Origin of the sequence: Pseudomonas citronellolis (assembly GCF_001586155.1) — a bacterium.
GTDB lineage: Bacteria > Pseudomonadota > Gammaproteobacteria > Pseudomonadales > Pseudomonadaceae > Pseudomonas > Pseudomonas citronellolis.
The window spans coordinates 4395070-4452320 of record NZ_CP014158.1; the positions used below are offsets into that span (position 1 = coordinate 4395070).

At 68.0% G+C, this 57251-nt stretch carries 48 protein-coding genes (2 of these 48 only partly in view); 24 read left to right on the forward strand and 24 right to left on the reverse strand.

Going from position 1 to position 57251, the window contains the following annotated elements:
• The 12 genes from PcP3B5_RS19040 to cobA all read left to right on the forward strand — a co-directional run.
• Nucleotides 1-186: the 3' end of a DUF2157 domain-containing protein gene (locus PcP3B5_RS19040; protein ID WP_061562136.1), read on the forward strand. Its footprint begins 888 nt before the window's first position; 186 of the gene's 1074 nt are visible here — the last part of the coding sequence; the start codon falls outside the window, past its left edge; the stop codon is at nt 184-186.
• Nucleotides 186-1010, forward strand: a complete 825-nt coding sequence (locus PcP3B5_RS19045) for a DUF4824 family protein (protein ID WP_061562137.1) — start codon at nt 186-188, stop codon at nt 1008-1010. Before PcP3B5_RS19040 ends, PcP3B5_RS19045 begins: the two co-directional genes overlap by 1 nt.
• A 365-nt stretch (nt 1011-1375) precedes the next feature.
• Nucleotides 1376-2572 carry a CmpA/NrtA family ABC transporter substrate-binding protein gene (locus PcP3B5_RS19050; RefSeq protein WP_082816358.1) on the forward strand — a complete coding sequence of 399 codons (1197 nt, stop codon included), beginning with the start codon at nt 1376-1378 and terminating at the stop codon, nt 2570-2572.
• A gap of 13 nt (nt 2573-2585) precedes the next feature.
• The gene (locus tag PcP3B5_RS19055; protein ID WP_009618744.1) at nt 2586-3164 is read left to right on the forward strand and encodes an ANTAR domain-containing response regulator; all 579 of its coding nucleotides are present in this window, start codon (nt 2586-2588) and stop codon (nt 3162-3164) included.
• A gap of 221 nt (nt 3165-3385) precedes the next feature.
• The gene (locus PcP3B5_RS19060) at nt 3386-4078 is read left to right on the forward strand and encodes a polysaccharide lyase family 7 protein (RefSeq protein ID WP_009618743.1); all 693 of its coding nucleotides are present in this window, start codon (nt 3386-3388) and stop codon (nt 4076-4078) included.
• An 82-nt stretch (nt 4079-4160) separates the two neighbouring features.
• Nucleotides 4161-4607, forward strand: a complete 447-nt coding sequence (locus PcP3B5_RS19065; RefSeq protein WP_061562138.1) for a thioesterase family protein — start codon at nt 4161-4163, stop codon at nt 4605-4607.
• A gap of 326 nt (nt 4608-4933) precedes the next feature.
• The gene (locus tag PcP3B5_RS19070) at nt 4934-6145 is read left to right on the forward strand and encodes a nitrate/nitrite transporter (RefSeq protein ID WP_058070258.1); all 1212 of its coding nucleotides are present in this window, start codon (nt 4934-4936) and stop codon (nt 6143-6145) included.
• A gap of 347 nt (nt 6146-6492) precedes the next feature.
• Complete coding sequence (locus PcP3B5_RS19075; protein ID WP_061562139.1) at nt 6493-8163, forward strand: bifunctional protein-serine/threonine kinase/phosphatase; 1671 nt, start codon at nt 6493-6495, stop codon at nt 8161-8163.
• Nucleotides 8164-8415: 252 nt separating this feature from the next.
• Nucleotides 8416-10866, forward strand: a complete 2451-nt coding sequence (nirB, locus tag PcP3B5_RS19080; RefSeq protein ID WP_061562140.1) for a nitrite reductase large subunit NirB — start codon at nt 8416-8418, stop codon at nt 10864-10866.
• Between the two features lie 20 nt (nt 10867-10886).
• Nucleotides 10887-11213 carry a nitrite reductase small subunit NirD gene (nirD, locus tag PcP3B5_RS19085; RefSeq protein WP_009618737.1) on the forward strand — a complete coding sequence of 109 codons (327 nt, stop codon included), beginning with the start codon at nt 10887-10889 and terminating at the stop codon, nt 11211-11213.
• 25 nt (nt 11214-11238) lie between these two features.
• The gene (locus tag PcP3B5_RS19090) at nt 11239-13947 is read left to right on the forward strand and encodes a nitrate reductase (protein ID WP_061562141.1); all 2709 of its coding nucleotides are present in this window, start codon (nt 11239-11241) and stop codon (nt 13945-13947) included.
• Nucleotides 13948-13958: 11 nt separating this feature from the next.
• Entirely contained in the window at nt 13959-14693 is a 735-nt protein-coding gene (gene cobA, locus PcP3B5_RS19095; protein ID WP_061562142.1) for a uroporphyrinogen-III C-methyltransferase, read from the forward strand.
• 1061 nt (nt 14694-15754) lie between these two features.
• Here cobA and PcP3B5_RS19100 read toward each other — a convergent pair.
• The 8 genes from PcP3B5_RS19100 to ppsA all read right to left on the reverse strand — a co-directional run bounded on the left by PcP3B5_RS19100 (nt 15755) and on the right by ppsA (nt 24423).
• Nucleotides 15755-16816: an OmpA family protein gene (locus PcP3B5_RS19100; RefSeq protein ID WP_009618731.1), complete on the reverse strand. Its 1062-nt coding sequence runs from the start codon at nt 16814-16816 to the stop codon at nt 15755-15757.
• 117 nt (nt 16817-16933) lie between these two features.
• The gene (gene sigX, locus PcP3B5_RS19105) at nt 16934-17524 is read right to left on the reverse strand and encodes an RNA polymerase sigma factor SigX (RefSeq protein WP_061563298.1); all 591 of its coding nucleotides are present in this window, start codon (nt 17522-17524) and stop codon (nt 16934-16936) included.
• Between the two features lie 75 nt (nt 17525-17599).
• Nucleotides 17600-18424: a mechanosensitive ion channel family protein gene (locus PcP3B5_RS19110; protein WP_009618727.1), complete on the reverse strand. Its 825-nt coding sequence runs from the start codon at nt 18422-18424 to the stop codon at nt 17600-17602.
• 2 nt (nt 18425-18426) lie between these two features.
• Nucleotides 18427-18675: a hypothetical protein gene (locus PcP3B5_RS19115; protein ID WP_009618725.1), complete on the reverse strand. Its 249-nt coding sequence runs from the start codon at nt 18673-18675 to the stop codon at nt 18427-18429.
• Between the two features lie 54 nt (nt 18676-18729).
• Entirely contained in the window at nt 18730-19728 is a 999-nt protein-coding gene (locus PcP3B5_RS19120; protein WP_009618723.1) for a zinc transporter ZntB, read from the reverse strand.
• Between the two features lie 82 nt (nt 19729-19810).
• Entirely contained in the window at nt 19811-20299 is a 489-nt protein-coding gene (gene rraA, locus PcP3B5_RS19125) for a ribonuclease E activity regulator RraA (RefSeq protein ID WP_009618721.1), read from the reverse strand.
• A gap of 716 nt (nt 20300-21015) precedes the next feature.
• Entirely contained in the window at nt 21016-21978 is a 963-nt protein-coding gene (locus PcP3B5_RS19130; protein WP_061562143.1) for an alpha/beta fold hydrolase, read from the reverse strand.
• A 75-nt stretch (nt 21979-22053) separates the two neighbouring features.
• Nucleotides 22054-24423 carry a phosphoenolpyruvate synthase gene (gene ppsA, locus PcP3B5_RS19135; protein WP_009618717.1) on the reverse strand — a complete coding sequence of 790 codons (2370 nt, stop codon included), beginning with the start codon at nt 24421-24423 and terminating at the stop codon, nt 22054-22056.
• Between the two features lie 165 nt (nt 24424-24588).
• Here ppsA and ppsR point away from each other — a divergent pair, with 165 nt between their 5' ends.
• From ppsR to PcP3B5_RS19155, 4 genes are all read left to right on the forward strand, one after another.
• Nucleotides 24589-25407: a posphoenolpyruvate synthetase regulatory kinase/phosphorylase PpsR gene (gene ppsR, locus PcP3B5_RS19140; protein ID WP_009618715.1), complete on the forward strand. Its 819-nt coding sequence runs from the start codon at nt 24589-24591 to the stop codon at nt 25405-25407.
• Nucleotides 25408-25609: 202 nt separating this feature from the next.
• Complete coding sequence (rloA, locus tag PcP3B5_RS19145; RefSeq protein ID WP_043272133.1) at nt 25610-26149, forward strand: retropepsin-like aspartic peptidase RloA; 540 nt, start codon at nt 25610-25612, stop codon at nt 26147-26149.
• A gap of 5 nt (nt 26150-26154) precedes the next feature.
• Nucleotides 26155-27681 (forward strand): osmotic stress tolerance membrane protein RloB, encoded by a 1527-nt coding sequence (gene rloB, locus PcP3B5_RS19150; RefSeq protein WP_058070251.1) that lies wholly within the window; start codon nt 26155-26157, stop codon nt 27679-27681.
• A 3-nt stretch (nt 27682-27684) separates the two neighbouring features.
• Nucleotides 27685-28671, forward strand: a complete 987-nt coding sequence (locus PcP3B5_RS19155) for an alpha-L-glutamate ligase-like protein (protein ID WP_061562144.1) — start codon at nt 27685-27687, stop codon at nt 28669-28671.
• Between the two features lie 1192 nt (nt 28672-29863).
• On the opposite strand, the gene PcP3B5_RS19160 is transcribed toward PcP3B5_RS19155, so the two are convergent.
• The 7 genes from PcP3B5_RS19160 to PcP3B5_RS19190 all read right to left on the reverse strand — a co-directional run bounded on the left by PcP3B5_RS19160 (nt 29864) and on the right by PcP3B5_RS19190 (nt 40676).
• Entirely contained in the window at nt 29864-31033 is a 1170-nt protein-coding gene (locus tag PcP3B5_RS19160; RefSeq protein WP_061562145.1) for a MalM family protein, read from the reverse strand.
• An 11-nt stretch (nt 31034-31044) separates the two neighbouring features.
• Nucleotides 31045-32643 (reverse strand): outer membrane protein transport protein, encoded by a 1599-nt coding sequence (locus PcP3B5_RS19165; RefSeq protein WP_009618708.1) that lies wholly within the window; start codon nt 32641-32643, stop codon nt 31045-31047.
• 18 nt (nt 32644-32661) lie between these two features.
• A complete protein-coding gene (locus PcP3B5_RS19170; RefSeq protein WP_009618707.1) occupies nt 32662-33666 on the reverse strand; it encodes a transporter in 1005 nt (334 codons plus the stop codon).
• Nucleotides 33667-33711: 45 nt separating this feature from the next.
• Entirely contained in the window at nt 33712-34473 is a 762-nt protein-coding gene (locus tag PcP3B5_RS19175) for a C39 family peptidase (protein WP_009618706.1), read from the reverse strand.
• A 74-nt stretch (nt 34474-34547) separates the two neighbouring features.
• Nucleotides 34548-35012, reverse strand: coding sequence for a DUF6160 family protein (locus PcP3B5_RS19180; protein ID WP_009618705.1), 465 nt, complete (start codon nt 35010-35012; stop codon nt 34548-34550).
• 230 nt (nt 35013-35242) lie between these two features.
• Nucleotides 35243-37963, reverse strand: coding sequence for a helix-turn-helix transcriptional regulator (locus tag PcP3B5_RS19185; protein ID WP_061562146.1), 2721 nt, complete (start codon nt 37961-37963; stop codon nt 35243-35245).
• Nucleotide 37964: 1 nt separating this feature from the next.
• Nucleotides 37965-40676, reverse strand: coding sequence for a winged helix-turn-helix domain-containing protein (locus PcP3B5_RS19190; RefSeq protein ID WP_082816359.1), 2712 nt, complete (start codon nt 40674-40676; stop codon nt 37965-37967).
• A 174-nt stretch (nt 40677-40850) separates the two neighbouring features.
• On the opposite strand from PcP3B5_RS19190, the gene pabB reads away from it, so the two are divergent.
• Nucleotides 40851-42200 carry an aminodeoxychorismate synthase component I gene (gene pabB, locus PcP3B5_RS19195; protein ID WP_061562147.1) on the forward strand — a complete coding sequence of 450 codons (1350 nt, stop codon included), beginning with the start codon at nt 40851-40853 and terminating at the stop codon, nt 42198-42200.
• A 15-nt stretch (nt 42201-42215) separates the two neighbouring features.
• On the opposite strand, the gene PcP3B5_RS19200 is transcribed toward pabB, so the two are convergent.
• Genes PcP3B5_RS19200 through PcP3B5_RS19215 form a run of 4 tightly spaced genes read right to left on the reverse strand, consistent with a single transcriptional unit; the run spans nt 42216 to nt 44825 of the window.
• Nucleotides 42216-43538, reverse strand: coding sequence for a sensor histidine kinase (locus PcP3B5_RS19200; RefSeq protein ID WP_061562148.1), 1323 nt, complete (start codon nt 43536-43538; stop codon nt 42216-42218).
• Nucleotides 43535-44212 carry a response regulator transcription factor gene (locus PcP3B5_RS19205; protein WP_009618700.1) on the reverse strand — a complete coding sequence of 226 codons (678 nt, stop codon included), beginning with the start codon at nt 44210-44212 and terminating at the stop codon, nt 43535-43537. Before PcP3B5_RS19205 ends, PcP3B5_RS19200 begins: the two co-directional genes overlap by 4 nt.
• Nucleotides 44212-44517: a PepSY domain-containing protein gene (locus PcP3B5_RS19210; protein WP_009618699.1), complete on the reverse strand. Its 306-nt coding sequence runs from the start codon at nt 44515-44517 to the stop codon at nt 44212-44214. The genes PcP3B5_RS19205 and PcP3B5_RS19210 overlap by 1 nt, the downstream gene beginning before the upstream one ends.
• Entirely contained in the window at nt 44517-44825 is a 309-nt protein-coding gene (locus tag PcP3B5_RS19215; RefSeq protein ID WP_009618698.1) for a PepSY domain-containing protein, read from the reverse strand. Before PcP3B5_RS19215 ends, PcP3B5_RS19210 begins: the two co-directional genes overlap by 1 nt.
• 152 nt (nt 44826-44977) lie before the next feature.
• On the opposite strand from PcP3B5_RS19215, the gene PcP3B5_RS19220 reads away from it, so the two are divergent.
• A complete protein-coding gene (locus PcP3B5_RS19220) occupies nt 44978-46057 on the forward strand; it encodes a hypothetical protein (protein WP_061562149.1) in 1080 nt (359 codons plus the stop codon).
• A gap of 356 nt (nt 46058-46413) precedes the next feature.
• Here the strand turns inward: PcP3B5_RS19220 and PcP3B5_RS19225 are convergent, their stop codons facing one another.
• From PcP3B5_RS19225 to hmpA, 3 genes are read right to left on the reverse strand one after another with little or no spacing between them, the layout of a single operon-like run.
• Nucleotides 46414-47604 carry an NnrS family protein gene (locus PcP3B5_RS19225; protein WP_061562150.1) on the reverse strand — a complete coding sequence of 397 codons (1191 nt, stop codon included), beginning with the start codon at nt 47602-47604 and terminating at the stop codon, nt 46414-46416.
• Entirely contained in the window at nt 47591-47848 is a 258-nt protein-coding gene (locus PcP3B5_RS19230) for a hypothetical protein (protein WP_009618692.1), read from the reverse strand. Before PcP3B5_RS19230 ends, PcP3B5_RS19225 begins: the two co-directional genes overlap by 14 nt.
• Nucleotides 47849-47903: 55 nt before the next feature.
• Nucleotides 47904-49085 carry an NO-inducible flavohemoprotein gene (gene hmpA / locus PcP3B5_RS19235; RefSeq protein WP_061562151.1) on the reverse strand — a complete coding sequence of 394 codons (1182 nt, stop codon included), beginning with the start codon at nt 49083-49085 and terminating at the stop codon, nt 47904-47906.
• Between the two features lie 156 nt (nt 49086-49241).
• Between hmpA and norR the strand changes: the two genes are divergently transcribed.
• The 3 genes from norR (at nt 49242) to queD (ending at nt 51775) form a co-directional block, all read left to right on the forward strand.
• Nucleotides 49242-50789 carry a nitric oxide reductase transcriptional regulator NorR gene (gene norR, locus PcP3B5_RS19240; protein WP_058490215.1) on the forward strand — a complete coding sequence of 516 codons (1548 nt, stop codon included), beginning with the start codon at nt 49242-49244 and terminating at the stop codon, nt 50787-50789.
• A gap of 54 nt (nt 50790-50843) precedes the next feature.
• The gene (locus tag PcP3B5_RS19245; protein ID WP_061562152.1) at nt 50844-51332 is read left to right on the forward strand and encodes a carboxypeptidase-like regulatory domain-containing protein; all 489 of its coding nucleotides are present in this window, start codon (nt 50844-50846) and stop codon (nt 51330-51332) included.
• Between the two features lie 86 nt (nt 51333-51418).
• Nucleotides 51419-51775: a 6-carboxytetrahydropterin synthase QueD gene (gene queD, locus PcP3B5_RS19250; RefSeq protein ID WP_009618684.1), complete on the forward strand. Its 357-nt coding sequence runs from the start codon at nt 51419-51421 to the stop codon at nt 51773-51775.
• A 413-nt stretch (nt 51776-52188) separates the two neighbouring features.
• Here the strand turns inward: queD and PcP3B5_RS19255 are convergent, their stop codons facing one another.
• Nucleotides 52189-52950, reverse strand: coding sequence for a GntR family transcriptional regulator (locus PcP3B5_RS19255; RefSeq protein ID WP_043272143.1), 762 nt, complete (start codon nt 52948-52950; stop codon nt 52189-52191).
• Between the two features lie 385 nt (nt 52951-53335).
• Here PcP3B5_RS19255 and PcP3B5_RS19260 point away from each other — a divergent pair, with 385 nt between their 5' ends.
• The 3 genes from PcP3B5_RS19260 to PcP3B5_RS19270 all read left to right on the forward strand — a co-directional run bounded on the left by PcP3B5_RS19260 (nt 53336) and on the right by PcP3B5_RS19270 (nt 56707).
• Nucleotides 53336-54685: an NCS2 family permease gene (locus tag PcP3B5_RS19260; protein WP_061562153.1), complete on the forward strand. Its 1350-nt coding sequence runs from the start codon at nt 53336-53338 to the stop codon at nt 54683-54685.
• 67 nt (nt 54686-54752) lie between these two features.
• A complete protein-coding gene (locus PcP3B5_RS19265; protein WP_058490236.1) occupies nt 54753-55379 on the forward strand; it encodes a LysE family translocator in 627 nt (208 codons plus the stop codon).
• Between the two features lie 224 nt (nt 55380-55603).
• Nucleotides 55604-56707, forward strand: a complete 1104-nt coding sequence (locus PcP3B5_RS19270; protein ID WP_061562154.1) for an IS110 family RNA-guided transposase — start codon at nt 55604-55606, stop codon at nt 56705-56707.
• 440 nt (nt 56708-57147) lie between these two features.
• Here the strand turns inward: PcP3B5_RS19270 and uraH are convergent, their stop codons facing one another.
• A protein-coding gene (gene uraH, locus PcP3B5_RS19275) for a hydroxyisourate hydrolase (protein WP_009618677.1) crosses the window boundary here: on the reverse strand, nt 57148-57251 show its end. Its footprint extends 250 nt past the window's final position; 104 of the gene's 354 nt are visible here — the last part of the coding sequence; its start codon lies off the right edge, out of view — the gene reads right to left on this strand; the stop codon is at nt 57148-57150.

Genomic DNA, 57251 nt, shown 5'->3' on the forward strand with positions numbered 1-57251 from the left:
CCGGAGGTGGTCAACACGGGGCTGGCGTTCTTCGTCATCTTCCTCTTCACCAAGTTCTACGACTGGTGGTGGGAGGTGCTGCCCAAGTACCTGTTCTTCCTCGCCCTGGGCGTGGCGGCGGTGCTGATCCTGCTGTTCCTGCGCTACCTGCGCAACGCCCACGGCCTGCTGGGAGGACGCCTGTGATGAACATCACCCGCAACCACGGACTGCTGCTGGGCCTGGGCCTGATCCTGCTGAGCAACGCCGCCGCCCTCGGCGCCGCGGCCTGGAACCGCAGCGGCGAGCCGGACAGCCGCCTGAACCTCAGCGAACGCGAGCTGCAGCGCAACAGCGACTGGCACCGCGAGAACAGCGGCGTGAGCCTGCGCCTGCTGTGGCGCATCCCCGGCGACGAGGCCACTGCCGCCTGGGCCCCGCGCATTCCGCTGGAGACCATGCGCGCACTGGGCTTCCGGGTGCCGGACAAGGTCGACCGCGACAGCGCCCTGGCCTTCGACCGCCAGCAGGCCCGCGACGCCCTGCTGGTGCTGGAACTGGACGGCCCGCTGTACCAGCGCGAGCTGGCCCTGGCCCGCGAGCGCCTGGCCCAGGCGGAAAAACGCCTGGCCGCCAGCCCCGACGACGTGCACCTGAAGAGTGAGCGCGACTTCCAGCGCAGCGCCCTGGACAACGAGGAACAGCGCGCCAGCCGGCTGTTCCTGGCCGACGCCGGCACCGACCTGCAGGCCCTGCGCCAGCAGTACCCGGACCGCCAGCACTACGCCATCGTCCACGGCCAGGTGCGGCCCATCTCGCTGTACCGCAACCGCGCCTGGGCCCTGGGCGGCAGTGCCAGCACCGAAGGCGTGCGCGCGCTCAACGTGCCGCAGCGCTGGCACGACGAACTGGAGGGCCTGGCCCCGCGCGCCGAACAGCGCGCGGCCCAGGAGCAGCCGCAGCCCTTCGGCGCCGAGGTGGCCTTCGGCCAACGCCTGGAGCCGTGGATAGAACAGATCCAGGCGCGCTGAGCGGCCACCGCCACGCCCCGCGAAGAGGCATGGCCAGGTGCCATCTAGGACTTTGGGCCTAGTACCTATTGAACATTGCGCTCCATGGCCGGGTGACTAAGGTGGAATACAGGCCCTGCCGATATCCGCGACGGAGCCCGTGCCAGTTGTAGCCTCTCGAGGATTGCTCCCTGCCTCCCAGCCCCGCCGTCCGGCGGGGCTTCTTTATGCCCTGGCGGTAGCCTGGCGCTGTCCTTGCCCCTGGCACTGCCCTTGCTAGAGCTTCTGCGGCACGGCCCAACGGCGGGTCGTCCACCGACACCGGCGTTCCTTCGCCCACCCGCCTGGCGCGGGGCGAAGCGGCGCCTTTTTGCCCCGAGGTAGCGATGACCGACATGACCGCCGAACTGCACCCACTGGCCTGGGTCGCGGGCTCCGATGCACCAGAAAAGAGCGTGCTCGACCTGGGCTTCATGGCCCTGAGCGACGCCGCCTCGCTGATAGTCGCGGCCACCCAGGGCTTCGCCCAGCCCTACGGGCTGACGCTCAACCTGCACCGCCAGGGCTCCTGGGCCATGCTCCGCGACGGCCTGCTCGGTGGCCAGCTGGATGCCGCCCATTGCCTGTACGGGCTGGTCTACGGCGTGCAGCTGGGCATCGGCGGGGTGCCGGCCACCGACATGGCGGTGCTCATGGGCCTGTGCCGGAACGGCCAGGCGATCAACCTCTCCGCCGCCCTGCAGCGCGACGGCGTGACCAGCGCCGATGCCCTGCGCCGGCTGGTCCTGGACCAGGGCGCGCGGCTGACCCTGGCGCACACCTTCCCCACCGGCACCCACGCCCTGTGGCTCTACTACTGGCTGGCCAGCCTGGGCATCCACCCGCTGCGCGACGTCGACACCCTGGTGGTGCCGCCGGCGCAGATGGTCGAGCACCTGCGCGCCGGGCGCATCGACGGCTTCTGCGCCGGCGGGCCCTGGGGCGCCCTGGCCATCGACGAAGGCATGGGCTTCACCGTCGCCACCAGCCAGTCCATCTGGCCGGACCACCCGGAAAAGGTCCTCGGCGCCACCCGCGCCTTCGTCGAGGAGTGCCCCAACGCCGCCCGCGCCCTGGTCATGGCCCTGCTCGACGCCAGCCGCTTCATCGAGGCCAGCGAGGCGAACCTGCGCGGCACCGCCCAACTGATCAGCGGCAGCGACTACCTCGACGCGCCCCTGGCGAGCATCGAGCCGCGCCTGCTCGGCCACTACCAGGACGGCCTCGGCCACGCCTGGAAGGACGCCCACCCGCTGCGCTTCCACGACGCCGGGCGGGCCAACCAGCCCTGGCTGTCCGACGGCCTGTGGTTCATCACCCAGTTCCGCCGCTGGGGCCTGCTGCGCGGTGAGCCGGACTACCTCGCCATCGCCGGGCAGGTGCAGCAGCAGGCGCTGTACCGCGAAGCCGCCCAGGCCCAGGGCATCGCCGTGGACGAGCGCGGCCTGCGCAGTTCGACGCTGCTCGACGGCAAGCCCTGGGATGGCACGGACCCGGCCGGCTACGCCCGCGGCTTCGCCCTGCACGCCCTGAACGACGCCTGAGGGAGCTGCGAAGATGCTGCGCATCCTGCTGATCAACGACACCGCCAGCAAGGTCGGGCGCCTGCGCGCCGCACTGGTCGAGGCCGGTTTCGAAGTGCTCGACGAATCCGGCCTGAGCGTCGACCTGCCGGCGCGGGTCCAGGCCCTGCACCCGGACGTGATCCTCATCGACAGCGCCTCGCCCGGCCGCGACGTGCTGGAGCAGGTGGTGCTGGTGAGCCGCGACCAGCCCCGCCCCATCGTCCTGTTCACCGACGAGCACGACCCCCAGGTGATGCGCCAGGCCATCCGCTCGGGGGTCAGCGCCTACATCGTCGAAGGCATCCAGGCCGAGCGCCTGCAGCCGATCCTCGAAGTGGCCATGGCCCGCTTCGAGAGCGACCAGGCCCTGCGCGCCCAGCTCCAGGCCCGCGAGCAGCAGTTGGTGGAACGCAAGCGCATCGAGCTGGCCAAGGGGCTGCTGATGAAGATGAAGGGCTGCCCCGAGGAAGAGGCCTACACCCTGATGCGCCGCCAGGCCATGAGCCGCCAGCAGAAGCTGGTGCAGGTGGCCGAGCAGATCATCGCGATGCATGAGATGCTGGGCCACTGAGCCGCGGCCAGTGGCCAGCGGCGGCACCGCGCGATCATCGCGCCAGCGCCACTGCTGGCCCAGCCCGCGAGCGAAGCGGCCTATGCTGCCGCCGCCCCGCCGCCATGGCGGGGCCAGGACCCGCTTCCGCCGCCTGCGCGGAAGCCCGCAGTGGGCGCGCCTGGCCAGGCCCCCGGACGCCCACCCGTCAGCGCCGGCACGCCGGCCCAGCAGAGGCACCCATGCTCGACATCAGTACCTGGAACCTCAGCGTTCCCACCGACCCCAGGCCCACCGAGGTCACCACCCAGCAGATCGCCCGCGGCTACCAGAGCCACTTCTTCACCCGCAACAGCGCACGGATGACCTTCTGGGTGCCGGTCACCGGCTCGCACACCTCCGACAGCGTGTTCCCGCGCAGCGAACTGCGCGAGACGCTGCCCGACGGCTCCATCTACAACTGGTACTACCGCGCCGCCGACAACGAGCTGCGCGCCACCCTGACGGTGGAACAGGTGCCGTCGAAGAACAAGGTGATCATCGGCCAGATCCACAGCAAGTCGCCCTACAGCAACGACGGCGAGCCGCTGGTCAAGCTGCAGTACCACTACATCCCCGGCCAGGAGAGCGGGCGCATCGAGGCCCTGGTACGCAACCACCCCGACGACTCCGCGGTGGTCAACGTGCCCCTGCTCAACGGCGTGCAGCTGGGCGAGCGCGTCACCTACAGCCTGCGCGTCACCTCCTCGGGCAACCTGGGCATCCGCGCGCGCAGCGCCGACGGCGCGGAGAACTACTACAGCAAGGCGCTCAGCAGCACCTGGTCGAAACAGCTGCTGTACTTCAAGGCCGGCGCCTACATCGCCGACAACTACGGCCCCAGCGACGAGGGCGCGCGGGTGACCTTCTACCACATCAACATCGCCCACCGCTGAAATCGCCCGCCGGCAGGCTGCCCGGGCGGGCCGCCAGGGCCTAGAATCGGCCTCCTCTTCCACCGCTTCGCGCAAGGTACCCATGGCCCGCCTCGACCTGCAGTTCCCCGAGGAACTGTTCTGCTACCAGACCCAGCTGACCGTCCGCGTCACCGACATCAACGGCGCCCGCCACCTGGGCAACGACTCCATGATCTCGATGATCTCCGAGGCCCGCGCGCGCTTCCTGTTCGACTTCGGCATCAGCGAGAGCGTCGGCGCGGACGGCACCGGCATCATCGTCACCGACCTGGCCACCACCTACCGCGCCGAGGCCCACGCCCGCGACCGCCTGCTGTTCGAGGTGGGCGTGATGGACTTCAACAGGTACGGCGGCGACATCATCTTCCGCATCACCCGCCCGGCCGACGCCACCCTGGTGGCCATGGCCAAGTCCGGCTTCGTGTTCTTCGACTACCGCCAGCGCAAGGTGGTGCCCATGCCCGAGGCCATGAAGGCGGCCTTCCCGGCGGTCAACCGGGTGGACTGAAGCGCCCCATCGGCGGGCACCGGGTCCGCCCCGGCGCCCCTTTCTGGTTCGCCCATGGGCCGGTTTCGCCGGTCAGGTAGCCGATTCCACGTCACCTGCGCGGTTGGCCCGGCCCTTGCTGTGGCACCTGCGGTGGCGATCAACGGCGATCCCCCATTCACACGACAAAGGCGTCGCATCCGCACCTGCCCCACGGGGTAGTGCGCGGAGCGGCGCCTTTTTCGTTTCACCCCGGCGCAGGGGTGTGCGGGACCTGAACGAGACGCGCGACCGCCGCTGACGGCGGCGCCACGAACCCCTCTACCGTTGCTGACGAGGTACCCTCCATGAACACCAGCTTCTGGAAAGCCGGCCACGCGCCGACGCTGTTCGCCGCCTTCCTCTACTTCGACCTGAGCTTCATGGTCTGGTACCTGCTCGGCCCGCTGGCCGTGCAGATCGCCGCCGACCTGCAGCTGACCACCCAGCAGCGCGCCCTGATGGTCGCAACGCCGATCCTCTCCGGCGCGCTGCTGCGCTTCGTCATGGGCCTGCTGGCCGACCGCTGGTCGCCCAGGCGCGCCGGCCTGTTCGGCCAGGTGATCGTCATCGCCAGCCTCGCCGGCGCCTGGAGCCTGGGCATCCACAACCTGGAGCAGGCGCTGCTGTTCGGCGTGCTGCTGGGCATGGCCGGCGCCTCCTTCGCCGTGGCCCTGCCGCTGGCCTCGCAGTGGTACCCGCCGCAGCACCAGGGCAAGGCCATGGGCATCGCCGGCGCGGGCAATTCCGGCACCGTGTTCGCCGCCCTGTTCGCCCCGGTGCTGGCGGCGGCCTTCGGCTGGCAGAACGTCTTCGGCTTCGCCCTGATCCCGCTGTTGCTGACCCTGGCGGTGTTCGCCCTGCTCGCCCGCAACGCCCCCGAGCGGCCGGCGCCGAAATCCCTGGGCGACTACCTCAAGGCCCTGGGCGACCGCGACAGCTGGTGGTTCATGTTCTTCTACAGCGTGACCTTCGGCGGCTTCCTCGGCCTGGCCGCCACCCTGCCCGGCTACTTCCACGACCAGTACGGCCTGGACCCGGTCACCGCCGGCTACTACACCGCCGCCTGCGTCTTCGCCGGCAGCCTGATGCGCCCGCTGGGCGGCGCCCTGGCCGACCGCATCGGCGGCATCCGCAGCCTGCTGGCGATGTACACGGTGGCCTCGGTGTGCATCGCCGCGGTCGGCTTCCACCTGCCCAACGCGGTGGCCGCCCTGGGCCTGTTCGTGGCCGCCATGCTCAGCCTGGGCGCCGGCAACGGCGCGGTGTTCCAGCTGGTGCCGCAGCGCTTCCGCCAGAGCATCGGGGTGATGACCGGGCTGATCGGCATGGCCGGCGGCATCGGCGGCTTCTGCCTGACCGCGGGCCTGGGCGCCATCAAGCAGGCCAGCGGCGACTACCAGCTGGGCCTGTGGCTGTTCGCCGCCCTCGGCGTACTGGCCTGGTTCGGCCTGCATGGGGTGAAGCGGCGCTGGCGTACCACCTGGGGCAGTGCTGCGGTGACTGCGGCGCGGGTTTGAAGGCTTCCTGGGGCGTAGGTGCCGGGTGTAAGAGCGCCCTCTCCCCAACCCTCTCCCTGAAGGGAGAGGGGGCTGTCCTGAGCGGGTGGGGAGTTTGGAGTCATCCTGATACTCCTCATCCGCGAACGCGGGAACATAGGGCGAATAACCGTTCGCGGTTATCCGCCGTTGAAAAGGCGGATCGGGAATGACGAGGTGAAAGGATGAAGACGGTCCCCCAGCCCCCTCCGAACGGCCCCCTCTCCCTCTGGGAGAGGGTTGGGGTGAGGGCGCGGAGTCAACCTGATTCACCGCAGCCCAACCCCCTTCGCGAGCAAGCTCGCTCCTACGAAGAGCACGCAACCCCCATGACTTTGCAACTGACCATCGCCCAGGCCAGCGCCACCGGCCCGCGCACGGAAAACCAGGATGCCCTGCGGGTGGTCACCCCGCCCGCCGACCTGGCCGCCAGCAAGGGCCACCTGTTCGCCCTGGCCGACGGCGTCAGCCAGTGCGCCGACGGCGGCCTGGCCGCGTGCCTGACCGTGCAGGCGCTGGCCAGCGACTACTACGCCACCCCGGAGACCTGGGCCATCGCCCAGGCCCTGGACCGCCTGCTGCTCTCGCAGAACCGCTGGCTGCAGGCCAACGGCGGCGGCCAGCCGCTGCTCACCACCCTCACCGCGCTGGTCCTGCGCGGCCGGCGCTTCACCCTCGCCCACGTCGGCGACTGCCGCCTGTACCGCTGGCGCGACGGCGAGCTGGAATGCCTGACCCAGGACCACGTCTGGGAACAGCCGGGCATGCAGCACGTGCTCAAGCGCGCCCTGGGCCTGGACCAGCACCTGGTGGTGGACTACCGCGACGGCGAGCTGCAGGAGGGCGAGAGCTTCCTGCTGGCCAGCGACGGCGTCTGGGCCACCCTGGGCGACGCCGGCATCCGCCGCATCCTCGCCGATGCCCGCGAACCGCGGGGTGCCGCCGAAGCCCTGGTCAAGGCCGCGCACCTGGCCGGCAGCCAGGACAACGCCAGCGCCCTGCTGGTGCGCATCGACGCCCTGCCCGCCAGCGGCCTGGGCGACACCCTGGCGCAACTGGAGCACTGGCCGCTGCCGCCGGAACTGCGCCACGGCCAGATGTTCGAGGGCTGGCAGGTCGAAGGGCGCCTGGCGCAGTCGCGGCAATCGCTGATCTACCGCGTGCGCGACGCCCAGCAACGCCCCTGGCTGCTGAAGACGCTGCCGCCTGCGCTGCACGACGAGCCACAAGCCAGCCAGGCCCTGCTGCTGGAGGAATGGTTCCTGCGCCGCGTGCAGGGCCGCCACTTCCCCGAGCTGCACGGCCTGCCGCAGCGTCAGCACCTGTACTACGTGATGCGCGAATACCCCGGGCAGACCCTGGCCGAACGCCTGCGCCAGGGCCCCCTGCCACTGGCCCAATGGCAGTCACTGGCGCCGCGCCTGTTGCACGCCCTCGGCCAGCTGCACCGGCGCAACATCCTGCACCGCGACGTCAAGCCGGAGAACCTGCACCTGGGCGAGGACGGCGAGCTGCGCCTGCTGGACTTCGGCCTGGCCTACTGCCCGGGCCTGTCCGGCGACGAAGCCCACCAGTTGCCCGGCACGCCCTCCTACCTGGCCCCGGAAAGCTTCCAGGGCGCCGCCCCGGAGCCGCGCCAGGACCTCTACGCCGCCGGCGTCACCCTCTACCGCCTGCTCTGCGAACGCTACCCCTACGGCGAAATCGAAGCCTTCCAGCACCCGCGCTTCGGCAGCCCGACGCCGGCCAGCCGCTACCGCCCCGACCTGCCGGCCTGGCTCGACGCCTGGCTGCTGCGCGCCGTGGCCGCCGACCCGGCGCAGCGCTTCGAGACCGCCGAGCAAGCCCTGCTGGCGCTGGAACAGGGCGAACGCCAGGCCGGCCAGGCCAGCCGCCCGCGGCCGCTGCTGGAACGCGAGCCGCTGCGCTTCTGGCGCGGCCTGGCGCTGGCCTCGCTGCTGTTCAACCTGGCGTTGCTGGCCTGGCTGCTGCGCCACTGAGCGCGCACCAGTTCGAACCCGCCCGCCTCATCACGGTGCAGAAAAACCCCGGCAGCACCGCGAAACCCCGCTGAATCCGCGCTCCGACGACCTGGCACGGCACCTGCAAGAGCACTGGCAACAATCTACAAAAGCGCGTCCCTCAACGAAGAGGCTCGCACTTCCCGATCGATCGGGACTTGGACAAAGGCGTCCTCGCCGGGCAACCGGCGGGACGCCTTTTTTGTTTTCCGTGATACCAGGAGCCCTTGCATGAAGAAGCTCAAGCTCGTCCTGATCGGCAACGGCATGGCCGGCATCCGCACCCTCGAGGAACTGCTGAAGATCGCCCCGGACCTCTACGAGATCACCGTGTTCGGCGCCGAGCCCCACCCCAACTACAACCGCATCCTGCTCTCGCCGGTGCTGGCCGGGGAGCAGACCTTCGAGGACATCGTCCTCAACGACCTCAACTGGTACGCCGACAACGGCATCCGCCTGCTGCTCGACCGCAAGGTGGTGAAGCTCGACCGCCGCCTGCGCAAGGTCTACGCCGCCGACGGCAGCGAGGCCGAGTACGACCGTCTGGTGATCGCCACCGGCTCCAACCCCTTCATCCTGCCGGTGCCGGGCAACCGCCTGGAGGGCGTGATCGGCTACCGCGACATCGCCGACACCCAGGCCATGATCGACACCGCGAAAAGCCACAGCCACGCGGTGGTCATCGGCGGCGGCCTGCTCGGCCTGGAAGCGGCCAACGGCCTCAAGCAGCGCGGCATGGACGTCACCGTGGTGCACCTCGCCGACTGGCTGCTGGAGCGCCAGCTCGACCGTACCGCCGGCAAGCTGCTGCAATCGGCCCTGGAGGCGCGCGGCATCCGCTTCCGCCTGAACACCGTCACCGACGAGCTGGTGGACAACGGCGACGGCCGCGTCTGCGCCGTGCAGTTCAAGGACGGCGACGTGGTGGCCGCCGATCTGGTGGTGATGGCCGCCGGCATCCGCCCCAACACCGAGCTGGCGGAAAAGTCCGGCATCCCCTGCAACCGCGGCATCCTGGTCAACGACACCCTGCAGACCTACGACCCGCGCATCTACGCCATCGGCGAGTGCGCCAGCCACCGCGGCATCGCCTACGGCCTGGTGGCGCCGCTGTTCGAGCAGGCCAAGGTCTGCGCCAACCACCTGGCCCAGTTCGGCTTCGCCAGCTACAAGGGCTCGGTGGTCTCGACCAAGCTCAAGGTCACCGGCATCGACCTGTTCTCCGCCGGCGACTTCATGGGCGGCGAAGGCACCGAGACCATCACCCTCTCCGACCCCATCGGCGGCGTCTACAAGAAGCTGGTGATCAAGGACGACGTGCTGGTCGGCGCCTGCCTGTACGGCGACACCGCCGACGGCGGCTGGTACTTCCGGCAGATCCGCGAGAACCACAACGTGGCGCAGATCCGCGACCACCTGATGTTCGGCGAAAGCAGCCTGGGCGACGCCGGCCACCAGGGCCAGAGCAGCGCCGCGAGCATGCCCGACAGCGCCGAGGTATGCGGCTGCAACGGCGTGTGCAAGGGCACCATAGTCAAGGCCATCCAGGAGAACGGCCTGTTCAGCGTCGACGAGGTGAAGAAGCACACCAAGGCGGCCAGCAGCTGCGGCTCCTGCGCCGGCCTGGTGGAGCAGATCCTGATCAGCACCGTGGGCGGCGCGGCGGACGTCAAGCCCAAGAGCGAGAAGGCCATCTGCGGCTGCAGCGAACTCAACCACGGCCAGGTGCGCAAGGCCATCCGCGAGCACCACCTGACCTCCATGGCCGAGGCCATGCGCTTCATGGACTGGAGCACGCCCAACGGCTGCGCCACCTGCCGCCCGGCGCTGAACTACTACCTGATCTCCACCTGGCCGGGCGAGGCGAAGGACGACGCGCAGTCGCGCCTGATCAACGAACGCGCCCACGCCAACATCCAGAAGGACGGCACCTACTCGGTGGTGCCGCGCATGTGGGGCGGCGTGACCAACCCGGCCGAGCTGCGGCGCATCGCCGACGTCGCCGACAAGTACCAGGTGCCCATGGTCAAGGTCACCGGCGGCCAGCGCATCGACCTGCTGGGGGTGAAGAAGGAAGACCTGCCGGCGATCTGGAAGGACCTCGACATGCCCTCCGGGCACGCTTACGGCAAGTCCATCCGCACCGTGAAGACCTGCGTGGGCAGCGAGTTCTGCCGCTTCGGCACGCAGAACTCGACGCAGCTGGGCATCGACCTGGAGCACGACCTGTTCAACATGTGGTCGCCGCACAAGGTCAAGCTCGCCGTCTCCGGCTGCCCGCGCAACTGCGCCGAGGCCGGCATCAAGGACATCGGCATCATCGGCGTCGACTCCGGCTGGGAGCTGTACATCGGCGGCAACGGCGGGATCAAGACCGAGGTGGCGGAGTTCTTCGTCAAGCTCAAGACCTCGGACGAAGTGCGCGAGTACAGCGGCGCCTTCCTCCAGCTCTACCGCGAGGAAGCCTTCTACCTGGAGCGCACCGTGCACTACCTGCAGCGCGTGGGCATGGAGCACATCAAGAAAGCCGTACTGGAGGACGCGGAGAACCGCAAGGCGCTCAACGCCCGCCTGCAGTACGCCCTGTCGCTGGAGCAGGACCCGTGGCAACAGCGCATCGAGCAGCCACGGCTGAAGCAGGAATTCGAACGCATCCCGCTCGTGCAACTGGAAAGCGCCTGACCGGCCTGGGAGAACACACCATGAACTGGCAAGACATCTGCGCCCTGGAAGACATCCAGCCGCTGGGCTCGCGCGTGATCGCCGCGCCCCGTGGCGACATCGCCCTGTTCCGCACCGCCGACGACGAAGTCTTCGCCCTCGACGACCGCTGCCCGCACAAGGGCGGGCCGCTGTCCCAGGGCCTGATCTTCGGCAAGCGGGTGGCCTGCCCGCTGCACAACTGGCAGATCGAGCTGGACAGCGGCAACGCCGTGGCCCCGGACGTCGGCTGCGCCCACCGCCACCCGGTGAAGGTGGAGAACGGCCGCGTGCTGCTGGCCCTGAAAGACCTGGCCGCCTGCGCCTGAGGCGGCCGCGACACGGGAGAGCCCCATGAGCGAACGCCAAGTCACCGCCAGCACCTGCTGCTATTGCGGCGTCGGGTGCGGCGTCCTGATCGAGCACGACGGCGAGCGCATCCTCGGCGTGCGCGGCGACCCGGACCACCCGGCCAACCTCGGCCGCCTGTGCAGCAAGGGTTCCAGCCTGCACCTGACCGGCGACCTGGCCGCCCGCGCGCTGCATCCCGAGCTGCGCCTGGGCAAGCAGCTGGCGCGCACCCGGGTGGACTGGGACAGCGCCCTGGAGCACGCCGCCGGGGTGTTCGCCGAAACCATCCGCGAGCACGGCCCGGACAGCGTGGCCTTCTATGTCTCCGGGCAACTGCTGACCGAGGACTACTACGCCTTCAACAAGCTGGCCCGCGCCCTGGTCGGCAGCAACAACATCGACAGCAACTCGCGGCTGTGCATGTCCTCGGCGGTGGTCGGCTACAAGCGCAGCCTCGGCGCCGACGCCCCGCCCTGCTGCTACGAGGACCTGGAGCAGAGCGACTGCGTGCTGATCGCCGGCAGCAACATGGCCTACGCCCATCCGGTGCTGTTCCGCCGGCTGGAGGCGGCCAAGGCGGCGCGGCCGCAGATGAAGGTGATCGTCATCGACCCGCGGCGCACCGACACCTGCGAGCTGGCCGACCTGCACCTGGCGATCCAGCCCGGCACCGACGTGGCGCTGTTCCACGGCATCCTCCACCTGCTGCTCTGGGAAGGCTGGGTGGACCGCGCCTACATCGAGGCGCACACCCAGGGCTTCGACGAGCTGAAGAACCTGGTGCGCGACTACGGCCCGGTGGCGGTGGCGGAAATCTGCGGCATCGCCGTGGAGGACCTGCAACGCTGCGCGCAGTGGATCGGCCATGCGCCGAGCTTCCTCTCGCTGTGGTGCATGGGCCTGAACCAGTCCAGCGCCGGCAGCGCCAAGAACAGCGCGCTGATCAACCTGCACCTGGCCACCGGACAGATCGGCCGTCCCGGCGCCGGGCCCTTCTCCCTCACCGGCCAGCCCAATGCCATGGGCGGCCGCGAGACCGGCAGCCTCGCCAACCTGTTGCCCGGCCACCGCGACGCCGGCGATGCCGCGCACCGCGCCGAAGTCGCGCGGTACTGGGGCGTCGAAGCGCTGCCGGAGCAGCCCGGGCTGACCGCCATCGAGCTTTTCGACGCAGTGCGCGACGGGCGCATCAAGGCCCTGTGGATCGCCTGCACCAACCCCGCGCAATCCCTGCCGGACCAGGCGCGGGTACGCGAAGCGCTCGCAGCCTGCCCCTTCGTGGTGGTGCAGGAAGCCTTCGCCACCAGCGAGACCTGCCGCTACGCCGACCTGCTGCTGCCGGCCGCCAGCTGGGGCGAGAAGGAAGGCACCGTGACCAACTCCGAACGCCGCGTCAGCCACGTGCGCCGCGCCGTGCCGACCCCCGGCGAGGCCCGCGCCGACTGGTCCATCGCCTGCGACTTCGCCCGCCGCCTGGAACGCCACCTGCGCCCCGGCCGGCCGAGCCTGTTCGACTTCGCCGCCCCCCAGGCGCTGTTCGACGAATACCGCCCGCTCACCCAGGGTCGCGACCTCGACCTGGGCGGCATCAGCTACGACCTGCTGGATGCGCGCGGCCCGCAGCAATGGCCGCTGCCTGAAGGCGCCGGCCAGGGCCTGAAGCGCCTCTACGCCGACGGCAACTTCGCCACCGCCAACGGCCGCGCGCGCTTCATCGCCGAGGCCTACCGCGCGCCGAAGGAACGCCGCGAGGCGCGCTTCCCGCTGATCCTCAACACCGGCCGGCTGCGCGACCAGTGGCACGGCATGACGCGCACCGGCACCGCCGCCAGCGCCTTCGGCCACGTCGAGGAAGCCTGCCTGGGCCTGCACCCGGCGGAACTGCGCCGGCGGCGCCTGGAAGACGGCCAGCTGGTGCGCCTGAGCAGCCGCCGCGGCAGCCTGGTGCTGCCGGTGCAAGCCGACGACGGCCTGCTGCCCGGCCAGGCCTTCCTGCCCATGCACTGGGGCGAACGCTTCCTCAACGGCCTGGGGGTGAACGCCCTGACCCTGCCGGCCTTCGACCCGCTGTCGCGGCAGCCGGAACTCAAGCACGCCGCCGTGGAAGTCGCCGCCGTGGCGCTGCCCTGGCGGTTCTATGCGCTGGTCGAAGGCGACCTGCAACAACGCTTCGAGGCGCTGCGCCCGCTGTTCGACGGCCTGGACTACGCCAGCTTCACCCTGGCCGGCCGCGAGCGCCCTGCCCTGCAGGTGCGCGCCGCCGCCAGCGCGGCACCGGACGCCGCCTGGCTGCAGCAGGTCGATGCGCTGCTCGACCTGCTCGACGGCCCGGTGCTGGCCTACGACGACCCGCGCCGCGTCCAGGGCAAGCGGGTGCGCCTGGAAGACGGCCGCATCGCCGGCCTGCGCCTGGCCGGCAGCGGCATCGCCAGCGACTGGCTCAAGGCGCTGTGGCTGTCCGGCGAAAGCGACGCCGACCTGCGCCGCAAACTGCTCGCCCCGCCCGGCGCGCAGGTCGCCGCGGCCAGCGACAAGACCTTGTGCAACTGCAGGAACGTGCGCCTGAGCCAGGTGCGCGAAGGCATCGTCCGCGGCCTGGACCTGGACGGCCTGAAGCGCGAACTGGGCTGCGGCAGCCAATGCGGTTCCTGTGTTCCCGAAATACGGCGGTTGCTGGCCAGCGAAGCCGGCGCCCTCGCCGCCAACGCCTGAGGAGAGAGAAGATGAGTGGAAAAGTCTGGCTGGTCGGCGCCGGTCCCGGCGACCCGGAGCTGCTGACGCTGAAGGCCGTGCGCGCGCTGTCCGGCGCGCAGGTGGTGCTGATCGACGACCTGGTCAACCCGCAACTGCTGGAGCACTGCCCCGGCGCCCGGGTGGTGCGCGTGGGCAAGCGCGGCGGCTGCCGCTCCACGCCCCAGGACTTCATCCAGCGCCTGATGCTGCGCTACGCCCGCCAGGGCCTGTGCGTGGTGCGCCTGAAAGGCGGCGATCCGTGCATCTTCGGCCGTGGCGGCGAGGAAGCGGCCTGGCTGGAGGCCCGTGGCATCGCCTGCGAGCTGGTCAACGGCATCACCGCCGGGCTGGCCGCCGCCACCTCCTGCGGCATACCCCTGACCCTGCGCGGCATCAGCCGCGGCGTCAGCCTGGTCACCGCGCACACCCAGGACGACAGCGAGCCGAACTGGCCGGCGCTGGCCCAGTCCGGCACCACCCTGGTGATCTACATGGGCGTGGCGCGCCTGGCGGAAGTCCGCGACGGCCTGCTGGCGGGCGGGATGCGCCGGGGCATGCCGGTGGCGATGATCGAAAACGCCTCGCTGCCCCGGCAGCGCGAATGCCGCAGCACTCTGGGTGCAATGCTCGACGACGCCACCGCCTTCGGCCTGCGCAGCCCGGCCATTCTGGTGATCGGCGAAGTGGCCGCCGAGGCCGCGCTGGAGCTGGCGCGCAGCGCCTGAACGACTGTTCCGAGACGTAGGGCGGATAACCGTTCGCGGTTATCCGCCGTTGGCCAGTGCGCCGATGCCATCATGACTGTAGGAGCGAGCTTGCTCGCGAATGGGGTTTCTCGGTGGCGTAGGTGCTGGGTTCAAGAGCACCCTCACCCCAGCCCTCTCCCGGAGGGAGAGGGGGCCGTTCGGAGTGGGTGGGGAGTTTGGAGTCGTCCTGATACTCCTCACTCCCCCCGTTGCTCCTGCGCGGGAACGTAGGGCGTATAACCGTTCGCGGTTATACGCCGTTGGCCAGTACGCCGATGCCATCAGGGCTGTAGGAGCGAGCTTGCTCGCGAACGGAGTTTCCCGGTGGCGTCGGTGCCGGGTTCTAGAGCGCCCTCTCCCCAACCCTCGGCTGCGCGCCCCGCCCTGAAGGGAGAGGGGGCCGTTCGGAGTGGGTGGGGAGTTTGGAGTCATCCCGGAACACCTACCTCCTCCCGTCATTCCCGAGAACGCGAACCCTGGGTTCGCGAGCAAGCTCGCTCCTACGAAAAGCCAAAGCGCATTCGCTCTGGCTTTTGGACTTCCAGAGAAATACCCGAGCGCACCGGAACGCCCCTTCAGAAGGCCGAGCGAAACCGGCGCTCAGGAGGTCATGCGACATGGATGTCGCGAGAGCCCCGATGGGCTACAGGGACGTACCCTCGGGGCGGGCCTCCGTGGCGGGGGAATTCGCGAGGGTAGCCCGGCTCCATCGGGCCCGTATGTCGGGGCAAGCCTTTTTGGTTCCTTTTGTGGCGTTTGACAAAAGGGACTCGCCCGAGGGGGCGAAACAAGAAACGTCCGAGCACGCCGAAGCGGCGCAAACACACCCAAACAAGAAGTCTCTGGGTTATTCCCCCTCGGGCCAGCGCAAGCGCTGTTCGCGATGAAGCCGCGTCCCGCGTTCGCGGGAATGACGAGATTAGGTTGGGTGCAAGGGCTCGCAAGCGAATCCATAGCCCCATCCCAACCACCTAAACGAGCTTTTCCCCAGACAAAGAAAAACCCGGCCTAGGCCGGGTTTTTCCTGGAACTCAGACCGATTACTGCTGCTTGGCCTGGGCTTCCACTTCGGCTTCTACGCGACGGTTGACGGCGCGGCCTTCAGCGGTGCTGTTGTCAGCAACCGGACGGCTCTCACCATAACCAACGGCGTTCACGCGGCCGCCTTCCACACCGTACTCGTTGACCAGCACGTCACGAACGGCGTTGGCACGACGCTCGGACAGTTTCTGGTTGTAGGCGTCGGTGCCGACGGAGTCGGTGTGGCCTTCAACGGTGGTGGAGGTGGACGGGTACTGCTTCATGAAGTCAGCCAGGTTCTTGATGTCAGCGTAGCTGTTCTCTTTGACCTTGGACTTGTCGAAGTCGAACTTGACGTCCAGCTGGACGCGGACGACTTCAGCGACGGCCGGGCAGCCGTTGGCGTCAACGGTGACGTTGGCCGGGGTGTTCGGGCACTTGTCGACGTTGTCGCAGACGCCGTCGTGGTCTTCGTCGGAGCAGACTTCAGCGACCGGCTCCGGAGCCGGGGCCGGCTTGGCGCCGCCACCGAAGTTCATGCCGACGCCGACGCCAGCCATCCACTCGCCCTGGTGACCGTTGTCACGCTTCTCCAGGCCGTACTGGCCGTCGAGGCTGGCCTTGGCGAAGAAGTTCTCGGTGAAGTAGTACTTCAGGCCGGCGCCGATGTTGGCCATGGTCAGGTTCTGACGGCCGCCGTTCTCGCTGTTGACGTTGGTCAGGCTCTGGTGACCGATGCCGGCGGAAACGTACGGACGCAGGCCGACACCCGGGGTACCGAAGTGGTAGATGGCATCCAGGGAAGCCAGGTTGCCATGGACCTTCTTGTTGCCGGACTCGTAGGTGCCACGAATGTCGTGGTATTCACCGTAGGAGAGCGCCAGCTCGACGTCGTCGGTCAGGAAGTAGCCGACGGAACCGCCGTAGAGGTCCCCGTTCTTCATGTTGCGGGTGCTGTCAGTGAAGTAGCGCTTGCCGAAGGCTTCGGCTTCGACTGCGCCTTGGCCTTGAGCGAAAGCATTCACGGCGGAAGCAGCGATCATGGAGCCGATCACGACGCCCAGGGTGTTCTTCAGTTTCATCCGTTAAATCCCCATCTTGGTGGTCAGTAAGCCGATGACCGCCGACAAAAGGCAGGCCATACAACTTGCGGGCAAGTTTATCAGAACTTGCGAATTAGAGAGACAACATTTACCCAACTATGTTTCGGATATGCCCGAAAACTTTTCGCGCAGCCGATCCAGTGCACGCTTGTATCGCATCTTGGTCGCACTCAGGCCCATGTGCATGATGTCGGCGATCTCCTGGAATTCGAGCTCTGCGACAAATCGTAGCACCAGAATTTCCCGATCGATGGGATTGACATGTACCAGCCATCGGTCCAGGCCGCCTCGCTCCTCGACCTTCGGCGCCTTCTCCTCGGAAGCCTCCTCGAGCGGGTCCAGGCTCAGCGCATCGAGCAGCCGGCGCTTTCGTCTTTCCTTGCGATATTGGGTTATGCACTCGTTGTAAGTGATGCTGTACAACCAAGTTTTGAACTTCGATTTGCCCTCGAAGTTCTTCAATCCATACAGCACCTTGAGCATCACTTCCTGGCACACGTCGTCGGCATCCCGATCGTTGCCCAGATAGCGCGCGCAGACGTTGAACAGCGTGCGCTGGTATCGGCGCATCAGCTCCTCGTACGCCCGGGTGACGTGGAACAGCTCGTCATGGGCGCGCTCCACCAGCTCCTCGTCGGTCAGCTGGCGCGGGTCGTAGCGCTGGGACAATGATTGCGGCTTGTTCAAGTCGGGTTCGGGCCAGGTCATGTCGGCCGCCGACGCGGCTTACGCGAAGCGGCGTCGGCGTTGCACGGGATCATCTCAGCGGCTGGTCACACGGCGCTCGAGGAGCACGCGGTTGGCAATGGACACCAACTCGCCCTCATCGGTCATCAGAATAGTCTTGATGGTGCCGATTTCTTCGATGATGCCTTCGACATCGTCCACTTTCACCTCTTGCCCGACCTGGTACAGCTCGCGCACGTAGATGCCGGCGATGATCTGCCCGGCGATCTCCCGGCTGCCCAGGCCCAGGGCCAGGGCGGCGGCGAGGCCGACGGTGATCAGCACGATGGCGATGATGTAGTTGAGCAGGTCGGTCTTGACCTCGAGCTGGCCGACGGCCACCGAGATGCTGATGATGATCACCAGCCACTGAGCCACGCGCCCCAGGCCGCCGGCGTATTCCAGGCCCACGCCCTCGGCGGCGCCGCGCACCACGCTGTTGAGCAACTGCGCCAGGAGCACGCCGACGATCAGCACCAGGGCCGCGCCGAACACCTTGGGCAGGTACAGGGCGAGCACGTCGAGGGTGGCGGAGACGCGCTGCAGGCCCAGGGACTCGGCGGCGGAGACCAGGAACACCAGCAGCACGAACCAGTAGACGATCTTGCCCACCAGGGTCGAGACCGGCACCTGGATGCCGATGCGGGCCATCAGCTTGGTCAGGCCGGTGCCGCCCATCAGGCGGTCCAGGCCGAGCTTGGCCAGCAGCTTGGACAGCAGGGCGTCGAGCAGCTTGGCCACGACGAAGCCCAGCAGCACCACCACCAGGGCGCCGAGCAGGTTCGGGATGAACCCGGCGAGCTTGCCCCACAGGGTGTTCATGGCGGTGAGCAGGCTTTGCGTCCAGATATCGAATTGCATCTTCAGTCGGCCTTGTCAGCGGAAGGGGCGGAATTCTGCGGGCGCCGGGACACCGGCGCAAGGTGGGCGGCGCCGCGGCTCACGCCCAGGCTCAGGGCTTGCAGCCAGTGGCCCATGAGGCTGAACAGGTCGCCGGCGCCGACCTGGCGGTTGGCGGTCTTCAGCACGCGACCCAGGCGCGCGTCTTCCTCCGGCTCCTGGTCCGGCATGCGCAGCAGGTTGCGCAGGGATTCTTCGAACGGATCGTGCATGCACAGCTCTCCTTCGTGTGCTGCCTTGACGCAGCCACACCCCCACAAGTCACATCAGAGCCAGCGCAGGCGGCGGAAGATCCACCACTGGGTCGCGGCGATCACGGCCATCAGCAGGCAGGCCATGGCGAAGCCGTGCGGCGCGCTGGAGCCCGGAATCCCGCCTACGTTGATGCCCAGAAGCCCGGCCACGAAACTCATGGGCAGGAAAAAGCCGGTGATGATACCAAGAATGTACATGGTCTTGTTCATCCGCTCGGTGATCCGCCGGTGCTCGGCCTCCTGGATCAGCGAGATGCGCTCGCGCACCAGCTCCAGTTCCTCGAGGTTGCGCGTCAGGCGGTTGTACAGCTCGTTCCAGTAGTCGGCGTCGTCGCCCAGCGTCCAGGACAGCTTGATCCGCGTGAGCTGCGAGTAGATGTCGCGCTGCGGCGCCAGGTAGCGCCGCAGGCCCGCGGAGCGCCGGCGCAGGGCGCGCAGCTCGGCCTGGTCGGGCACGTTGCGCTCGTCTTCCTCGATGGCCTCCTCCATGGCGTCGAGTTCGTCGGCCAGGCCGCCGATCAGGGTATCGATGCGGTCGGTGAGGTAGTGCGCCAGGCTCAGCACCAGCTCCGAGGCGTTCTTCGGGCCGCGCCCGGCGGCCAGGTCCTGGCGCAGGTCGGCCACTGCCTTGAGCGGGCGCAGGCGCAGGGAGATCACCCGCTGCTTCTCGGCGAACACCCGCAGCGAGACCATGTCCTCGGGCACCGCGCCGGGGTTGAGGTTGACGCCGCGCAGGAACAGCAGCAGGCGCTCGGCGCCCAGGTCCAGCAGGCGCGGGCGGGTCGCCTCCTCCAGCAGGAGGTCGCAGGTGAATTCGTTCAACCCGCTGGAGTCGCGCAGCCAGGACTGCGCCTCGGGGACGCCGCGGTCCCAGTGCACCCAGAGGCTTTCCTCGGGCTTGAGGTCCAGCAGCGGCAGTTCGCTGCGGGAAATCTGCCGGCCGCCGCCGTGGCCATCGAGGACGTAGCCGTAGATCAGCCCACGCTCGGTGCCGCTTTCGTATTGCTGCATCGCCTGTTCCATGAAGTGCCAGAGATGCCGGGCGCCGCCGGCAGGTGCGGTCATTGACCGGCGAAGGCGCCCGGCGTTCAGCTCACTCGGGCATTTTCAGGGCCTGGGGGGAGACGATGATGCCGTTGTTGTCGGCGTAGACGAACTCGCCCGGGCGGAAGGTGACGCCGCCGAAGGTCACGGCCACGTTGAGGTCGCCGATGCCGCGCTTGTCGGTCTTCATCGGGTGGCTGGCCAGGGCCTGCACGCCCAGGTCGGTCTGCGCGATCACGTCGACGTCGCGGATGCAGCCGTAGACCACGATGCCTTCCCAGCCGTTCTTCGCCGCCTTCTCGGCCAGCATGTCGCCCAGCAGCGCGCGGCGCAGCGAGCCGCCGCCGTCGACCACCAGCACCTTGCCCTTGCCGTCCTTGTCCACCTGCTCCTTGACCAGCGAGTTGTCCTCGAAGCACTTGATGGTGACGATCTCGCCGCCGAAGGAGTCGCGACCGCCGAAGTTGCTGAACATGGGCTCGACGACCTGGACCAGGTCGGGATAGGCATCGCACAGATCAGGGGTGACGTATTGCATGGAGAGACTCCTTGGAGTGTCGGGATGAACCTGCGGCGGACCGGCGGAGCGGCGATGAAGCCCGGAATGACCGGAACCCGGCTTGGCGTCACAGTCTAGCGACTGTCACGCCATCCGCCTACGCCCGCCGCCCTGCCCCGCGGCTTGGCGCCTTTCGCCGGGAGGCACGCGTAGGGCGCATAACGCCTACGGCGTTATCCGCCGTTTGGCCTTGATTGCCGGCGGCGCCAGGGTTGACCTGGGCGTTGGCCATGGCCTCGGTGCAGCGGCGGATAACCGCGAACGGTTATTCGCCCTACGCCGCCCCACTGCACCATTCCCCTGCGCGCGAATCGCGGGCAGGGCCCGCTACAGCCCGCCGGATGGCACGGTATTCCTCCCCCCGTAGGAGCGGACCTTGTCCGCGATAACCGGACGTCCCGCGCGAATCGCGGATAAGATCCGCTCCTACGCCGCCCCACCCGCGTCATTCCCCTGTAGGAGCGCGCCCTGCGCGCGAAATCGCGGGCAGGGCCCGCTACAGCTCGCCGGATGGCACGGTATTCCTCCCCCCGTAGCGGACCTTGTCCGCGATAACCGGACGTCCCGGCGCGGATCGCGGATAAGATCCGCTACGCTGCCCCACCCGCGTCATTCCCCTGTAGGAGCGCGCCCTGCGCGCGAAATCGCGGGCAGGGCCCGCTCCTACGAAAAGCACCTCGGCGCAGCCTGTAATCCTACGGGTTGCCGGGAGGCAGGGCCTGGTGCTGCAGCCAGTGCAGGACCCGCGGCCAGACCTCGCGCTGGGCGCTCTTGCTCACCAGCATCTCGACGTGCCCGAAGTTTTCCGAAAAGCCCTGCCGGCGCCCCAGGCAGAGGTATTCGCGGACTTCCGAGCCGAACTGCTCGAACAGCTTGCGGCAGGCCCGGGGCGGGTCCTGGCGGTCGCCCTCGGCGCTGACCGCCAGCACCGGCGCCGTCACCTTGGCCAGGCCGCCCCACCAGTCGTTGTCGCGTTCGCCGAAGCGGCCGAACAGGCCGTACCAGCGCAAGGCCTCCAGGGCCAGGCCGATGGGCTCGTCCTCCGGGCCGCGGCGCAGGCGCGGGCCGGGGATCACGCCCATGCGCTTGAGCAGCAGGCGCCCGCTCCAGGCCACCGGCGGCAGCTTCAGCGCCCAGTAGTCGCGGCTGACCTGGCTGCCGAACAGGGCCACGCTGGCCACCTGCTCCGGCGCCAGGTAGCCGCCGCCGAGGGTCGCCGCCAGGCTGATGCCGCCCAGGGAATGGCCGATCCAGTGCGGCGCCTGGCCGCTCTGCTCGACGACGAAGGCGGCGATGGCCGGCAGGTCGAAGCGCGCGTAGGCGGCGACGCTGTTGCGCGAATAGTCGAGGTTGCGCGGCGACAGGCCGTGGCCGCGCATCTCCGGTATCCACACGTCGAAGCCGGCGCGCGCCAGGTACGGCCCCAGGCCGATGCCCTTGGGCGAGTACCAGAAGCGCCGGTTGGAGAAGCTGCCGTGCACCAGGATCACCGGTACGCCACGCTGCTCGCGGCCCGGCAGGCCCAGGCGGGTCAGCGCCAGCTCGACGCTGGGGTCCGGGCTGTTGTTGGGTTTCAGGCGGTAGACGTCCTCGGTGAGGTCGCCACGCAGTTCGGCGCTGACGAGCGCCACGGGAAAGAGTCGGCTACTGCTGTGCATGTCGTTGGATGGGCTGGCACGAAAAAGGGCGGGTGCAAGCACCCGCCCTTCCTGAACCCGCAGGTTCGGTTGGCGTCAGGCCTGGCCTTCGGCCAGGAAGAACCAGGTGTCGAGCACCGAGTCGGGGTTCAGCGAGACGCTCTCGATGCCCTGCTCCATCAGCCACTTGGCCAGGTCCGGGTGGTCCGAGGGGCCCTGGCCGCAGATGCCGATGTACTTGCCGGCCTTGTTGCACGCCTGGATAGCGTTGGCCAGCAGCTTCTTGACCGCCGGGTTACGCTCGTCGAACAGGTGCGCGACGATGCCCGAGTCGCGGTCCAGGCCGAGGGTCAGCTGGGTCAGGTCGTTGGAGCCGATGGAGAAGCCATCGAAGAACTCCAGGAACTCCTCGGCCAGCAGGGCGTTGGACGGCAGTTCGCACATCATGATGACCTTCAGGCCGTTCTCGCCGCGCTTCAGGCCGTTGGTGGCCAGCAGTTCGACCACCTGGGAAGCCTCGCCGAGGGTGCGCACGAAGGGCACCATCAGCTCGACGTTGGTCAGGCCCATCTCGTTGCGGACCTTCTTCATCGCCCGGCATTCCAGCTCGAAGCAATCGCGGAAGGATTCGCTGATGTAGCGCGAGGCGCCGCGGAAGCCGAGCATCGGGTTCTCTTCTTCCGGCTCGTAGAGCTTGCCGCCGATCAGGTTGGCGTACTCGTTGGACTTGAAGTCCGACAGGCGCACGATGACCTTCTTCGGCCAGAAGGCCGCGGCCAGGGTGCTGACGCCCTCGACCAGCTTCTCGACGTAGAAGCCCACCGGGTCGTCGTAGCCGGCGATGCGCTTCTCGACGCTTTCCTTGATGTCGGCCGGCAGGCTGGCGAAGTTCAGCAGCGCCTTGGGGTGCACGCCGATCATGCGGTTGATGATGAATTCCAGGCGGGCCAGGCCCACGCCCTCGTTGGGCAGTTGGGCGAAGTCGAAGGCGCGGTCCGGGTTGCCGACGTTCATCATGATCTTGAACGGCAGCTCGGGCATGGCGTCGACCGAGTTCTGGCGCACGTCGAAGCCCAGCTGGCCTTCGTAGATCAGGCCGGTGTCGCCTTCGGCGCAGGATACGGTGACCTGCTGGCCGTCCTTCAGCACGGCGGTGGCGTTGCCGCAGCCGACCACGGCCGGGATGCCCAGTTCACGGGCGATGATCGCCGCGTGGCAGGTACGCCCACCGCGGTTGGTGACGATGGCGCTGGCGCGCTTCATCACCGGCTCCCAGTCCGGGTCGGTCATGTCGGAGACCAGCACGTCGCCGGGCTGCACCTTGTCCATCTCGGAGACGTCGTGGATGACCTTCACCGGGCCTGCGCCGATGCGCTGGCCGATGGCGCGGCCTTCCACCAGGACCTTGCCCTTCTCCTTGAGCAGGTAGCGCTCCATCACGGTGGCGCTGGAACGGCTCTTCACGGTTTCCGGGCGGGCCTGGACGATGTACAGCTTGCCGTCGTCGCCGTCCTTCGCCCATTCGATGTCCATCGGGCGCTGGTAGTGCTTCTCGATGATCAGCGCCTGCTTGGCCAGTTCGGTGACCTCGGCGTCGGACAGGGCGAAGCGCGCGCGGTCGGCCTTCTCCACGTCGACCACCTTGACCGACTTGCCGGCCTTGGCTTCGTCGCCGTAGATCATCTTGATCGCCTTGCTGCCCAGGTTGCGGCGCAGGATCGCCGGGCGGCCGGCTTCCAGGGTGGGCTTGTGCACGTAGAACTCGTCGGGGTTCACCGCGCCCTGCACCACGGTCTCGCCGAGGCCGTAGGCGCCGGTGATGAACACCACGTCACGGAAGCCGGACTCGGTGTCCAGGGTGAACATCACCCCGGCGGTGCCGGTTTCCGAGCGGACCATGCGCTGCACACCGGCGGACAGGGCGACCAGCTTGTGGTCGAAGCCCTGGTGCACGCGGTAGGCGATGGCACGGTCGTTGAACAAGGAGGCGAAGACTTCCTTGGCCGCGCGGATCACGTTGTCCACGCCGCGGATGTTCAGGAAGGTCTCCTGCTGGCCGGCGAAGGAGGCGTCCGGCAGGTCTTCGGCGGTGGCCGAGGAACGCACGGCCACGGCCATGTTGTCGTTGCCGCCGGCCATCTCGGCGAAGGCCTTGCGGATGTCGGCGTCCAGCTGGGCGGGGAACTCGGCGTCCATCACCCACTGGCGAATCTGCGCGCCGGTCTTGGCCAGGGCGTTGACGTCGTCGACATCGAGGGCGTCCAGGGCGGCGTGAATGCGGTCGTTCAGGCCACTCTGCTCGAGGAAGTCACGGTAGGCCTGGGCGGTGGTGGCGAAACCACCGGGAACCGAAACCCCAGCACCGGCGAGGTTGCTGATCATTTCGCCCAGGGATGCGTTCTTGCCCCCCACACGTTCGACATCATGGACGCCGAGCTTATCGAGGGAAACTACGTACTCTACCAAGGTGATCTCTCCACTGAATGTTGGAAAAGCTCAAACGGGCCACCGCGACACCGCCCCTTTCTGGCCGCGGCCAGAAAAATAAGTGACAATGCCCCGGCAGGAGGCCTTGCAAAAGCGCGGCCTATCATACTCAGGATTCTTTCCTACATTAAGGCCCGCAGCGCAATGAAACGTACGGCTTTCTTCATTTCCGACGGAACCGGCATCACCGCCGAAACCCTCGGCCAGAGTCTTCTTGCGCAGTTCGAGAACATCCATTTCCACAAACTGACGCGACCGTACATCGACACCGAAGAAAAAGCGCGCGTCATGGTACAGCAAATCAACGCGGCTGCGCAGGCGGACGGCGCCCGCCCGATCATCTTCGACACCATCGTCAACCGTGAGATCCGGGCGGTCCTGGCCCAGTCGAACGGCTTCATGATCGACATCTTCTCGACCTTTTTGTCCCCTCTGGAGCAGGAATTATCCGCGGACTCGTCGTATTCCGTCGGAAAATCCCACAGCATCGGCCACAATCCGCACTACATGGAGCGGATCGACGCGGTCAACTTCGCCCTCGACAACGACGACGGCGCCCGCACCCACTACTACGACAAGGCCGACCTGATCCTGGTCGGCGTGTCGCGCTGCGGCAAGACGCCCACCTGCCTCTATATGGCAATGCAATATGGCATTCGTGCGGCGAACTATCCGCTGACCGAGGAGGACATGGAGCGCCTGCAGCTGCCCAACGCCCTCAAGCCCTACAAGGGCAAGCTGTTCGGCCTGACCATCGACCCCGACCGGCTCACCGCCATCCGCAACGAGCGCAAGCCCAACAGCCGCTACGCCAGCTTCGCCCAGTGCGAGTTCGAGGTGCGCGAGGTGGAGAACCTGTTCCGCCGCGAGAACATCGCCTACATCAACTCCACCCATTTCTCGGTGGAGGAGATCGCCGCCAAGATCATGGTGGAGAAAGGCGTCGAGCGCCGCCTGAAGTAGCCCCGCACGGCCCTGTGAACCGGCTCACGCTGCCGCCCGCCGGGGCCTGGCGGGTGTCGTCACACGGCACCTGCGTGCTAGAATCGCGCCCCGCATCCCTCCTGGGGGGCCCAGGCCCCGGCCAAGGATGACTCGCCCGCAGGCCGTGGCGTTTGCCGGATGTACCCGTTCACTGGCCTACGGCCCCCAGCGCTCAGGACTTATGAGACTCAAGCCCACAGCCCTGCTGCTCCTGATTTTCCTGGCGGCCTTCGGCGGCCCCGCCGGCGCCGCCGGCAAGACCGTCTACGGGCTCATCGAATACGCCCACATCGGCCAGCTCGACCAGGTGCTGGCGGCCAAGCTCGACACCGGCGCCAAGACCGCCTCCCTGAGCGCCCGCGACATCAAGCGCTTCAAGCGCGACGGCGAAACCTGGGTGCGCTTCTACCTGGCCACCGACACCGCCGACAGCCAGCCGCTGGAGCGGCCGCTGGCGCGCATCAGCAAGATCAAGCGGCGCCACGGCGACTTCGACCCCGACGAGGGCAAGGCCTACACCGCGCGCCCGGTCATCGAACTGGATGTCTGCCTGGGCAGGCTGCGCCGCACCATCGAAGTGAACCTTACCGACCGCAGCGCATTCCAATATCCCCTGCTGATCGGCTCCGACGCGCTCAAGCGCTTCGGCGCCCTGGTCGACCCCAGCCTGAAATACGCCGCCGGCCAGCCCGGTTGCCCCGTTGCGAAACCTGCCGAGTAAAGCCCATGCGCTCCATCAACCTGCACCTGAAGATCCTGATCGCCATCCTGGTGGTCCTGGGCGTTTCCATCACCGCCTACCAGATCTTCATCCTCGGCATCCCCATGACCGAGGCGGAAACCGACGACCTGTGGAACATCGACGCCAAGGTCGAATTCCTCGCCACGCCGAAGACCCCGGTCAAGGTGCAGATGTTCGTGCCGCCGCTGACCCAGGGCTACGTCAGCCTCAACGAGAGCTTCGTCTCGAACAACTACGGGGTGAGCATCAACCGCGCCGACGGCAACCGCAAGGTGACCTGGTCCTCGCGCCGCGCCAACGGCAAGCAGACGCTCTACTACCGCCTGGTGCTGACCAAGCGCTTCAGCGGCGAGCAACCCAAGGAAAAAGGCCCGATCTTCCGTGACAGCCCGCCCCTGGAAGGCCCGGAGAAGATCGCCGCCGAAGCGCTGATCGCGCCCATCCGCCAGCACTCGGCGGACATCGAGACCTTCGTCAGCGAAACCATCAAGCGCGCCAACAACCTGGCCGACGACAACGTCAAGCTGCTGCTGGCCGGCGACACCAGCCTGGAGAAGCGCTCGTACATCGTCGAGACCCTGCTGGCCCAGGCCCACGTGCCCATGGAGCGCGTGCACACCCTGCGCCTGCTGGCCAACCAGGCGCAGAGCCCGGAACTGTGGCTGCGCAGCTACAACGGCAAGGACTGGCTGTACTTCAACCCGGAAACCGGCGAGCGCGGCCTGCCCGCCGACCGCCTGATCTGGTGGCTGGGCGACGAGCCGCTGCTGGCGGTGGAAGGCGGCAAGAAGGCGCTGATCAGCTTCAGCCTGAACAACAGCGAGATGAACGCCATCCGCCTGGCCAAGCTGACCAACGAGAACACCGACGCGTCCTTCCTCGACTACTCGCTGTACGGCCTGCCGCTGTCCACCCAGCAGACCTTCCAGATCATGATCATGATCCCCTTCGGCGTGCTGGTGATCCTGGTCCTGCGCAACCTGATCGGCATCCAGACCCTCGGCACCTTCACCCCGGTGCTGATCGCCCTCGCCTTCCGCGAGACCGGCCTGCAGTGGGGCATCGGCCTGTTCACCGTGATCACCGCCCTGGGCCTGTCGCTGCGCTCCTACCTCGAGCACCTGAAGCTGCAGATGCTGCCGCGGCTGTCGGTGGTGCTGACCTTCGTGGTGGTGATGATCGCCGCCATCAGCCTGCTCAGCCACCGCCTGGGCTTCGAGAGCGGCCTGTCGGTGGCGCTGTTCCCCATGGTGATCCTGACCATGAGCATCGAGCGCCTGTCGATCACCTGGGAAGAACGCGGCGCCGCGCACGCCATGAAGGCGGCGGTGGGCACCCTGTTCGCTGCGGCCCTGGCGCACATCCTGATGCGCGTGCCGGAGCTGGTGTACTTCGTGTTCACCTTCCCGGCGGTGCTGCTGCTCCTGGTGGCCTTCATGCTGGCGATGGGTCGCTACCGCGGCTACCGCCTGACCGAGCTGTTCCGCTTCAAAGCCTTCCTGAAGGACTGAGCCATGTTCGGCCTGATCAAGCGGTGGAAAGCCCTGGAAGCCAAGGGCATCATGGGCATCAACCGGCGCAACGCGGACTTCGTGCTGAAGTACAACAAGCGCCACCTGTACCCGATCGTCGACGACAAGATCATCACCAAGGAACGCGCCATCGCCGCCGGCATCCACGTGCCGGAGATGTACGGGATCATCTCCACCGAGAAGGAAATCGAGAAGCTCGATTCCATCATCGGCGAGCGCAACGACTTCGTCATCAAGCCGGCGCAGGGCGCCGGCGGCGACGGCATCCTGGTGATCGCCGACCGTTTCGAGGGCAACTTCAAGACCGTCTCCGGGCGCATCATCAGCCGCGAGGAGATCGAGTATCAGCTCTCCAGCATCCTCACCGGCCTGTACTCCCTGGGCGGGCACCGCGACCGCGCGCTGATCGAGTACCGCGTCACCCCCGACCAGATCTTCCGCAGCATCAGCTACGAGGGCGTGCCGGACATCCGCATCATCGTCCTCATGGGCTACCCGGTGATGGCCATGCTGCGCCTGCCGACGCGCCAGTCCAACGGCAAGGCCAACCTGCACCAGGGCGCCATCGGCGTGGGCGTGGACCTGGCCACCGGCATCACCCTGCAAGGCACCTGGCTGAACCGCAAGATCGCCAAGCACCCGGACACCACCAACGCGGTGGACGGCGTGCAGCTGCCGCACTGGGACGGCTTCATGAAGCTGGCCGCCGGCTGCTACGAGCTGTGCGGCCTGGGCTACATCGGCGTGGACATGGTGCTGGACCAGGACAAGGGCCCGCTGATCCTCGAACTCAACGCCCGCCCCGGGCTGAACATCCAGATCGCCAACGACTGCGGCCTGACCGGCCGTGCCCAGGCGGTGGAGGCCCACCTGGTGGAGCTGCAGGCCAAGGGCGTGCAGGAGACACCGGAGGAGCGGGTGCGTTTCTCGCAGAAGCTGTTCGGGCATGTGCCGGCGCGGGAGATCTGAGGCGGAGTCGGGGGCTTTTCGTGGGAGCGAGCTTGCTCGCGAACGGTGTTTCCCGGGGGCTTTCGGTGCTGGGTTCGAGAGCGCCCTCTCCCCAACCCTCTCCCTGAAGGGAGAGGGGGCTGTCCTGAGCGACGCGTCGGTCAGGCGCCATCCTTCAACCCCGTCATTCCAACGCGGGAACCCAGAGACTTTTGGGGTTGGGCTCGGTGTAGCGCGCCGCTCCGAGTCTGCGGAGATTTTTTGTTTCGCCCCCTCGGGCGAGTCCCTTTTGTCAAACGCCACAAAAGGAACCAAAAAGGCTTGCCCCGACATACGGGCCCGATGGAGCCGGGCTACCCTCACGAACTCCCCCGCCACGGAGGCCCGCCCCGAGGGTACGTCCCTGTAGCCCGCGGGGCTCTCGCGACATCCATGTCGCATGACCTCCTGAGCACCGGTTTCGCTCGGCCTTCTGAAGGGGCGTTTCGGTGCGCTCGGCTATTTCTCTGGAAGTTCGAATCGCGGACAAGGTCCGCTACACCACCCCACCCACACCATTCCCTGTAGGAGCGCGCCCTGCGCGCGAAATCGCGGGCAGGGCCCGCTCCTACAATCCGCCGGGAGGCATGGTGTTTCCCCGTAGGAGCGGACCTTGTCCGCGATAGCCGGAACCTCCGGCGCGATTCGCGGATGAGATCCGCTCCTACACCACTCCACCCACACCATTCCCTGTAGGAGCGCGCCCTGCGCGCGATTTCGCGGGCAGGGCCCGCTCCTACAATCCGCCGGGAAGCATGGTGTTTCCCCGTAGGAGCGGACCTTGTCCGCGATAGCCGGAACCTCCGGCGCGATTCGCGGATGAGATCCGCTCCTACACCACCCCACCCACACCATTCCCTGTAGGAGCGCGCCCTGCGCGCGATTTCGCGGGCAGGGCCCGCTCCTACAATCCGCCGGGAAGCATGGTGTTTCCCCGTAGGAGCGGACCTTGTCCGCGATAGCCGGAACCTCCGGCGCGATTCGCGGATGAGATCCGCTACGGTTCCAGGAAGCACGGCTTTTCGTAGGATGGTGTTGAGCGAAGCGATACCCATCACCATGACCGCATGGGTTTCGCAAGCTCAACCCATCCTACGGTTCAGGGAGGCACGGGCGTAGGAGCGGACTCCGTCCGCGATCGACCAACCGCTCGCAGCGGGCTATCCGGTGACGCTCAGCGCACCACCGCCAGTTCGAACCCACCCTGGTCGGCATGCTGCCGCACCTTCATGCCCTCCTCGTTCACCGCCAGGTTTTCCAGCGGGCGCTTGTAGGGTTTGTTGTCCAGCGTCTGCAGGGCGCGGTCCTCGTCGGTGGTCAGCAGCAGCACGTAGCGCTCGCCCTGGTTGGCGCGCACCGGTACCGTGCCTTCGATGAAGGCGTAGCGGTACCAGGTTTCCGGGTTGAGCTTGTAGACCGCGTCGCTGACCAGGCGCGTCGGGCGCTTGCGTTCGTCGAGGAACAGCAGCGACGGGTAGACCACCTGGTGGTTGGAGAAGCTGCGCACGCGCAGGCCGTAGACCTGCTGCGAGGCCGGCAGCTTCATGGCCACGTAGTAGCTCTTGCCCATGGGGAAGTCGAAGCTCGGCGAGAACTTGTTGAGTTCCTCGTAGCGCGGCTCATCGGCGTTCAGCTCGGTGAACTCGCCCTCGGCGATCTGCTCGCAGCAGCGCCTTTGCAGGTCCTGGTAGAGGTCATCGAGGGTCTTGCCGCTGCCCTTGAGCAGGGCCTTCATGGCGTCGGTCTGTTCGCCGCTGCCGTCCAGCCCCGGCAGGGCCTGCGGGCGCTGCTTGAATTGCACCTCGCGGCCTTCGGTGAAGGCGATCTGGCTGCGGCGGATGCCGTCGGCGCGGTCCTGGGCGGTGATCGGCGAGTTGTGCATGCGGCCCTGCTCGTCGACCCAGGTGTAGTACGGGTTGCCGTTCTCGCTGCGGACGAAGCCCTTGTCTTCGTAGGCCTCGGCGTCGATGTACTCGGAGGAGTGGTCGCCGTTGGGCAGCACGTAGTCGCCGCGCCCAGCCGGCACCTGGTTGCCGGCGTAGAAGCTGTTCTGCAGGTTGCCCTGGCCGTCCACCCAGGTGAAGTAGCGGCGCTTGCTCTCCCCCGCCGGCGCGCTGCCGGGCCAGAGGGTGCCGCCGTCGTCGCGCAGGCGGGCGCGGTCGCTCTGGTCGATGCGCCTGGCCGCCTGGCGCTGCTGCTGGCCGTAGCCGGCGTCGACGAAGGTGTTGTGCACCTGGCCGTTGTCGTCGATCCACGACAGGTAGCGCCCGGCGTCGGCCAGCGCCGGCGGCGGCGCGGCCGCCGTGGCCAGCAGGCAGAGGAACAGGTGGCGGGAACGCTGCATCGGGCCGCTCCTCAGAAGGTGGTGTTGTAGGTCAGGGCGAAGATATAGGCCTTCACCGTGGTGTGTACATCCATGCCGGCATAGGGGTTGTAGACCAGGTTGTCGATGCCGGTACAGGTCAGGTTGCAGCTCTGCCCAGCCTTGATGCTCTGCTTGGAGACGAAGTAGTTGAAGCCCAGGTCGATGTTGGTGTCCTTGTCCCAGCGGTAGCCCAGGCCCAGGCCGTAGAGGTCGGCGTCGCCGATGGGCACCAGGGCGTCGGCCTTGCTCTTGGGGATCGCCGAGGGCCGGTATTCGTAGCCGGCGCGCAGCTGCAGGCGGTCGTTGACGTCGTACTGCACGCCCATGGCGTAGCTCCAGGTGTCGCGGTAGCCACGGTCGAGGATGATGCTGTGGTCGGTGGCGCCGTTGGGGGCGAAGTTCTTGGCGATGCGCAGCAGGTCCAGTTCCCTGTCGAACTCGATCTCCAGGTTGTTCCAGTCGCTGTAGCCGCTCCACTTCAGGTCGAAGTTGAACTGCCAGTCATCGAACGGGCGCAGCTTGATGCCGGTGGAGAAGTTGTCCGGGTTGGTCATCTTCAGCGTCGCCACGCCATGCTCCTCCTCGGCGTTGCCGTAGGGGAACAGCGGGCTGAGAAAGGCGCCGAACACCGAGTTCTGCAGGCCCGACCAGAAGCCCTGCCAGTCCTTGGTGTAGTCCACCCGGTACTTGCCCTTGAGCTTCATGCGCGACTCACTCTGGTACACCGCACCCCAGGCGAACCAGTCGGTGGGCTCCCAGAGCACGCCCAGGTTGTAGCTGGGCGAGAGGGTCTGCTGCATGTCCAGCTTGAGGTTGGCCAGGGTGTCGTAGGGGCCGATGCGCCCGCCGCAGACGTTGAACACCAGCTCGACGATCTCCTGCGCGCCGGGCACGCAGGTGGTGTCGTGGAGGGTCTGCAGCAGGCCGGTGAGCAGGCCGGGGTTGCGGAAGTCGGTGTCCAGGGCCATGGCCTGGTGCGAGAAGCCGATGGACAGGCCGAAGGACAGCGTGTCGTTCATCTGGTAGCCCACCGAGGGCGAGAAGTAGGTCAGCCGCTGCAGCGACACGCGGCGCCCGTCGTAGCGCCCCGGGTCGCCGTCCGAGTCGCGCGAGTAGCCCAGCGCCTGGGGCGTGTAGACGTTGGTGGCGAAGGTGAACTTGGAGCCCGGCGGGTTGATCGACAGGCCCGCCAGCGGCGCCACCAGCATGGGCACGTCGGTCATGCCGCCCAGGCCCGGCAGGTACATGGTCGGCGTCATGGTGCGGCTGTGGGAGTTGGCCACCGGGTCGTCGGACACGCCGAAGGTGCTCTCGCCGTAGTTCGGCGGCGCGTGGAAGCCGGCGCGGATGTCCATCACCCCGCTGACCAGCTTCACCGTGGTCTGCCGGCCCTTGAGCTTGGTCAGCGCCGCAGGGTTGTAGTGCACGGCGTCGATGCCGGTGGAATCGGCGGTGACCGCGTTGCCCAGGGCCATCGCCTTGGGGTTGCCGATGGTGATGTCGTTGGCCAGTTGGGCCTGGGCCGGCAGAATCCAGCCAAGCCCCGCCCCTGCCATCGCCAGCAGAAGTGGCGAAATGCGCTTCGTCATGGGAACTCCGCTCGCCGTTTAGTCGGGCTTAAGGCCCTTGATATCCAGGGGCAGGGAAACCCCCAGCAAGATATCCGGTGAGTCTTCGGTCAGGCCGAAGCCGGCGTTCACGTTGACGATGTAGTCAGGCGAGGTGCGCAGGCCGAGCGAGAAGTTCATGACCGCGCTGGTCTGCTCGGGAGCCTCCACCGTGCGGGTGTCGAAGTGGTAGCGGCTCTTCATCTGGTAGGCCATCTGGTAGGAGGTGGCCAGGGACACGTCGTAGGACAGCGCGTAGGCCATGCCCATGGCGAAGTTCAGGGTGTCGCCCGGGGTGACCTTGTTCAGCTCCTCGCCGTACTGGTTCTGGTGGATGTTGTCGACCTTGAGGTTGTAGGTGTAGCCGAGCGAGCCGTAGAGCACGACCGGGTCGATCACGTAGGACATGTTCGCGCCCACGCCGAGGCTGTAGTAGCCGTTGCCGGTGGACACGTCCTTGTCCGGGTTCATGTCGAACGGGCTGTCGCCGGTGGGCAGGCCGAGGGTGGCGTAGAAGGTGGTGACCGGGCGCCCGCGCATCGCCGCCCAGGGCTGCCAGCGCAGGGTCGCGGAAATGTCGCCGAGGCTGTAGGCGTGGACGTCGCTCTCGGTGTCGTACTTGGCCACGAAGGGCAGGCGCAGGCTGAAGGTCAGGTTGTCCCAGATGCCGTAGTCGAAGGTGAAGGAGTTGGTGAAGGTGTGCTGCGCCTCGCTGGTCGCCAGCACGCTGTAGACGCTGTCGCCGGTGCGCACCTGCTGGATGCGGGTGTCGCGCATCATCGAGTAGTCCAGGCCGTAGGTGAGGGTCCGCTCGCCCTTCTTCAGCAGGGTGTAACTCTTCTCCGCCGCCTGGAACACCTCTTCCAGGGCCTTGGCGCTGTCGGCGTCGTCGGCCTTCTTGGCCAGCGCGTCACGCGCCTGGTCGACCGAGCCTTCCTCGGCCGGCGCCGGGCCCGATGCCAGCAAGGCCAGTATGGCGGCGCACGCATACCCCCTGAATCTCATGATGCAATCCCCTGGTCTTGTTCTTATGGAAGGATGAAACGTCGATCACTTGCTGCGTATGAACTGCACGTCGCCTTTGGATGCGGCCTCGATCATCCGGTTGCTGGTGAACTTGCTCATCTCCGGGAACTCGCGGAAGGCCAGCAGGCTCACGGTGCGGTCGTCCACCAGGCGCAGGTCCTGCTCCTTCAGGGCCAGGGCGTTCTTCGGCTCCTGGCCGCTTGGGTAGATGACGAAGAGCACGTTCTGGTCCCAGATCGCCTCGAAGCGGCTGCGGGTGAAACTGATGTTGCCCAGGGCAGGATCGGCAACGAAGACGTGGTCGTTGTAGACGTCGCGCACCACCACGAAATGCTTGAAGCCACCGTAGTGGATGGGCACCAGCGCCGGGTGCTCCAGCGAATCCAGGTCGGAGAATTCGGCGCGGAAGCCGCCGCTCCTGTAGCCCAGCGCGGCCGCGTAGCGCTTCATGTCCAGCAGCGAGAAGCCGCGGCGCTGGACGATCTTGTCGGCCTCACCGTACTTCAGCAGGCCTTCCATCACCTGGCGTTCCTGCAGGTCGCGGCCCAGGTAGTAGTCCAGCAGGGTGGTCAGCGCCGCCGAGCCGCAGCTGTAGTCGTAGGCCTGGCGGATGACGTTGCGGAACTGCACCTGGCTCATGGGTTCGAGTTGCACGGCCTCGCGGAAGGGGCCGTTGGGCGTGAGCTGCTGGGTGATGTTCACCGTGCCCCGGGGTTGCGGTTGGGTATCCACCGTCTGGGTGAAACCGAACAGGCCGAGCAGGCTTCCCAGCAGTATCTCGAACATCCCCTCTCCTCTCTCCTGGAAGAACCCTTGCCGGCACGGGCCGGCAAGGGGATACGCGTCACACGACCGATGGATCAGTGGCCCCAGATGCGAACCTGGGAACCGGCCATGTTCAGGTTGGAAACGGTCAGCGAACCGATGCTGGCGGCGCTGGTGTCGCCCACCTTGATGGCGCCCACCGAGACGTCGCCGGTCATGCCCGGCAGGCCCAGGGCCAGTTGCTGGGTGTCGGCGGTGCCGATCTTGGTGGTGACCACGTCGACGGTCAGCGGGTTGGCATCGTCGATCTTCAGGGCGGTGCCGCCCGGGCCGGTCAGGGTGATGTTCTCCAGGCGCAGGGAACCGGACTTGGTGTCGTCGATCTTGTCGGTGTAGACCACCGCCCCGATGCTCGCCTTGAAGTCACCGGCGATGCTGATGCCGTCCTGGCCGGTCACGCCGGCGAGCGCGCTGTCGTCCATGGATTTCAGATCGGCATGGGCCAGGAAGGGAGCGGCCAGAACAGCACTTGCAAGAACCAGTTGTTTGATTTTTTTCATTCTTGTTTCTCTCCAGTGTTCAGGTGGGTTGCCCCAGGGCACTGCAGGGGGCGTCCTGCCCCGCTGCAGGTTGGCCGGCCAAGCCGACCCTCCAGACCCGCGCCGTCTTCCCTAGGTGCCGCGGGCATGGATTCGTGAAGCTCCAGGCTTCGCGTCCTGTTTCCCAAGCTACTGGGCAACCCCCCACCTGCCAGCCCATCCAAGGGATGGAGCCGGAAACGTCGTTCGCCTCAGGCTTCGCTGAGCAACCCCAGGCTCTTGCCCTTGAGTACCGCCTGGGTGCGGCTGCGCACCCCCAGCTTGGCGAACAGGTTGTGCAGGTGCCACTTGATGGTGGCCTCCGACAGATGCACCGCCTGGGCGATGTCGCGGTTCGAAAGCCCGGCCGCCACCAGCCGCAGGATTTCCCGCTCGCGGTGGCTAACATCTTGATTTTCCTCGAAACCTGCTGGGTCGACGGACAGCCTGCGGCACTGTTCGCGGAGCAGTTCCGCCACCCCCTGCCAGGCCGCGGCGCGCTTGGGCTCGGCCTCGCGCCAGGCGTCCCAGAACGGCAGCAGCCAGATGGCGTCGTCCTGGAACAGCCGGCGGTAGCCCTGGCTCCAGGCTTCCTCGAGGGTGGGCGCGAACAGGGCAAAGGCCTTTTCGCTGTTACCTTTCTGCCAATACGCCACAGAAAGTAACAAGGCCAGACGCAACCGCCGGTCGCGCTGATAGGGCGAGGCGTTCGCCGCCAACACCGATTCCAGACGCTGCTGGGCGCGCTCGGCGCGCCGCTCGGACAGCGCCACCCGCGCCTCGGCCAGGGCCAGCGCGGCCTGGGCATCGGCATAGCGCTCGGCGGACAGCCCCGACAGGTGCCGGGCCAGTTGCAGGCAGACGCGCTCGGCCTCGTTCGGCCGGCGCAGCCACAGCAGCAGCTGCACCTTGCAGCCCATGGCCAGCGCGTAGACGCGCTCGTAGCCCGGCGACTGCAGGCCGGCCAGCCATTCGTCGAGCTGGGCCAGGCCCTGTTCGGCCTCGCCGGCGAAGAAGCGCGCCTTGGCCATCACCAACTGGCCGCGGCTGATCAGCTCCATGGGCGTGGCCACGTCGCGCCAGGTGGTGGCCAGCGGCAGTTCGGCGAGGATGGCCGCATGGCGGTCCTGCTCGTAGAGGATGTCGGCGTAGGCCAGGGCCAACGGCCCGCCCACCCGGCTGCGCCGGCCGAACACGCGCTCGACGCGGCTACGCGCGCCCTCGGCGATGGTCCGGCCGCGCTCCAGCTCGCCGCTCTCCTTGCAGATCAGCGCCTCGATCATGCTCGCCACCACCTGCAGGTACTCGCTGTCGGCCATGCGCAGGCACTCGCGGGCCACGCCGATGGCGCCGGCGGCCTCGGCGTAGTCGCCCAGCAGCGCATGGGCGGCGGCCAGGATGCAGGCCAGGCTGGCGCGGAACACCGGCTGGTTGGCCGGCACCAGCGCCAGCCACTGGCGCGACACCTTGAGGCTGGCCTCCAGCTTGTCCTGGTACAGCAGCACCAGGGCCTTGAGCACCTGGGCCACGGCCAGCAGCTCAGCCAGGCCGAAATTGCGCGCCTTGCCCTGGCCCATCAGCAGGCGGGCGCTGAGTTCCTCGATGAGCGCCTCGGCCTCGGCGAACTTCTGTTCGAAGGCCAACTGCCAGGCGTAGAAGATCTGGAACACCGGATGCTCGCGGATCACCTCGGCGGGAATGCCGCCGAGCATGCCGAGGATGCTGTACACCCGGTTGCCGGCGATCAGCCGCGCGCCCTGGCGCTCCAGCAGGTCGGCGGCGAAGGCGTAGTCGCGGGCGCGCAGGGCGTAGCGCACGGCGCGGTCGGCCATGTCGCGGCTTTCGCACCAGCGCGCGGCGGCGTTGAGCAGCGGCGTGGGGTCGGCGCTGCGGGCCAGGCGGCCCTGGAGGAAATCGGCGAACAGGTGGTGGTAGCGGAACCACTCGCGCGTATCGTCCAGGGGGATGATGAACAGCTGCTCGTTCTGCAGGCGCATGAGCATGTCCAGGCCGTCGCGGCGCCCGGTCAGGGCGTTGCACAGCTCGGCGCAGAACTCGTCGAGCACCGAGGTCTGGTCGAGGAACTGCTGCAGCGCCGGCGGCAGGCTGGCCAGCACATCCTCGGCGAGGTAGTCGGCGATGTCCCGCTCGGTGCCCGACAGCCCGCGCAGGAAGCCCTCGCGGTCGCTGTGCCGGGCCAGCGCCAGGGCGGCCAGGTGCAGCGCGGTGATCCAGCCCTCGGTGCGCTTGTACAACAGGCCCAGCTCGGCGTCGTCCAGCTGCAGGCCCTTGAGCTCCAGCAGGTAGGTGTCGGCCTCCTCGCGGGTCAGGCGCAGGTCGGCACCGTTGAGGCAGAAGGCCCAGGGCGCCAGCGCCGGCTCGTCCACCAGGAAGCGCGGGCGGTAGCGGGTGCTGGTGACCAGGCGCACGTTGTCCGGCAGGTGCTCGATCAGGTAGCGCGCCCCCGGTTGCAGGGCCGGGTGGCGGATCTGGTGGAAGTCGTCGAGGAACAGGTAGAGCGCCCCGTCGATGCGCTTGAGGTCGGCGAGGAAGGCATCCAGCAGCCCTTCCAGCGGCAGTGTCATGTCCGACTGCAGCAGGTTCGAGGTATTGGCGCCGAAGCCGGGGACGACGCTGCGGATGCTCTCCACCAGGTACTGCAGCAGGCGCTGCGGCTCGCTGTCGCCCTCGTCGCAGGACAGCCAGGCCACCAGCGCGCCGCTGGCCAGCAGGCGCTCGCGGAACAGGCTGAGCACGGTGCTCTTGCCGAAGCCGGCCGGCGCGCTGAGGATCAGCGCGCGCTGCTGGCGCGCCGCGAACAGGCGGTCGATGAGCGCGCGCCGCGGCAACAGCAGGGCGCCGTCGGTGCGCGGCGGGAACAGCTTGGTGCGCAGCAGCGGCAGGGGCGGCTGCTGGGAGTTGAGTGTGGTCATGTCAGAGCAGGCTCAGCTCGCGGGCACGGCGAATCGCTTGGGTCCGATTGCGCACCTTGAGCTTCTCGTAGATGTTGTGCAGGTGCCATTTGACGGTGCCCAGGGCCAGCGACAGCTGCTGGCCGATCTCCTCGTTGGAGAGCCCCTGGGCCGCCAGGCACACCACTTCCCGCTCGCGGTCGGTCAGCCCTTCCTCGAGCACGTCCTGTGCCTTGCGCGTTTCCTGGCCGGGCCACAGCCCCAGCAGGCTGCGGATGAACACCTGCAGCGCCGGCTGGCGCTCGGTGGCCTCCAGTTGCTGGAGCATCTGGCGGATGCCCTCGCCTTCCTCGATGAACAGGCTGCGCACGCCTTCGCGCTCGGCGCCCACCAGGCATTGCCCGAGCAGGCTGTTGGCGCGCTCCTGGTAGCCCAGGCGCTGGTAGCTGAGCGCCGCCAGCAGGTCCAGGCGCAGGCGCTGCAGGCCGTGCCAGTTGGCTTGCAGCAGGCCGCGCAGCTGGGTGATCTCGTGCAGCGCCTCGCTGAAATGGCCGCGCGCCTGCAACAGGCGCACGCGGCTCAGGCCGCGCACCCAGAGCACCGGGTTGAACGGGCCCTGGCGGTAGGAGGCGGCGAGCTTCTGCCAGTCGATGCCGTTGAGGCGCTGCTCGGCGCGCTTGCAGCGGTCGGCCGCCGGCTCCTGGAGGATCAGGTTGATCTCCTCGCCCACGGCCATGGCGAAGATGCGCCAGGAATGGTTGCGCGAGGCCAGGCTCTGCATCAGCCCGAGAGTCGCCAGGGCTTCCTTGCCGCGCCCCTGCAGGCGCTGCACCCGCGCCAGGCACTGCATGCCCTGGGCGTAGAGGTCGATGGGGTTGATCACGTCGACGCGCCCCAGCGCCCAGCGCAGGCGCTCTTCCAGGCCGTCGACGTCCATGCGGTAGTAGGCGGTCAGGCCCTCGGTGATGGCCGGCAGGGCCAGCGCCTGGGAACGCCGGTCGAACAGCGGCACGGCCTGCTGCTTGACGCGTTCCACCAGCAGTTGCGCCTGCTTCACCTGGCCCTGCTCCAGGGCCAGCATCACCTCGATGGTGGACAGCTGCATGTGCAGGTAGCGGCCGTCGAGGAAATGGTTGCGCTGCTGCGCCAGGCCCATCAGGCGGCGCGCCTGCTCCGGCTGGCCGTGCATCACCTGGGCGAAGGCGGCGACCAGCAGGATGGCGCATTCGAGGAAGGCCGAGTTCTGCCCCAGCTGGCTCTCCACCCGGCGGGCCAGGGCGATGCACTGCTCCAGGTCGTCCTTCTGCAGCGCCAGCACGGCCTTGACCGCCAGCGCCGAGAGGTACTGGTCGCCCATCGGCGTCTGCGGCTTGCCGTCGCTCCAGCGCGCCAGCAGCTCGTCGAGCATGCGGTTGGCCTCGGGCAGGCTCAGTTCGCTGGCGCGGGTCCAGACGTCGCTGAGCACCAGGATCGGGTAGCGCGCGGCGATCTCGTCGGGCACCTGCCGGCGCCAGCGCGAGATCAGGTACAGCTGGCCGCGGTTGATCAGCTCCAGGCCATAGCCGTCGACCAGGGCGGCGAGCATCTCCGGGTCCTCGGCCAGGCAGGCGTGCTCGATGGCCAGGGTCGGCATGTGGTGGTTGGTGAACCACAGGCTGGCGTTGAAGTGCAGTTGCTTGAAGCGTTCCGGCTCGCGTTCGCGCAGGTGCGCGCGGAGGAAGTCGGCGAACAGCTGGTGGAAGCGGTACCAGTGGCGCTCGCGGTCCAGCGGCATGAGGAACAGTTGCAGGCTGTCCAGGCGCTCCAGCAGGGCCTGGCCGTCCTGGCGGCCGGTCAGGGCGTTGGCCAGCTCGCCGTTGAAGCGGCTCGCCACGCTGAGCGTCAGCAGGCTGTCGCGGATGTCCCGGGGCAGGCGCTCGAAGACGCTGCGCAGCAGGTAGTCGCCGACCTCGGCGGGGCCGCCGCCCAGCTCGGCCAGGTCGCGCTGGGCGCCGGCGGGCGGCTGGCGCAGCCACAGGCCGAACAGTTGCACGCCCATCACCCAGCCCTCGGTGCGGGCGTACACGGCCTTCAGGCAGGCCTCGTCGAGTTCCACGCCCTCGCCGCTCAGGTATTCGCGGGTCTGCTCCTGGGACAGGCGCAGCTCTTCCACCCCGACTTCCAGCAGCAGGCCCTTGGCCCGCCAGGTGGCGAGGTTCAGCGGCGGCTGCGAGCGGCTGCCGATGGCCAGGGTCAGGCCCGGCGGGGCGTACTGCACCAGGCGGTTGAGGCCGGCGAAGATGTCCGGCTGGGTGATCCGGTCCAGGTCGTCGAGCACCAGCAGCAGCGGCACGTCGACGCGCAGCAGGTCGGAAAGCAGGCTCTCCATGACCGCCACGGCCGGCACCCGCAGGGTGTTATGCAGGTAGGCGGCGGCGTCCCGGCCGACGTCCGGCAGGCTGGCGGCCAGGGCCTCGGTGAGCTTGCTGCAGAAGCGCCCCGGGTCGTCGTCGGAGCCCTCCAGGGAAAGCCACACCACCTTCTGCCCCTGCGCTTCGCGGCGCTCGGCGAGCATGGCCAGCGCGGCGCTCTTGCCGAAGCCGGCGGGGGCGCTGAAGAGCAGGACGCGATGATGGGCCGAACGCTCCAGGGCAGCCTGGAGCTGGGGGCGGTACTGGTATTCGGCAGGCACCCCGGGAGGTGTCGATCTGGTACGCAGAAGGCTGCCGGCTGCGGTTTTTAGCACTACGTCCACGGCCTCTATCCCTGTTTCATTATCGTTGTGGTACGGAGCATGGCTTCCGCGGGATAATCCAATTCTTATCAGAATGCTTACCTTGCGTAAACCGAAGAGAAGGGCTCTAGCATCGACTCTTCGGGCCTGCGCAGGAATGGCTCTCAGCCTAGCCCAGGGTTCCTGTTCCTACCTATGTCCCGCTATTGTGTACACCCGCTCCCCTACCGGGAGGATCCGACGGCGCGCTTCGCCCGCATCGCCCAGGCGCCCGGCGCCGTGCTGCTGGACGCCGGCAGGCCTGGCGCCGACCGTGGACGCTATGACCTTATGAGCGCCTGGCCATTGGCAGAACTGGCGCCAAGTGCCGACGAATCGGCCAAGGCGTTCTTCGCCCGCCTGCGCACGGCGCTGCAGAGCCTCGGACAGGCCGACGCGGGGGAAATTCCGGACCTGCCATTCGTCGGCGGAATGATCGGCTATCTGAGCTACGACCTGGGACGGCGCATCGAACGCCTGCCGCAGCACAGCCGCGACGACCTCGGCCTGCCCGATGCGCGGGTCGGCCTGTACGCCTGGGCGCTGGTCACCGACCACCAGTGTGGCACCAGCCAACTGGTGTTCCACCCGCGCCTGGAAGCCGCCGAGCGCCAGCGCCTGCTGGCGCTGTTCGAGGCCGACGCGGCGGCGCCGGCGCTGCCGCCCTTCCGCCTGCATGCCGGCTTCCGGCCGGACCTGAGCCGCGAGCAGTACCGCCAGGCCCTGGAGCGGGTGCAAGGCTACATCCTCGCCGGCGACTGCTACCAGGTGAACTACACCCAGCGCTTCCGCGCGCCCTGCAGCGGCTCGCCCTGGCAGGCCTACCTGGCCCTGCGCGAGGCCTGCCCGACGCCCTTCGCCGGCTACCTGGGCCTGGGCGACGGCGCCATCCTCAGCCTGTCGCCCGAGCGCTTCATCCGCATGCACCGGCGCCAGGTGGAGACGCGCCCGATCAAGGGCACCCGCCCGCGCGGCCGCACGCCCGCGGAGGACGCGGCCAATGCCGAGGAACTGCTGGCCAGCCCCAAGGACCGCGCCGAGAACCTGATGATCGTCGACCTGCTGCGCAACGACCTGGGGCGCAGCTGCACGCCCGGCACGGTGCGGGTGCCGGAACTGTTCGCGCTGGAAAGCTACCCCAACGTGCACCATCTGGTCAGCAGCGTGACCGGCGAGCTGGCCGCCGACAAGGACGCCCTCGACCTGCTGCTGGGCAGCTTCCCCGGCGGCTCCATCACCGGCGCGCCCAAGGTCCGCGCCATGCAGATCATCGACGAGCTGGAGCCGAGCCGCCGCGGCATCTATTGCGGCAGCCTGTTCTACCTGGACGTGCGCGGCGAGCTGGACAGCTCCATCACCATCCGCACCCTGCTGGTGAAGGACGGCCAGGCCAGTTGCTGGGGCGGCGGCGGGATAGTCGCCGATTCGGACTGGGAGGCGGAATACGCGGAGTCGCTGACCAAGGTGGACGTGCTGCTGCGCACCCTGGAACGCCTCGGCGACTGAGCGCCGCGCAGAGCGCTATGCCGCAGCCCGCCTCGGCAGGGCCACCCGCACCCGCAGGCCGCCCAGTTCGCTGCCTTCCAGCGCCAGGCTGCCGCCGCAGGCCGCGGCGATGTCGCGGGCGATGCCCAGGCCCAGGCCGTGGCCGGCCACCTGCTCGTCCAGGCGGGTGCCGCGCTCGAGCACGCTGTCGCGCAGTTCCTCGGCGATGCCCGGGCCGTCGTCGTCCACCAGCAGGCGGTAGCCGTCCTCGCGCTTCTCCACCTGCAGGCGCACCTCACCGGCCGCCCACTTGCAGGCGTTGTCCAGCAGGTTGCCGAGCAGTTCCAGCAGGTCCTCGCGGTCGAACGGCAGGCGCAGGCCGGGCGCCGCCTCGCAGGTGATGCGCAGGTGCTCGCCGTGGATCAGCTGGAGCATCTCGCGCAGGCTGGGCAGCTCGGCGTCGCAGTCGAAATGCGCGCCGGGCAGCGCCTCGCCCACCAGGCGCGCGCGGCCCAGTTCGCGGGCCAGGCGCTGGTCGATCTGCTCCAGCTGCTCCTGCAGCACCCGCTTCAGCTCGGGGTGCTGCCGCAGTTCCTCGCGCTCGGCCAGGCTGATCAGCACCGCCAGCGGCGTCTTCAGCGCATGGCCGAGGTTGCCCAGGGCGTTGCGCGAGCGGCGCAGGGTTTCCTCGGTGTGCTGCAGCAGGTGGTTGACCTGCTCCACCAGCGGCTCCAGTTCCTGCGGCACCCGGGTGTCCAGTTGGCTGCGCTGGCCGTCCTGCAGCTGGGCGATCTGCTGGCGCACCTGTTCGAGCGGGCGCAGCGCGCGGCGCACCGTCAGGCGCTGGAAGAACAGGATCAGCAGCAGCGCCAGCGCCCCGGCGCCCAGGCCAATGTTGCGCAGGCGGTTGAAGCTCTTGAGGATCGGCGTGTAGTCCTGCGCCACGCTGATCCGCAGGCTGCGCCCGTAACGCTTGTAGTCGCCGCGGAAGACCAGCAGGCGCTGGCCTTCCGGCCCCTTGGCCAGGCCTTCGCGCAGCCCCGTGCGCTCCGGCACCTTCAGCTCATGGTCCCACAGCGAGCGCGAGCGCCAGTCGGTCTGTTCGAAGTGGATCTGGAAGTAGCGCCCGGAGAACAGCCGCTCGTAGGCGCCGTCAATACGCTGCGGGTCCAGCTGCAGGCCGGCCGGGCCGCGGATGATCGCCACCAGCAGGCTTTCCGCCTCGTCCTGCAGGCCGCTGGCCAGGTAGCGGCGCAGGCCCTGGTCGAACAGCCAGAGCCCGGCCTGGGCCAGCGCCAGGCCGACCACCAGCAGCACCGCGGCGAGGCCGAAGCCCAGGCGCCGCTGGATCGAGATCAAGCCGCGCCCCCGCTGCTGCCGGCGAAGCGGTAGCCCTGGCCGCGGCGGGTCTCGATGATCTCGCGGCCGAGCTTGCGGCGCAGGTGGTTGATGTGCACCTCGATGACGTTGGAGTCGCGCTCGGTCTCGCCGTCGTAGAGGTGCTCGGCCAGGTGCGACTTGGACAGCAGCTGGCCCGGGTGGAGCATGAAGTAGCGCAGCAGGCGGAACTCGGCGGAGGTCAGGTCGACCTCGCGGCCATCCTGCTGCACGCACTGGCGCGCCTCGTCCAGGCGCAGGCCGCCGGCCTCCAGCTGGGCCTGGTTGGCCACGCCGTGGGCGCGGCGCAGCAGGGCCTGGATGCGCAGGAAGAGTTCTTCGGGGTGGAAGGGCTTGGTCAGGTAGTCGTCGGCGCCGGCCTTCAGCCCGTCGATGCGCTCGGCCCAGGAGCCGCGCGCGGTGAGGATCAGCACCGGGGTGGCCAGGCCCAGGCCACGCCATTCGCGCAGCACGTCCAGGCCGGGGCGGCCCGGCAGGCCGAGGTCGAGGATGATCAGGTCGTAGGGCTCGCTGGCCCCCTGCACCGCGGCGTCGCGGCCGTCGGCCAGCCAGTCCACGGCGTAGCCCTGGCGGCTCAGCCCGGCCAGCAGTTCGTCGGCGAGGGGGACGTGGTCCTCCACCAGCAGCAGACGCATCAGTCGTCTTCCTTATCCTTGAGGATGCGCCCGTCACGGGCATCCAGTTCCAGTTCGCGGACCACGCCGCCAGCGGTGAGCAGCTCTATCTCGTAGATGTAGGCGTCGTGCTCCTTCTCCAGCTCCGCCTCGAGCAGGCGCGAGCCGGGGTAGCGCTGCAGCGCGGCCGGCAGTATCGACTCGAAGGGGCGGATCACCCCTTCGCGGGTCAAGCGCAGGGCCTCGTCCTGGCTGATGTCGTGGGCCGACGCCGCCCCGGCCAGGCAGACCGCGACGAGCAGCGCGTAACGCAGAGGATAGGTCATCAGTGGTCCTGGCGGTCCTTGAGCACTTCACCGCTCACCGCGTCCAGCTCGACATCCCACTTCACCCCCTGGGCGTCCTTGATGTCGACCTTGTACAGGTAGCGGCCGTGTTCCAGTTCGAGCTCGCTATCGTACACGGTTCCGCCGGCGTGCTTGGCCAGCGCGGCCTGGTTCAGGCGCTGGAAGTCCTGGATGGTGCCGGCGTCACGCAGGCGCAGGGCCTCGTCGGGGCCGATGTCGTGGGCCAGCGCCAGGCTGGAGGCACCGAAAAGAGCGGTGGCGGCGATCAGACGGGTGAGGGTTTGCATGGGAAGGCTCCTGCGAATTGCCAATGCTCGCAGGCTATCGAAAGGCCATTAACTCAAGCTGAATGGATGCAGGACGGATCATTCACCGGATGAAGGATGCTGCCTAGGAAAATACAGCGCTTATAATCGGCGGCTCGCCAGAGAGTGCCCCCATGACCGCCATCCACATCAAGTCCCCCGCCCTCACCCTCAAGGCCGGCGCCCGCGCCCTGCGGCGCATCCGCGAGCGCGGCCTGAGCCCCGCCGACGTCGGCATCCTGCCCGGCGCCGCCGGCGGGCCGAAGGCGCTGGGCATCCAGGGGCTGGACCTGGCGCTGTTCGGCGAATGGCTGCCGCGCGCGCCGCGCGAGCGCTCGCTGATCGGCGCCTCGATCGGCTCCTGGCGCTTCGCCAGCGCCTGCCTGGCGGACGCCGCCGCCGGCATCCGCCGCCTGGGCGAGCTGTACACGCAGCAGCGCTTCTCGCGCAATGCGGACATAGCCGAGGTCTCGGCCAGTTGCACGCGGATGCTCGACGACCTGCTCGCCGGGCAGGACGCCAGCGTGCTGGCCAACCCGCACTACCGCCTCAACGTGGTGGTGGTGAAGAGCCACGGGCGCCTGGCCGACGACGGCAAGCGCACGCTCGGCCTGGGCCTGGGCGCGGTGATCCGCGACAACCTGCTCGGCCGCCGCCACCTGCACCGCCACTTCGAACGGGTGATCCTCCACGACGCGCGCCTGACCCCGCCGCTGGCGCCGCTGCGGGACTTCCCCTCGCGCTGCCTGCCGCTGGACGTCGGCAACCTGCGCCACGCGCTGCTCGCTTCCGGCTCCATCCCCATGGTCATGCAGGGCGTGCGCGACATCCCCGGCGCCGGCCCGGGCACCTACCGCGACGGCGGGCTGCTCGACTACCACCTGGACCTGCCCTACGAAACCGACGGCGTGGTGCTCTACCCGCACTTCACCGACAAGGTCATCCCCGGCTGGTTCGACAAGGGCCTGCCCTGGCGCCGCGGCGACGCCACCCGCCTGCAGGACGTGCTGCTGCTCGCCCCCTCCCCCGAGTACCTGGCACGCCTGCCGCACAACAAGCTGCCGGACCGCAAGGACTTCAGGCGCTACCTGGGCGACGACGCCGGCCGCGAGCGCTACTGGAACAAGGCGATGGACGAAAGCCGGCGGATGGGCGACGAGTTCCTCGAACTGGTCGACGGCGGGCGCCTGGGAGAAAGGTTGGTGCCGCTGTAGGGCGCATAACGCCTACGGCGTTATCCGCCGCTTGACCTTGGCCATAATCCCGCTCGCTGCCGGGCACGGAGCCGCCGTCGAAGCCGCGCCAGGTTCAACCACGGAGTTGCCGGCAAGAAAGGTGAAGCGGCGGATAACCGCGAACGGTTATTCGCCCTACGTCCATGCTGGGCTTGGCGTAGGGCGCATAACGCCTACGGCGTTATCCGCCGTTTGGCCTTGGCATAATCCCGCTCGTTGCCGAGCACGGAGCCGCCGTCAAAGCCGCGCCAGGCTCAACAGGGAAGCACATACCTAGGAGCGGACTCCGTCCGCGATGGGCCGAGCCCGCACACCACGCCCCACAGATGAATCCCCTACCCCGGCTGCCCGTCGATCCGGGCCTTCCACAGCATCGGCCCGTAGTACCCGGCGAAGATCAGGAACGCCAGCGACCAGCACAGCGCCGCCAGCAGCAAGCCACCCAGCGGCAGCCACCACACCACCAGCACCCGCGCCAGCACGCCCAGGTTGAGCAGGCCGAAGCCCCAGGCCATCGCCTTCGGCGGCTGCAGCGCGCGGCCGGTGTGGCCGAGGCTGACGCGGGCGATCATCGCCAGGATCAGCCCGCCGACACCGCCCACGGTCAGCGCGTGCAGCGGCAGGCTGAAGGGCAGCGCCACGCCGGCCGCGGAAGCCGCCAGGCCGAACAGCGCCAGGGTCATCCAGGCATAGGCCAGGTGCAGCGACCACAGCAGCGGCACGCTCCACAGGTCGCGGTCGTACCAGCGCACCAGGCGCACCAGGTGGCCCAGGCCGAGCAGGCCGAAGAGCAGCGCCAGCACAGGCCCCGGTTGCAACGCCGGGCCGGTGGCGCTGAGCACCGCGAGCAGCGCGCCACCCAGCAGCAGCACCCAGTCCAGCCACGGCCAGGCCGGCACCTGGGCGGTACGTCCCAGGCCGCGCTGGGTGAAGAAGGGAATCACCCGCCCGCCGATCAGGCTCATCAGCGCCACCACCAGCCACAGCGCAGCCAGAACGCCGCCACGCTGCCAGGCCTCGTTGCCCAGCGCCTGTCCGGCCATGACCAGGGCGTCGGCCAGGGTCAGCAGGACCAGCACCATCAGCACCGGGTAATTGCGCGTCTGCCGCACCTGGTAGAGGCTGCGGCCGACGAACCAGGCCAGGGCCGGCGGGAAGGCCAGCTCCAGCACCGTGGCCAGCCACCAGGGCGCGCCCAGCAGCCAGGCCAGCCGTGCCGCCAGCCAGAGCAGGGCCAGGTTGCGCAACGGAGCGCCACTAAGGCCCGGGCGGCCGGTCCAGGTCTGCACCGCGGTGAGCAGGAAGCCGGCGATGATCGCCAGGGCGAAGCCGAACACCATCTCGTGGCGGTGCCAGCCCAGCCAGCCGCCCAGCGGCTGCCACGCGGGCAGCCAGCCGGCCAGTGCGGCGAGCCAGAGGAATATGGCGAGCGCCGCGAACAGCGCCCCGCCGAGGAAGAAAGGACGGAAACCCAGCCGCCACAGCGGCGGAATCGCCAATAGAACCTTGCGATCAACCAACAGCACAACAGACCTCCCAGCCTGGTTGGCGCATCTGCCGCTGGGCGATCAGGCGCAGCACGTAGCCCAGCTTGATGGCGGTCGGCCCGAGGACGGTCAGGGCGTGGGCGGCCACCAGTTGCGGCAGGTTGAGAAAGGCGTCGATGAAATAGGCGCCGAAGATGCCTCCCAGCAGCATAGCGGCCCCCGCGCTGAGCAGGGCGTTGGAGTGGCTGAGATTGCGTTGCGGACAGGCGAAGAAGCCTTTCATCACACACCTCCGGTAGTTCGGGGTGGCCGGCCCGCATGGGCCGGCCGGTCTAGCCTCAGGCCTCCAGCGCGCTGGCGGGGCCGAAGAACTCGTAGTGGCACTGCTTTTCCGGCACGCCCAGCTCGCGCAGGAGGCGCTTCACCTGGGCCATGAACGGCTTGGGCCCGAGGAAGTAGGCGTCCAGGTCGCGCTGCTCCGGCAGCCAGTTGCTCAGCAGCTGCTGGCTGATGAAGCCCTCGGCATCGGCCTGGTCCTGCTCGCGCGGCTCGCTGTAGCAGAAGAAGTGCAGCAGCGTCGGGTGCTTGCGCGCCTGGTTCTCGATGAACTCGCGGAAGGCGTGCACGCCGCCGTGGCGCGCGCAGTGGATGAAGTGCACCACGCGGCCGGCGTCCAGCGCCTGCTGCAGCATGGCCAGCGACGGGGTGATGCCGACGCCCGCGGTGATCAGCGCCAGCGGCTTGTCGCTGTCGCCCAGGACGAAGTCCCCGGCCGGCGGGAACAGGTCGATCTCGTCGCCTTCGTGGAGCTGGTCGTGCAGGTAGTTGGAAACCCTGCCCTCGGGCTCGCGCTTGACGCTGATGCGGTACTCGCGGCCGTTGGCCGGGGCCGACAGCGAATAGTTGCGGCGTACTTCCTCGCCATCCAGGTCCAGGCGCAGGCCGATGTACTGGCCCGGCTCGAAGTCCAGCAGCGCGCCGCCGTCCACCGGTTGCAGGTAGAAGGAGGTGATTTCCTCGCTCTCGGCCACCTTGCGCGCCACGCGGAAGCGCCGCGCACCGCGCCAGCCACCCTCTTCGGCGGCATTGCGGGCGTATACCGACTCCTCGGCGCCGATCAGGATGTCGGCCAGTTGCTGGTAGGCGGCGGCCCAGGCGGCGATCACCTCGTCGGTAGCGATCTCCTCGCCCAGCACTTCGCGGATGGCGCGCAGCAGGCAGGCGCCGACGATGGGATAATGTTCCGGCAGAATCTGCAGCGACACGTGCTTGTTGACGATCTGCCCCACCAGCGGGCCGAGGCGCTCCAGCTCGTCGATGTGGCGGGCGTACATCAGCACACCGTTGGCCAGGGCCCGTTGCTGGTCGCCGGAGGCCTGGTGGGCCTGGTTGAAGAGCGGACGCACCTGCGGATACTCGGTCAGCATCAGCTGGTAGAAGTGCCGGGTCAGGGCTTCGCCACCGGTTTCCAGCAGCGGGACGGTCGCCTTGATCAGGGTGCGTTGTTCGTTGGACAGCATGCGGATCTCCTTGGAACGCAAGACAGGGTGGGAACTGCCTGTAATCCTTCAGAAAACGTGCCAAGGCCGGCGCCCAGTATTCGCGGGACTTCCGCGGCATCAGAAGTCATAATGACCAGCAATCATTCGAGTCATACGGACTACATAGAGGTCAGAATGACCAGCAACCCCTTGCTTGCCACCCTGCTCCCCCTGGTCGACGACCTGTCCCGCGAACTGCCCGACGAAGAACGCTACCGGCGCCTGCTGGAAGCCCTGCGCGAACTGCTGCCCTGCGACGCCAGCGCCCTGCTGCGCCTGGAAGGCGAGCAGCTGGTGCCCCTGGCAGTGGACGGGCTGAGCCCGGACACCCTCGGCCGCCGCTTCAAGATCGCCGAACACCCGCGCCTGCAGGCCCTGCTGGAACGCCCCGGCCCTACCCTGTTCGACGCCAACTGCGGCCTGCCCGACCCCTACGACGGCCTGGTGGAAGGCGTGCACCTGGAAGTGCACGACTGCATGGGCTGCCCGCTGTACCTCGACGAGCAGCCCTGGGGCCTGCTGACCCTCGACGCCCTCGAGCCCGGGCGCTTCTCCAGCGGCGACCTGGACAACCTGCAGGCCTTCGCCAGCCTGGCGGCGGCCACGGTGAAGGCCAGCCAGCGCATGCTCGACCTCACCCTGCGCGCCGAGCACGAACAGCAGCGCGCCGACGCCTACCAGCGCGCCGCCGGCGAGGCCCCGCGCGAACTGGTCGGGCAGAGCCCGGCGCACCGCCAACTGGTGGACGAAATCAAGCTGGTGGCCGGCAGCGACCTCAGCGTGCTGGTCACCGGCGAGACCGGCGTGGGCAAGGAACTGGTGGCCCAGGCCATCCACCAGCGCTCGCTGCGCCACGCCCAGCCGATGATCAGCCTGAACTGCGCGGCGCTGCCGGAAACCCTGGTGGAGAGCGAACTCTTCGGCCACGTGCGCGGCGCCTTCTCCGGCGCGGTGGGCGAGCGCCGCGGCAAGTTCGAACTGGCCGACGGCGGCACCCTGTTCCTCGACGAAGTGGGCGAGCTGCCCCTGGCGATCCAGGCCAAGCTGCTGCGCGTGCTACAGAGCGGCCAACTGCAGCGCCTGGGCTCGGACCGCGAGCACCGCGTAGATGTGCGCCTAATCGCCGCCACCAACCGCGACCTGGCCGCGGAAGTGCGCGCCGGGCGCTTCCGCGCCGACCTCTACCACCGCCTGAGCGTCTACCCGCTGCGCGTGCCGCCGCTGCGCGAGCGCGGCAACGACATCCTGCTGCTGGCCGGCTACTTCCTCGAACAGAACCGCCCGCGCCTGGGCCTGCGCAGCCTGCGCCTGAGCGCCGAGGCCCAGGCCGCCCTGCTCGGCTACCCCTGGCCGGGCAACGTGCGCGAACTGGAACACCTGATCGGCCGCGCCTCGCTCAAGGCCCTGGCCTCAAGCCCCGAACGCCCGCGCATCCTCACCCTGGAGCTCGACGACCTCGGCCTCGAACAGGGCCTGCACCTGCCGGAAGCCGGCAAGACAGCACCCGCCCGCGAACTGCCCAAACCCGGCATCGAACTGCGCACCGCGCTGGACGACTTCCAGCGCCAGCTGATCGCCGCCAGCCTGCAGCGCCACGCCGGCAACTGGGCGGCCGTGGCCCGCGAACTGGGAGTGGACCGGGCCAACCTGAACCGCCTGGCCAGGCGCCTGGACCTCAAGTGAGCCGGGCCTGGGCTATCTTTGCAGACGCATAGCCCATGCCCCGGAGAAGCCTTCATGCGCCACCTGTTCGTCGCCCTGCTCGGCCTCGCTCTGGCCGGCTGCATCTCGCCCAACCAGGGCCGGCCACTGAACTTCGGCGAGTTCCCCAGCGCCGAGTACCAGGCGCTGGCGGTCCACGGCAACGGCAGGATCGACGGCCGCGCCTTCCTCAAGACCCGCGCCGGCACCCTGAAGCCGGCGGCCGGCAAGGACGTGGCGCTGATCCCGGCGACGCGCTACATGGCGCCGCTGTACAAGGCCTACCAGGAGCGGCGGCCGCTAGGCGAGCCCGACGCCCGGGCGAAGATCTACACCCGCACGGTGCGCGCCGACGCCGAGGGCCGCTTCAGCTTCGCCCAGGTGCCGGCGGGGCGCTATTACCTGAGCTGCGAAGTGACCTGGGAAACCACCGGCGCCAACGGCCCGACCACGGTGGGCGCGGCCGTCATGGCGCCCTTGACGCTGCGCGAGGGCGAGGAAGTCCAGGTCGAGTTGACGCGCTGAGCCGCCGACGGGGTGTGCCCGGGCGGCGGGCAAAGTGGGTACAATGGGCGGTTGCAATTGCCCACTGATGATCTGAAGGCCACCTCTTGGAACTGTTCAAGGAATTCACTTTCGAGTCCGCCCACCGCCTGCCCCACGTCCCGGAGGGCCACAAGTGCGGCCGCTTGCACGGCCACTCCTTCCGCGTGGCGCTGTACATCGAGGGCGAGGTCGACCCGCATACCGGCTGGATCCGCGACTTCTCCGAGATCAAGCAGATCTTCAAGCCGATCTACGAACAGCTCGACCACAACTACCTGAACGACATCCCCGGCCTGGAAAACCCCACCAGCGAGAACCTCTCGCGCTGGATCTGGCAGCAGGTCAAGCCGCTGCTGCCGGAATTGTCGCGGGTTCGGGTGCATGAGACTTGCACCAGTGGGTGTGAGTATCGCGGGGATTGAGGCTCGCCCCTCTCCCGCAAGCGGGAGAGGGGCCGTTCGTGCCACCGGGGCGTCCGGCGTGGCCGGTGAATCCAATCGCGGACAAAGTCCGCTCCGCATGAGCAAGCATGGCTTTTCGTAGGATGGTGTTGAGCGAAGCGATACCCATCGCCGCAACCGCATGGGTTTCGCAAGCTCAACCCATCCTACGAAAAGCGCCCCGGCGCGGCTTGCAAGACACTTACTCCTACGCCCATGCGTCCTGGAACAGTAGGACGGTGTTTCTCCCGTTCCTTGTAGGAGCGCGCCCGGCGCGCGAATCGCAGTCAGCCTGGAAACACGGCACTCCCCTGCAGGACACCGTCCGCGACAAAACCCTTTGCTGAAAACGAAAAAGCCCCGCGCTCAGGCAAGGCTTTCCATTGGCGCAAACCTCAACGCGCCGCAGTACGCCCGCCCTTCTTCTTGCCACCGAGCAAATGCGAGAACACCGCATGCAGGTCGCCCGAGGCGCTGTCGCCTTCCAGGTTCAGCTTGTCGTCGATGTGCGCCATGTGGTGCATCATCAGGGTCACGGCCTTTTCCTTCTCGCCCTTCTCGATGGCGTCGAGGATTTCGTTGTGCTCGTCGAACGAGCAGTGCGAGCGGCCGCCCGCCTCGTACTGGGCGATGATCAGCGAGGTCTGCGACACCAGGCTGCGCTGGAAGCTGACCAGCGGGGCGTTCCTGGCCATTTCCGCCAGCTTCAGATGGAACTCGCCGGACAGGCGGATGCCCGCGCCGCGGTCGCCGCGGGCGAAGCTGGCCTGTTCCTGCACCACCATCTCGCGCAGCTCGGCCAGGGCCTCGGCGCTGGCGTTGTCCACCGCCAGCTCGGTGATGGCGCGCTCGACGGTGCGCCGGGCGAAGAGGATCTGCCGGGCCTCGTCGATGCTCGGGCTGGCCACCACCGCACCGCGGTTGGGGCGCAGCAGCACCACCTGCTCGTGGGCCAGGCGCGACAGGGCGCGGCGGATGATGGTGCGGCTGACGCCGAAGATTTCGCCCAGGGCCTCCTCGCTCAGCTTGGTGCCCGGCGCCAGGCGCTGTTCGAGGATGGCATCGAAGATGTGCGCGTAGACGATCTCGTCCTGCGTGCCGGTACGGCTCTTGCCGTTGCGCGCCGGCTTCTTGATCTGTTGCAGCGGGTCGGTCATGGATCCTCAACCTTGTTGGGCGGACCGGCGGCCTGGGCAATCCGCTACCAGGTACGCGGGCGCGACGAAATGATGGCCACCAGTGTACACAAAATGCCCAGCACCGCGCACCCGGCGCATCCCCCCTGCCATGCGGCATTCAGCCGTTCCCTCTGTACAAATTCCGCGCAATGCCTGAGCGAATCTTCCGATGAATTGTTTGGAAGAAGGCGGGAGGTAGGTACGAAACATTATTTGATTTTTTTGTATACAACCTCATAATCGCCGGCGTGACTTCCTGACTCGCAAGTCAAGAACACGCCCTCAAGCCTTCCGCCGAGCCAGGGACGCAGGTGAACCAGCCGACGGCAAGGACCAACAACAAGAGCGTTGAGGAGTACCCGCTGTGGAAAGCACCAAACAAGAACAACAAACCGCTGTCGCCTCCAGCCCACCCGCCACCGGCCTGCTCGAACGCCTGTTCAAGCTCAGCCAGCACGGCACCACGGTGAAGACGGAACTGGCCGCCGGCCTGACCACCTTCATCACCATGGCCTACATCATCTTCGTCAACCCCAACATCATGGCCGACGCCGGGGTCAACCACGGGGCGGCCTTCGTCGCCACCTGCCTGGCCGCCGCCCTGGGTTGCTTCCTGATGGGCCTGTACGCCAACTGGCCGGTGGGCCTGGCGCCGGGCATGGGCCTCAACGCCTTCTTCACCTACACCGTGGTCAAGACCATGAACTACAGCTGGGAGATCGCCCTGGGCGCGGTGTTCATCTCCGGCGTGCTGTTCATGGTGCTGACCTTCTCGCGCATCCGCGAATGGCTGCTCAACAGCATCCCGCCGAGCCTGCGCTTCGCCATGGGCGCGGGGGTCGGGCTGTTCCTCGGGCTGATCGGCCTGAAGACCGCCGGCATCGTGGTCGCCAGCCCCGCCACCCTGGTGCACCTGGGCGACCTGACCAAGCCCGGCCCGCTGCTGGCGGCGATCTGCTTCCTGATGATCGCCGTGCTGGAATACCGCCGGGTGTTCGGCGGCATCCTCATCAGCATCCTCACCGTCACCGCGGCCGGCATCGCCCTGGGCCTGGTGCAGTTCGGCGGAGTGTTCTCGATGCCGCCGAGCCTGGCGCCGACCTTCCTGGCCATGGACATCGCCGGCGCCTTCAACGTGACCATGATCAGCGTGATCCTGGCCTTCCTCTTCGTACACATGTTCGACACCGCCGGCACCCTGATGGGCGTGGCCCAGCGCGCCCACCTGGTGCGCGAGGACGGCCGCATCGAGAACCTGTCCAAGGCGATGAAGGCCGACAGCACCTCCAGCGTGGTCGGCGCCGTGCTCGGCGTGCCACCGGTGACCAGCTACGTGGAAAGCGCCGCGGGCGTGGCCGCCGGCGGCCGCACCGGGCTGACCGCGGTGACCGTCGGCGTGCTGTTCGTCGCCGCCATGTTCTTCGCCCCGCTGGCCGGGATGATCCCCGCCTACGCCACCGCCGGCGCGCTGATCTACGTGGCCATGCTGATGATGGGCGGCCTGGCGCACATCGACTGGCAGGAGCACACCGAGACCATCCCGGCCATCGTCACCGTGATCATGATGCCGCTGACCTTCTCGGTGGCGGACGGCATCGCCATGGGCTTCGTGACCTACGTGGCGATGAAGGTCTTCACCGGCCGCCACAAGGACGTGACCGTCAGTCTGTATGCACTCTGTGCAATATTTGTAGCCAAATTCATCTTCCTGTAATCTGGAGCGGCCCCGCCACGGCCCCGACGCATGCCTGCGTCGGGGCCTTTGCATTCGAGAGCCCGCGATGAACCTGGAAACCTGGCTGCTCTACAGCAGCGCCGCCCTGATCGTGATCCTGATTCCCGGCCCGCTGTCGCTGCTGATGGTCAGCAACAGCCTCAACTATGGCCTGCGCCGTTCGCTGCCGGCCTTCCTCGGCGGGGTCAGCGCCTCCATCTGCCTGCTCAGCGCCTCGGCCCTGGGCCTGGGCGCCCTGCTGCTGGCCTCGGAGAAGCTGTTCAGCGTGCTCAAGGTGCTGGGCGCGCTCTACCTGTTCTACCTGGCCTGGCAGAGCTGGCAGGAATCGCGCATCGCCGGCCAGCCGCGCGCCGCCGAGGAGATGCCGGTCAACCCGGGCTTCCGCAGCCTGTACTGGAAGGCCTTCGGCCTGGGCGCCAGCAACCCGAAGGACATCCTGTTCTTCGCCGCCTTCCTGCCGCAGTTCCTCAAGGCTGACCACCCGCTGTGGCAGCAGCTGCTGGTGATGATCCTCACCTGGGCAGTGCTCGACTTCGCCTGCAAGCTGTTCTACGGCCTCAGCGCCCGCGGCGCGGCGCGCTTCCTGCGCTCGGGCAAGGGCCAGGCCTGGTTCAACCGCGGCAGCGCCGCGCTCTTCGCCACCGCCGGCGGGGCTTCGTTGTTGAGCCGCTGAGGTCCATAGAACCGTTCGCGAGCAAGTTCGCTCCTACAGGCGCCAACGCTTTTCGTAGGAGCGAGCTTGCTCGCGAACGGTGTTTACCGGCAGCAGGGAGAGGGAGCTGTCCTGCGCGAACGAGAGGTTCGGCATCAACCTGTAATTGGATGGACTCACCCTCACCAAGGCGTCGAGGCGCCACGGTGGCGGTCTAAGAAGCCACCGACAGTGAGGGTGAGTCCATGAAAAAGCATACGACGATGAATAAGCCGGTGTCTGCAACCGATGTATCGGTGTGCACGACAGTCGCCGTGGATCTGGCGAAAAAGGTCTTCCAGGTGGCGGGGGAAGACGCCCTGGGTCAACTGGCGTACGCACAGCGAATCAAGTCGCGTGAAGCGTTTCAGGTGTTTCTGCAGAAGCTGCCGGAGGGCGTGACGGTGCTGATGGAGACCGGCCCTGGAGCACAAGCCTGGGCCCGGCTGCTGCAGGCGCAGGGCAACCCGGTGCGTATCCTGCCGGCCCAGCGGGTGGCCGAGCACCGGAGCGGAGCGAAGAATGATCGCAATGATGCCCACGCCATTCTGCGGGCGGGCCGGGATAGCAGTATCGCGTCGGTGCCGGTGAAGAGCGTCGCGGCGCTGGCGATGCAGGCCTGGCACCGTGTCCGGCGGGGCTATGTGCAGCGGCGCACCGCCATGGGCAATCAGATCCGCGGGCTGCTGCTGGAGCAGGGCATCGCCCTGGCGCAGGGGGATGTGGGCTTGAAGCAAGGTGTCACCCGGGTGCTGGAAGACGCCAGCCAGCCGTTGCCGGCGCTGCTGCGCGAGCTGATCGACGAGATGCTGAACGAATGGCAACGGCTGGGCGAGCGTATCGCCGCGCTGACCGGGCGTCTGGAAGCCTGTGCCGCCGCCGACCCGACAGCGAAACGGCTGATGACGGTACGTGGTATCGGTCCGATCACGGCTACGGCTTTGCTGGCCAAACAGGTCGAGCCGGAACGTTTCGCCAATGCGCGTCAGTTCGCTGCCTACTTCGGCATCGTGCCCGACCAGCACAGCAGCGGGCAGAAGATAAGGCTGGGCAAGATGACCAAACGTGGCGACGCCTATGTGCGCAGCCTGATGGTGGTGGGCTCGCATGCGGTGTTGAAGCAACTGCGGCCCGATTCCGAACACCCGGATGATCGGCGCCTGCAGCGCTGGCTACAACGTCTGGGGCGCAAGGGCGCAGCAGTGCGACTGGCCAACCGCAACCTGCGTATCGCCTGGGTGCTGCTGTGCAGCGAACAAACCTACCAGCGCAAGCCGAATGCTTGCCGGGAGATGGAAATGAGCCACTGATCAACGAGTTCCCGCCAACGGGGCGCCAAGTCGCTCCAACCCTTGCTGAAGAACATTGACCCCTGGTCAGACCGTCGCGGATCGATGCCTACGCTCCTACCGGCCTTCGAGGCCTCTTTGTAATCGGCATTCCGCGGGCTTACCCAATGTTGGCCAGAAGCCCGACGTGGCTTCCTCGAACAGGCCTAATACATAGATGCAGTCGGGTTTTCATGTTCAAAAGCGGGTTGACGGTGGGGGTGAGTCCATACATAGGAGCGCGCCCTGCCCGCGATTTCGCGCGTAGGGCGCGCTCCTACATGGGAACGCGGTGGAGGTGAAGTGGAGCGATACCCATCCTACGAAAGCACCTCGGCGCAAAAGCACACAGGCAAAAAAAGACCCGCCAGAGGCGGGCCGATGGGACTCCACGAAGAGTCGGGTAGGAAGTCGGTGGCGGCCTAGCTGCCGCGGTAGGTCGAATAGCTGTACGGCGAGATCAGCAGCGGCACGTGGTAGTGGTCGCTTTCCGAGGCGATGCCGAAGCGCAGCACCACCTGGTCGA

Excerpts from the sequence above, each read along its gene's own strand:
- PcP3B5_RS19045 (WP_061562137.1), top strand. The coding sequence starts at position 186 with ATGAACATCACCCGCAACCACGGACTGCTGCTGGGCCTGGGCCTGATC.
- PcP3B5_RS19270 (WP_061562154.1), top strand. The coding sequence starts at position 55,604 with ATGAAAAAGCATACGACGATGAATAAGCCGGTGTCTGCAACCGATGTA.
- nirB (WP_061562140.1), top strand. The coding sequence starts at position 8,416 with ATGAAGAAGCTCAAGCTCGTCCTGATCGGCAACGGCATGGCCGGCATC.
- PcP3B5_RS19215 (WP_009618698.1), bottom strand. The coding sequence starts at position 44,825 with ATGCAAACCCTCACCCGTCTGATCGCCGCCACCGCTCTTTTCGGTGCC.
- rraA (WP_009618721.1), bottom strand. The coding sequence starts at position 20,299 with ATGCAATACGTCACCCCTGATCTGTGCGATGCCTATCCCGACCTGGTC.
- ppsR (WP_009618715.1), top strand. The coding sequence starts at position 24,589 with ATGAAACGTACGGCTTTCTTCATTTCCGACGGAACCGGCATCACCGCC.
- PcP3B5_RS19185 (WP_061562146.1), bottom strand. The coding sequence starts at position 37,963 with ATGACCACACTCAACTCCCAGCAGCCGCCCCTGCCGCTGCTGCGCACC.
- PcP3B5_RS19255 (WP_043272143.1), bottom strand. The coding sequence starts at position 52,950 with ATGACCGACCCGCTGCAACAGATCAAGAAGCCGGCGCGCAACGGCAAG.
- PcP3B5_RS19100 (WP_009618731.1), bottom strand. The coding sequence starts at position 16,816 with ATGAAACTGAAGAACACCCTGGGCGTCGTGATCGGCTCCATGATCGCT.
- PcP3B5_RS19170 (WP_009618707.1), bottom strand. The coding sequence starts at position 33,666 with ATGAGATTCAGGGGGTATGCGTGCGCCGCCATACTGGCCTTGCTGGCA.
- PcP3B5_RS19265 (WP_058490236.1), top strand. The coding sequence starts at position 54,753 with ATGAACCTGGAAACCTGGCTGCTCTACAGCAGCGCCGCCCTGATCGTG.
- PcP3B5_RS19110 (WP_009618727.1), bottom strand. The coding sequence starts at position 18,424 with ATGCAATTCGATATCTGGACGCAAAGCCTGCTCACCGCCATGAACACC.
- PcP3B5_RS19120 (WP_009618723.1), bottom strand. The coding sequence starts at position 19,728 with ATGCAGCAATACGAAAGCGGCACCGAGCGTGGGCTGATCTACGGCTAC.
- rloB (WP_058070251.1), top strand. The coding sequence starts at position 26,155 with ATGCGCTCCATCAACCTGCACCTGAAGATCCTGATCGCCATCCTGGTG.
- PcP3B5_RS19175 (WP_009618706.1), bottom strand. The coding sequence starts at position 34,473 with ATGTTCGAGATACTGCTGGGAAGCCTGCTCGGCCTGTTCGGTTTCACC.
- PcP3B5_RS19165 (WP_009618708.1), bottom strand. The coding sequence starts at position 32,643 with ATGACGAAGCGCATTTCGCCACTTCTGCTGGCGATGGCAGGGGCGGGG.
- PcP3B5_RS19210 (WP_009618699.1), bottom strand. The coding sequence starts at position 44,517 with ATGACCTATCCTCTGCGTTACGCGCTGCTCGTCGCGGTCTGCCTGGCC.
- PcP3B5_RS19245 (WP_061562152.1), top strand. The coding sequence starts at position 50,844 with ATGCGCCACCTGTTCGTCGCCCTGCTCGGCCTCGCTCTGGCCGGCTGC.
- hmpA (WP_061562151.1), bottom strand. The coding sequence starts at position 49,085 with ATGCTGTCCAACGAACAACGCACCCTGATCAAGGCGACCGTCCCGCTG.
- PcP3B5_RS19155 (WP_061562144.1), top strand. The coding sequence starts at position 27,685 with ATGTTCGGCCTGATCAAGCGGTGGAAAGCCCTGGAAGCCAAGGGCATC.
- PcP3B5_RS19180 (WP_009618705.1), bottom strand. The coding sequence starts at position 35,012 with ATGAAAAAAATCAAACAACTGGTTCTTGCAAGTGCTGTTCTGGCCGCT.
- PcP3B5_RS19065 (WP_061562138.1), top strand. The coding sequence starts at position 4,161 with ATGGCCCGCCTCGACCTGCAGTTCCCCGAGGAACTGTTCTGCTACCAG.
- PcP3B5_RS19090 (WP_061562141.1), top strand. The coding sequence starts at position 11,239 with ATGAGCGAACGCCAAGTCACCGCCAGCACCTGCTGCTATTGCGGCGTC.
- PcP3B5_RS19115 (WP_009618725.1), bottom strand. The coding sequence starts at position 18,675 with ATGCACGATCCGTTCGAAGAATCCCTGCGCAACCTGCTGCGCATGCCG.
- cobA (WP_061562142.1), top strand. The coding sequence starts at position 13,959 with ATGAGTGGAAAAGTCTGGCTGGTCGGCGCCGGTCCCGGCGACCCGGAG.
- PcP3B5_RS19205 (WP_009618700.1), bottom strand. The coding sequence starts at position 44,212 with ATGCGTCTGCTGCTGGTGGAGGACCACGTCCCCCTCGCCGACGAACTG.
- PcP3B5_RS19050 (WP_082816358.1), top strand. The coding sequence starts at position 1,376 with ATGACCGACATGACCGCCGAACTGCACCCACTGGCCTGGGTCGCGGGC.
- PcP3B5_RS19160 (WP_061562145.1), bottom strand. The coding sequence starts at position 31,033 with ATGCAGCGTTCCCGCCACCTGTTCCTCTGCCTGCTGGCCACGGCGGCC.
- PcP3B5_RS19230 (WP_009618692.1), bottom strand. The coding sequence starts at position 47,848 with ATGAAAGGCTTCTTCGCCTGTCCGCAACGCAATCTCAGCCACTCCAAC.
- PcP3B5_RS19130 (WP_061562143.1), bottom strand. The coding sequence starts at position 21,978 with ATGCACAGCAGTAGCCGACTCTTTCCCGTGGCGCTCGTCAGCGCCGAA.
- PcP3B5_RS19220 (WP_061562149.1), top strand. The coding sequence starts at position 44,978 with ATGACCGCCATCCACATCAAGTCCCCCGCCCTCACCCTCAAGGCCGGC.
- rloA (WP_043272133.1), top strand. The coding sequence starts at position 25,610 with ATGAGACTCAAGCCCACAGCCCTGCTGCTCCTGATTTTCCTGGCGGCC.
- PcP3B5_RS19055 (WP_009618744.1), top strand. The coding sequence starts at position 2,586 with ATGCTGCGCATCCTGCTGATCAACGACACCGCCAGCAAGGTCGGGCGC.
- nirD (WP_009618737.1), top strand. The coding sequence starts at position 10,887 with ATGAACTGGCAAGACATCTGCGCCCTGGAAGACATCCAGCCGCTGGGC.
- norR (WP_058490215.1), top strand. The coding sequence starts at position 49,242 with ATGACCAGCAACCCCTTGCTTGCCACCCTGCTCCCCCTGGTCGACGAC.
- pabB (WP_061562147.1), top strand. The coding sequence starts at position 40,851 with ATGTCCCGCTATTGTGTACACCCGCTCCCCTACCGGGAGGATCCGACG.
- PcP3B5_RS19070 (WP_058070258.1), top strand. The coding sequence starts at position 4,934 with ATGAACACCAGCTTCTGGAAAGCCGGCCACGCGCCGACGCTGTTCGCC.
- PcP3B5_RS19075 (WP_061562139.1), top strand. The coding sequence starts at position 6,493 with ATGACTTTGCAACTGACCATCGCCCAGGCCAGCGCCACCGGCCCGCGC.
- PcP3B5_RS19060 (WP_009618743.1), top strand. The coding sequence starts at position 3,386 with ATGCTCGACATCAGTACCTGGAACCTCAGCGTTCCCACCGACCCCAGG.